This window comes from Frigoribacterium sp. Leaf172, assembly GCF_001424285.1.
GTDB lineage: Bacteria > Actinomycetota > Actinomycetes > Actinomycetales > Microbacteriaceae > Frigoribacterium.
Map to the genome: position 1 here is coordinate 171,248 of NZ_LMPB01000002.1, position 57,424 is coordinate 228,671.

Genomic DNA, 57,424 nt, shown 5'->3' on the forward strand with positions numbered 1-57,424 from the left:
TTCATCCTGCGGTCCATCACGGACGAGATCATGTACGAGCTCAACGCGCTGAGCGGGCAGGAGTACGCCGACGTGTACGCCTCCAGCGTCAAGGAGAAGCGCTCCGCCTCCACGCGGTAGGCTCGCTCGTCGGGGTCGTTCGGCCCCGAGCCCGCTGACGCCCGCAAGGAAGACCGTGACCCAGCTCAGAGATCCGTTCGCAACGTCCGACACCGACGTCGTCGAGGGTCTCGACTATTGGCGCACCCTTCCCATCAAGCAGCAGCCGTCATGGCCCGACCCCGCGGCCGTCGAGGCGGCCTCGGCCGAGATCGCCACGCTGCCTCCGCTCGTGTTCGCGGGCGAGATCGACACCCTCCGCGATCGGCTGGCCTCCGCCGCGCGGGGCGAGGCCTTCCTCCTGCAAGGGGGCGACTGCGCCGAGACCTTCGCCGGCGCGACGGCCGATCAGATCCGCGATCGCGTCAAGACGATCCTGCAGATGGCCGTCGTCCTGACGTACGGCGCCTCCATGCCGGTCATCAAGATGGGCCGCATGGCCGGTCAGTTCGCCAAGCCCCGATCGAGCGACGACGAGACGCGAGACGGCGTGACCCTGCCGGCCTACCGGGGCGACATCGTCAACGGCTACGACTTCACCCCCGAGTCCCGGCGGGCCGACCCGGCGCGACTCGTGAAGGGGTACCACACCTCGGCGTCGACGATAAACCTGATCAGGGCCTTCACGCAGGGAGGTTTCGCCGACCTGCGTCAGGTGCACAGCTGGAACCGCGGCTTCGCGGCCAACCCGGCGAACGCCGCCTACGAGCACCTCGCGAAGGAGATCGACAAGGCGATCCGATTCATGGAGGCTGCCGGGGCGGACTTCGACGAGCTCAAGCGCGTCGAGTTCTACACCAGCCACGAGGGTCTCCTCATGGACTACGAGCGCCCGATGACGCGCATCGACTCGCGGACGGGCGACCCCTACGTGCTGTCGTCGCACTTCGTGTGGATCGGCGAACGCACCCGCGACCTCGACGGGGCGCACGTCGACTTCCTGTCGAGGGTGCGCAACCCGATCGGCGTGAAGCTCGGCCCGAGCACGACACCCGACGACATGATGCGCTTGATCGACAAGCTCGACCCCGAGCGCGAGCCGGGTCGACTCACGTTCATCACGCGCATGGGCGCGGGGAGGATCCGCGATGCGCTGCCGCCCCTCCTCGAGGCGATCACGCGTGCGGACGCCACGCCCCTGTGGGTGAGCGACCCGATGCACGGCAACGGCCTCACGACGCCCACCGGGTACAAGACCCGCCGCTTCGACGAGATCATGGACGAGGTCAAGGGCTTCTTCGAGGCCCACCGCGCGGCCGGCACGCACCCGGGCGGCATCCACATCGAGCTGACGGGCGACGACGTCACCGAGTGCCTCGGCGGTTCGGAGCACATCGACGAGGCGACTCTGGCCACTCGCTACGAGTCGCTGTGCGATCCGCGACTGAACCACATGCAGTCGCTCGAGCTGGCATTCCTCGTGGCGGAGGAGCTCGCGGCGAACTGAGCCGCCGCTCCCTGCCGTCCCGGGCCTCCGTCGTTCACCGGCGGGGGCCCGCCGTCACGTCATCACGAGCGGATCACGACGAGCGGATCAGGAGGCGCGGGCCCGCAGGGTCCGTCGGCGTCAGTCCGCCCGGTAGCTGAGGGTCACGGTCGAGCCCACGAGGGCCGTCCCCCCGGCGCCGGGATCCGACGCGGTGACGGGCAGCGCGGCCTCCCAGTCGTAGAACGCGCAGGTGAACTTGGCGCAGTCGTCGTAGCTGACCCGCAGCCCGAGGGCCTGCAGCTGCGCCGTCGCGTCGTCCAGGGTCTGCCCGGTGACGTCGGGGACGGTGACCGGGGCCGGGCCGTCCGACACGACGAGGTCGAGGGTCGCACCCGGCTTCACGGGGCCGTCGGCCTGGGGCTGCGAACGGATGACCGCCCCGGCGGGGACATCGCTGCTGTACTCGCGACCAGCCTCGGCCCCGGTCAGCCCGGCCTTCTGCAGCGTGGCCTGGGCCTCCGAGAGCTCCTGTCCGGCGACGTCGGGGAGGGGTCCGAGCGACACCGTCAGTGTGACCGGCTGCTGCTCGCCGTACGTCGAGCCCTCGGCGAGTCCCATGGCGTTGCCGTCGCCGCCGACACCGGCGATGCCGATCACGGTGCCGGCGTCCTTCTCGTCGAACTGTCGGATCGGGTCGGTGAGCGCGAAGTCCGCCAGTGCTGATTCAGCGGCGTCGAATGAACCGCCGACGACGGACGGCACATCCAGCTGCCGCGGCCCCTGCGAGACCACCATCGTCACCGTCGATCCCTTGGGCTGACGGCTCGTCGCGTCGGGCTCGGTGCCCGTCACCTGCCCGGCGGGGACGTCGACGGAGAAGTCCCCGCGGTTGTCGGGCGCGACCTCGAAGCCGGCCTCGATCAGCTGCGAGGCCGCCGCCGCCGGGTCCTGGCCCGCGACGTCGGGTACAGCGGCCTCGGCGCCCGGGCCGGAGCCGAACCACCAGCCCGCACCTCCCGCGACGAGCGCGAGCAGGATGACGATCACGAGCAGGATCGCGCCGCGACGGTGACGGCGGGCGGCGTCGTTCTGCAGTCGCTCGGCGTTGCTGTCGGACTCCGGGCCGATCGGGCCGGTCCGGTGCCGTGCCTTGGGGACGATCTGCGTGTCGGCCGTGGCTCCGCGGCCCGGGCCGGGCAGGACCGCGGTCGCAGCCGCGGAGGGCAGGACCATCGTGCGGTTCGCCGGCGGGCCGGAGGGGTCCGCCAGGGCCCGTTGCACGTCGAGCAGCTGGTCCAGCAGGGCGCGGGCGTCGCGGGGTCGATGCTCGGGGTCGCGGGCGGTCGCCCAGAGGACGAGCTCGTCGAGCTCGACGGGGACCGAGGGGTTGACGATGCCGGGGGCGGGGACCGTGTCGTTCGCGTGCTGGTAGGCGATCTGCATCGGCTGCTCGCCCTTGTAGGGCTGTTCGCCGGTGAGCATCTCGTAGAGCATGATGCCGAGCGCGTAGATGTCGCTGCGGGTGTCGGCGATGCCCCGGGTGACGAGCTCGGGGGAGAGGTAGGCGATGGTCCCGAGCAGCGCCGCGCCCGTGGCGGTGTTCGCCGTGGCGGCCCGGGCGAGGCCGAAGTCGCCGATCTTGATGCGACCGTCGTCGGCGAGGAGGACGTTCTCGGGTTTCAGGTCGCGGTGGACGATGCCCGCACGGTGGGCGGCGGCGAGACCCGACAGCACGGCCTCCAGGATGTCCATGGCCTGCTCGGAGGTGAGCACCTTGTGGTCCTGCAGGAGCTCGCGCAAGGTGATGCCGGGGAGGTACTCCATGACGAGGTAGGCCGAGTCGTCGTCCTGGCCCTGGTCGAAGACGTTGACGACGTTCGGGTGGGCGAGTCTCGCCGCCGAGCGCGCCTCCTGGATGAAGCGCTCCTTGAAGGAGGCGTCGTCGGCGAGGTGCCCGTGCATGATCTTGATCGCGACGCGGCGCTCGAGGCGGAGGTCGGTCGCGAGGTAGACGGTGGCCATGCCTCCGCGGGCGATGCGCGAACGGACCTGATAGCGATCGTCGATGAGCCGGCCGATCATCGGGTCAGTCTGGTTCACGCTCACGCGCTGATTTTACGGTGATCACGCGCCCGAGACGCGTCAACTCACCGGCCGACCGAGAAGTGGCCGGAGAGCCGCCTAGCCGAGGGCCGCGAGCCAGGAGGCAGCGGGGGCCTCCCACTTCGCGTAGGCCGTCGGGTACGCCGAGATCTGCACGGCCTGGGCAGCACCCGTGAGCGACATCGACGTCCAGCCGGGGATGTCCAGCAGGCCGCGGGTGTAGCCCCTGTTCGGGTTCGTCGGTCCGCCGAAGAACAGCTTGGTCGCATGCACCGGGTCCGTGAGCTGGGCGCGGGTGCCCCATCCGGTGCTCGGTCGCTGCTGGTAGAGGCCGACCGAGTCGCGGTCGCCGTGATCGATGTTGCGGAGGCTCGACTCCTGAGCCGCCGCGGCCAGGGCGATGACGATCGCGCGGTCGCTCGCCCCGATCTGCCGGCCGACGGCGATGATGGTGCGCGCGTTGCGCTGCTGCTCGGCGCTGAGGGACGTGCCGGACGAGACCGGGACGGCCGACGTGGCCGCCGGGGTCGTCGTGGGAGCGGAGGTGGAGGCGCCGCCCCGGCCGGGGATGGTCAGCTTCTTGCCCGCGTAGATCGTGCTGGTGATGCGCAGGCCGTTGGCGGACAGCAGGGCCTGGACGCTCGTGCCCGTGTTCGCGGCGATGCGCGAGAGGGTGTCGCCCGTCTTGATGGTGTACGAGCCCCCCGAAGCGGCCGGAGCGGACGGGATCCTCGACGGGGCGGGGGAGGCCGAAGACGATCCTCCCGGGACCGACAGCTTCTGGCCGGGGTAGATGATGCTCGACCAGCCGAGGCCGTTCGCGGCCAGGAGCGCGGAGGTCGCGACGCCGTGCGCGCCGGCGATCGAGCTGAGGGTGTCGCCGCGCTTGATCGTGTAGCTGCGCGCGGAGCCCGAGGAGGCGCGGCTCGGCTGGGTCGAGGCCCCTCCCGCGACAAGGCTCAGCGTCTGCCCGGGGAAGATCGTGGACTTCCAGCTCAGTCCGTTGAGGGCCAGGACCGAGGCTGTGCTCAGGCCGAAGGACCCGGCGATGGTCGCCACGGTGTCGCCGCTCTTGACCGTGTACGACGATGGGGCGATGACGGAGGCGCGGGAGGCGGCCAGCTCGACCACCGCCTCCTCGACCACGGTCGTCCCGGCGGTCTCGATCGCCGGCAGCACGGGGCGGGGCGCGGCCTGGGGCTTCTTCACCTTGTCGGAGGCGTCGTCGAGTGAGGAGATCGGGCCGGTCAGCCCGAGGCCGAGGGCCATCGAGCCCACGAGCATGATCGGCACGGTGTTCATCATCGAACGGGCGATGCGACCGGTCGCCCGGGGGTCGTCGCCGGTGGTGTCGATGCGGCCGAAGGCGCTCGTCGTCTGGCTGTCGTTCATGAGGTGATCCTCGAGTCTCGGGGGCAAGCACGTCGACGGCCTGATCGGACGACGTGTCTCGAAGTTATCAAGTTGACACAGGTGGTGTGTCAAGTCAATCAGTGCGCCTCCTGAGGTCTGTGCGACTCATGTGACTGATGTGACAGCTGTGACAGGAGTCATCTGGCGGAGACACGATGGGCGCTCTCATGGCAAGGTTGTCCGGTGATCGATCTCTCGCAGCAGCCCTGGTTCGCCGACACCGAGTGGCTGGCCGTCCCCGACCTCGTCGAGAAGACGGGGATGAGCGTCAGCCGCGTCCGCCGCCTCTTCGACGAGCACGCGCTCGTCGGGACCAGGCTCGGCGGCCCCCTCCGCACGCCGGCGGTGTTCCTCGACGACGAGGGTCAGCCCCGGGGTGATCTCCGGGGCACGATCACGGTGCTCGCCGACAACGGGTTCACAGACGACGAGGCGCTCGACTGGATCATGTCGGACGACGACTCTCTCGGCACGAGCCCCATCGAGGCTCTGCGCGCGGGTCGCAAGGCGGAGGTCCGCCGGATCGCGCAGGGCCTGCTCTAGCCCGGACGGACGACTCCGGCCGTCGTCACCCCGTGACGGAGAGGTCGTCCGTCCTCGGGTGAACGCGCGTGCGCCTCGTCAGGAGGTGCGGCGCGTGACCGTGTCGGCCAGTCGGGTCAGCTGGGCTCGGGCGGACGGCGACAGCGCCGAGCGGTCGAGGGCGTGCGTCGCCCGCTCGACCTGGTCGCTGATCGACTGCTCGACCGCGTCGACCGCTCCCGAATCCCGGAGCGTCGCCTGGAGCATCGCGATCTGGTCGTCGTCGAGCTCGGGGTCGCCGAGGAGCTCGTCGAGCAGGCGCACAGCACCCGCCGGCAGGGAACGGCGTGCCATCGCGACCAGGACGGTCCGCTTGCCCTCGCGGAGGTCGTCGCCCGCCGGCTTGCCGGTCACCTCGGGGTCGCCGAAGACGCCCAGCAGATCGTCGCGGAGCTGGTAGGCGATCCCGAGGGGCAGCCCGAAGTGACGGAGCGACTCCAGGGCCTCGGGGGAGCCCCCGGCCATGGCGGCGCCGATGGTCAGCGGCGCCTCGACGCTGTACTTGGCCGACTTGTAGACGATGACCCGCTGAGCGCGCGGCAGGAGGTCGATGTCGGGGACGGTCCGCCACGCGTTCTCCTCGAGGATGTCGAGGTACTGACCGACGGTGACCTCGGTGCGCATCCGGTTGAACTCGACGCGTGCCGCGCGCGCGGCGTCTCGCGAGAGCAGGCCGTCGAAGGCCTCGGAGACGAGCTCGTCGCTCCAGGCGAGGAGGAGGTCGCCCATCAGGAGGGCCCCCGACGTGCCGAAGTCCTCGGCGGAGCCGAGCCACGACCCCTCGCGGTGCAGCCGCTCGAAGCGCCGGTGCGCGGAGGGCAGTCCGCGCCGCGTGTCGGAGTTGTCCATGATGTCGTCGTGGACGAGAGCGGCCGCGTGGAAGAACTCGAGAGCCGTGGAGGCGCCCATCACCGAGTCGAGGGATCGTGCGTCCGGGGGAGTCCCCAGAGGATCGAACCCCGTGTCGAGACCGGCGACGGACTGCCATCCCCAGTAGCAGAACAGGGCGCGGAATCGCTTGCCTCCGCGAAGCAGGTCGCTGGAGAAGAGAGCGAACGGATCGAGGTCCGGGGCGATCGTCCGCAGGACCGGGCGCTGCCTCTCGAGGAACTGGTCGATCCGCTGTTGAACGACATCCACTAACCGCGTACTCTCAGCCACGCTGCCTAGCCTAGCGACAGCACTCCGGCATACACTGCCAGCTACTCATACGCGTCGATCCCGAGGTCGTAGGGCCTGTGCTCGAAGGGAACACCAAGATGCCACTTTCCGAACAGGAGCAGCGGCTCCTCGACGAGATGGAGCGCAGTCTCTACAGCAACGACTCCGACTTCGTCGCGACCGTCGGCACTCGGCAGGGGCGACCCAACTACACGATGGTCGTCGTCGGCGTCCTCGGGGGTCTGCTCGGGATCGCCGTCATCGTCGCCGGCGTGATCTTCCGTCAGCCCGTGGTCGGCGTGCTGGGTTTCGTGCTCGTCGTCGCCGGAGCCCTGTTCGCGATCGCCCCTCCTCGTCGGAAGGGCGGGCCGGCCCCGACTGCGTCCAAGGCTCCCCGTTCGACGGGCTCCCGCCCGGGCCCCTCGGCCGGCTCGTCCCGCACGAGCATGATGGACCGGCTCAACGAACGATGGGACCGTCGCAACGACGGCGACGAGCGCCGCTGACGCATCCCTCCACCCCGCTCCACCACGAAGGGGCCGACCTCCGGGTCGGCCCCTTCGTCGTGCCGCCAGGCAGTCGCCAGGCCGAGTCCAGCCGGGTGAGCCTCCTCTCGCCCCGCTGAGCGCGCCTCCTCGGCCCCGGACGCTCCACAGTCCTCCACCCCTGCGGACCCTGAGAATCCAGGGTCCGCAGGGGTTCTTCTGTGCCCAGAACGGGGAGATCCGTTGTCGAGTGGTGCGTTGTGGAGTAAAGTGGAGCCACGTCCCACTCCGGGGTGTGGAGCGGAAGGGGCGGGGCGCATGTTCCTCGGCACCTACTCGCCCAAGCTCGACGAGAAAGGCCGCATCATCCTTCCTGCGAAGTTCCGTGACGAGTTGGCCTCCGGGCTCGTCATGACGCGCGGGCAGGAGCGCTGCGTCTACGTCTTCTCCCAGCGCGAGTTCGAGGACATGCATTCGCGGATCCGTCAGGCGCCCATCACGAGCAAGGAGGGGCGCGACTACATGCGACTGTTCCTCTCGGGTGCGAGCGACGAGATCCCCGACAAGCAGAACCGTGTGACCATCCCCGCGCAGCTGCGCGAGTACGCCGGGCTCGGTCGCGATCTCACCGTCATCGGTGCCGGGAACCGCGCCGAGATCTGGGCCACCGATGCCTGGACCGCCTACTACGAGGCTCAAGAGGCCGCCTTCGCCAACACCACGGAGGAGGTGATCCCCGGCCTCTTCTGAGTCGTCGGCCCCGACTCCCAGCCGTCCGCCCTGGCGCACCTTCCCCGGTGCCAGGTCGGGACGGATGGGGATCAGGGCAGATGAACAGGAGCCGACATCGTCATGGCAGATCAGATCCACACCCCCGTACTGCTCGAACGCACCCTCGAGCTGCTCGCACCCTCGCTCGGCGCACCCGGTGCCGTGGCCGTCGACTGCACCCTCGGCATGGGCGGTCACACGGAAGCCCTGCTGACGCGCTTCCCGGAGCTCACCGTCGTGGGTCTCGACCGCGACACGGAGGCGCTCGAGATCGCCGGCGAGCGACTCCGTCCCTTCGGGCAGCGGGCCCGGCTCGTGCACACGACCTACGACGGGATCGGCGAGGCGCTGGACGGCCTGGGCCTCGCGACCGTCGACGGCGTCCTCTTCGACCTGGGGGTGTCGTCTCTGCAGCTCGATCGCGTGGAGCGCGGCTTCTCGTACTCGAAGGACGCTCCGCTCGACATGCGGATGGACCCGACCTCCGCCGTCACCGCGGAGACGATCCTCGCGGAGTACCCCGAATCCGAGCTCCGTCGGATCTTCTACCAGTACGGCGAGGAGAAGCTCGCTCCTCGGTACGCCCGCCGCATCGTCGAGCACCGGGTCGACAACCCGCTGACCCGGAGCGGCGAGCTCGTCGACGTGCTCGTCGCGGCGACCCCCATGGCCCTCCAGCGAGCCGGTCACCCCGCGAAGCGCGTCTTCCAGGCCCTGCGCATCGAGGTCAACGGCGAGCTCGCCTCGCTCGAGGCCGCCGTGCCGGTCGCCCTCGACCGTCTCGGCGACTCGGGCCGCATCGTGGTCCTCGCCTACCAGTCGCTCGAAGACCGGTTCGTCAAGCGCGAGCTCGCCGCGCGGACCACCTCGACCGCTCCCCAGGACCTCCCGATCGAACTGCCCGAGCACCGGCCCGAGTTCCGTCTCCTCGTCCGAGGAGCCGAGCTGGCCTCGGCCGACGAGATCGACCGCAACCCCCGGGCCAAACCCGTGCGCCTCCGCGCAGCCGAACGAATCCGGAGATCAGCATGAGCAGCCAGTTCGCCCTCGTCGACCCGACGCCTCTCCTCGAGCGGTCCCCCTCGGCGACGCCTCGGCCTGTCGAGATCGTGACCAGCCGGGCTCAGCGTCGTGCGCGTCCCAAGATCGTCTACGCGCTCGTCGCGACGGCGTCGCTCTTCGTGCTCCTCCTGGCTCAGCTCGCCATCAGCATCGCGCTCAGCGACGGCGCCTACAGGATCTCCGCGCTCCAGGCGCAGCAGACCGAGCTCACGCGGGACCAGCAGAAGTACTCCGAGCAGCTCGACGTGCTGTCGTCGCCTCAGAACCTGGCCAACAACGCCGAGGAGCTCGGCATGGTCCGCAACTCGAACCCCGTCTACCTCGACCCCGCGACGGGCGCGGTGCACGGGCAGCCGTCTCCCGCCGACGGCGGCGCCGACGGCACGGACAACCTGATCCCCAACACGCTCCTCGACGGCGTCCCCCTCGCCACCGCCCAGAAGCCCGATGCCTCGGCCACCGCCGGTGCGAAGGCCCCCGCCGACCAGGGGTCGACGTCGACGGCGGACGCGAGCGTCGCCTCGACCGGCGTCGCCGCTCCCGTGTCCGGCTCCGCCGCGGCGGGCGCGGCGAGCGGGGGATCTCCCGAGCAGTCGGTAGCGTCTGACCCGAACCAGCTGGCGGCTCCCCAGACCCGCTAGCGGTGTCCCACCCGGGGTACCGGACGACGACAGCGGCAGGGCGGCACGGCCCGCCGCGGTGAGGAATCCTTCGTGAACGCAGCACCACGCAGCCGGCGGCTCCGAGCCACTCTGGCCATGGCCCTGGTGATCGCCCTGATCGGCGTCTTCGTCGTGCGACTCGCCGACATCCAGCTGGTCCAGGCAGCCGAGTTGAACGAGCAGTCGAAGAACAAGCGGCAGATCAGTCAGGTGACGTACGGCGACCGCGGCGACATCCTGGCCGCCGACGGCACCGTGCTGGCCGGCAGCGTGACCCGATACAACATCACCGCCGCCCCGGCGTTCGCCAAGACGCGGACGATCACCGAGAAGGCGGCCGACGGCACGAAGACGAAGAAGACCCTGACGGTCGAGCAGGTCATGGCGCAGATCGCGGAGATCACCGGCGGTGACGCGGACGCCATGTACGAGAGCATCACCCGTGACCCGACGGCGAACTTCGCCTATCTCGTCAAAGGCGTCGACGTCGACGCCTTCCGCGCGGTGCGGGACCTCAAGAACAGCGGCATCTCGTATCTCTATTACGAGCGGCAATCAGCTCGCACGTATCCCAACGGGTCGGTCGCCGGCAACCTCACGGGCTTCATCGGCACGGACGGCCCGCAGGCGGGTCTCGAGCTGAGCGCCGACAGCTGCCTCGCGGGCACGAACGGCAGCGAGACCTACGAACGCGGTGCCGACGGCGTCCAGCTGCCCGGCAGCACGGTGACGACCGAAGCCGCCGTCCCGGGCAGCTCGCTCACGCTGTCGATCGACAAAGACCTGCAGTACATGACGCAGCAGTCCCTCGCCGAGCAGGCTCAGGCCATCGGTGCCGTGAGCGCCACGGCCGTCGTCATGAAGGCCGACACGGCGGCTCTCCTCGCCGTCGCCGACTATCCCGCCGTCGATCCCAACGACGTCGACGCCACCGACGTCGACAACCTCGGCTCGCTGGCGTTCACCGCCTCCTATGAGCCGGGTTCGACGTTCAAGGCCATGACCGCCGCGATGCTGCTCGACACGGGCACCGCGACGCCGACGAGTCGCGCGACCGTGCCTTACTCCCGCACCTTCCCGTGGGGCGGCTCGATCCACGACGCCGTCTTCCACCCGACCGAGCAGCTGACCTTGACGGGGATCCTCCGCGACTCGTCCAACGTCGGCATCTCCCTCCTCGGTGAGAACCTGTCGGCGCAGGCGCGTTACGACTACATGCTCAAGTTCGGGCTGAACGAGCCGACGGCCGTCGGGTTCCTGGGTGAGCCCACTCAGGGCGTGCGCAACGTCTCCGAATGGGACCAGCAGACGAGCATCAACTCGATGTTCGGACAGGGCGTCTCGACGACGGCCGTTCACCTCGCCTCCGTCTTCCAGACGCTCGCGAACCACGGTGAGCGTCTGCCCGTGAACCTGGTCGAGAAGTGCACGGCACCCGACGGGACGGTCTCGCAGACGCCGAGCACCGAGGGGACTCAGGTGGTCTCCGCCTACGCCGCCGACACGACCGTGAACATGCTCGAGAAGGTCGTCAGCGCGGGCGACCTCAAGGACGTCCTGACGATCCCGGGGTACCGCGTGGCCGCCAAGACCGGCACGGCCGAGGTGGCGAAGTCGGACGGCACGGGCTACGGTTCGGACCGCATCGTGTCGGTCGCGGGCATCGCGCCGGCCGAGGATCCCCAGTTCGTCGTGGTCGTGACCTTCACCAAGCCAAGTACCATCAAGACGTCGGCCGCTGCGGCGCCGACCTTCAACAAGATCATGTCCCAGGCACTCGAGATGTACCGCGTCCCTCCGTCGACGGAGCCCGCCCCGGACATCCCCGAGACCTGGTGAGAGAAGAGGATTCATTGAACGCCCGGATCCCCCCGGTCCTCCGACCGGAACATCCGTCGGCGAGGTCCCTCGCCCACATGGTCAGCGAGTTCGGACTCGAGCACGAGGGCTCCCTCGACGGCATCGAAGTCACGGGCGTCACGCTGAGCACGACGGACCTCCAGCCCGGCGACCTGTACGTCGGCGTGCCCGGCGCTCACCGACACGGGGCCGAGTTCGCCGTGCAGGCCCGTGACGGCGGAGCCGTCGCGCTGCTCACCGACCGCGCGGGTCTCGAACTCGCTCGCGAGTCGGGTCTGCCCGTCGTCCTCGTCGACTCGCCGCGAGCCGCGCTCGGCGACGTGTCGGCGTGGATCTACCGCACCGGCGGCGAGGGCTCGCCCCAGCTCTTCGCGATCACCGGCACGAACGGCAAGACGTCCACGGCCTACCTGCTCGAGGGCGTCCTCCGCCAGCTCGGGCTCGTCACCGGCCTGAGCAGCACCGCCGAGCGTCACATCGGCGACCTCACCGTCGTCAGCCGTCTCACCACTCCCGAGGCGAGCGAGATGCACGCGCTCCTGGCGCGCATGCGCGAGAGCGAGGTGCGCGCGGTCGTGGTCGAGGTCAGCGCCCAGGCGCTGAGCCGCAACAGGGTCGACGGTCTCGTCTTCGACGTGGCCGCCTTCACCAACCTGAGCCACGATCACCTCGACGACTACGCCGACATGGAGGAGTACTTCCAGGCGAAGCTGCCGCTCTTCCAGCCCGACAGGGCCCGGCGCGCGGTCATCTCGCTCGACTCGCCCTACGGGCAGCGGGTCGTCGACAACGCCCGCATCCCCCTCACGACCATCACCGTCCTCCCCGACGTCGAGGCCGACTGGACGGTCGAGATCGTCGACGAGCAGGCGGCGTACACGGAGTTCCGCCTCTCGGGCCCCGAGAACCGCTCCCTCGTCACGCGCGTGCCGCTGATCGGCTGGCACATGGTGGCTAACGCCGCCCTGGCCATCGTCATGCTCGTCGAGGCGGGCTTCGAGCTCGGCGCCATCGCCCAGGCCCTCGAGGCCGAGCACGGCATCGTCGCGTATCTGCCCGGTCGCACCGAGCGGGTCTCGGGAGACCGCGGACCGAGCGTCTACGTCGACTTCGGTCACAGCCCGGACGCCTTCCTCACCACCCTCGCCGCGGTCCGGCGCTTCACCCCGGGCAAGGTCGTCATGCTCTTCGGCGCCGACGGCGACCGCGACACGACGAAGCGCGGCGAGATGGCCCGTGTCGCCGCCGCCGGATCGGACATCCTCGTCGTGACCGACCACCACCCGCGCTTCGAAGACCCCGCGTCCATCCGGCGCACCCTGGTCGACGCCGCCCGCGAGGCCTTCCCCGAGCACGAGATCCACGAGGTGAGTCCGCCCGAGGCGGCGATCCGCGCAGCCATCGCACTGGTGGGCGAAGGCGACTCGATCCTCTGGGCCGGTCCCGGACACCAGGACTACCGAGACATCCGAGGCGAGCGCACGCCCTACTCGGCGCGCGACGAGGCCCGTGCGGCGCTCCGAGAGGCCGGGTGGGCCGAGTGATCGCCCTCTCCGCGACCGAGATCGCCGACATCACCGAGGGCACGCCGAGCGGTACGCCGGCGGGCGACCTCGTCCTGTCGGGCTCGGTCGAGACCGACAGCCGACTCGTCTCACCCGGGTCCATCTTCTTCGCCCTCCGGGGCGAGGTCACCGACGGTCACCTCTTCGTCGACGCGGCCGTCGCCAACGGCGCCGCGCTCATCGTCGCCGAGCGTCCGATCGAGACCGGCGTGCCGGTCGTCGTCGTCGCCGACGGCGTGACCGCGCTGTCGCGTCTCGCCGCGGCGGTCGTCGAGCGCGTCCGTCGCCATGGCCGGCTCAAGGTCGTCGGCATCACGGGGTCGAACGGCAAGACGAGCACGAAGAACATGCTTCGGGCGATCCTCTCCGACGTGGCTCCCACCGTCGCACCCGAGGGGTCGTTCAACAACCACGTCGGCGCCCCGATCTCGATGCTGCGCATCGACGACGCGACGGAGTTCCTCGTCGTCGAGATGGGCGCAGCCGGTCCCGGCGAGATCGCCCGTCTCGTGGACATCGCCCGGCCCGACACCGGCGTCGTCCTCAAGGTCGGGCTCGCCCACGCCGGCGGGTTCGGCGGCATCGAGGGCACCCGTGCCGCCAAGGCCGAGATGGTCACCGACCTCCCCGAGTCCGGCACAGCCGTCCTGAACGCGGACGACGAGCGGGTCGCGGGCATGGCCTCGGTCACCGCGGCGCGGGTCGTCACGTTCGGGCAGAGCCCGTCGGCCGACTACCGGGCTGGCGACGTCGATGTCTCGGCGACGGGCACGACGTTCGTGTTCGAGCACGGCGACCTCCGTCGCCGTGTGGCATTGCGCATCCTCGGCGAGCACCACGTCATGAACGCCCTCGCGGCGCTGACCGTGGTGGGCGAATGGGGTCTCGACCTCGACCGCGCGGCGACCGTCCTCGAAGGCGTCGCCCGCGCCGAGCGCTGGCGCATGGAGCTCTTCGCGGCGCCCGGCGGCGTCACCGTCGTCAACGACGCCTACAACGCCAGCCCCGACTCGGTCGCAGCGGCCCTCAAGACGCTCGCGCAGATCACGCCGGGCGACGGCCGGTCGATCGCCGTGCTCGGCGAGATGGCCGAGCTGGGCGAGTACGCCCGCGACGAGCACGACCGCATCGGCCGACTCGTCGTCCGGCTCAACATCTCGCAGCTGATCGTCGTCGGACAGGCCGCGAGGCACATCCACATGGCGGCGGGGCTCGAGGGCTCCTGGGACGGTGAGTCGCTGATGGTCGAGACCATCGAGGAGGCTCACGATCTCCTGCGTCCGGCCCTCCAGCCGGGCGACGTGGTGCTCGTCAAGTCCTCCAAGTCCGCCGGGTTGAGATTCCTCGGCGACCGGCTCGCGGGGGTGTCCGAGTGATCGCGCTCCTGATCGCCGGTGCGGTCTCCCTCGTCTTCACCCTGTTGATGACGCCCCTGTTCATCAAGCTGTTCCACCGGCTCGGCTGGGGTCAGTTCATCCGCGACGACGGACCGCAGTCGCACCACACCAAGCGCGGCACGGCCACGATGGGCGGCATCGTCCTCATCCTCGGCACCGTGATCGGGTACTTCGTCGGTCACCTCGGTGCACAGGACGAACTCACCTCCAGCGGGCTGCTCGTGCTGTTCCTCATGGTCGGACTCGGCGCGGTCGGATTCCTCGACGACTTCCTGAAGGTGCGCAACCAGCGGAGCCTCGGGCTCGGCGGCTGGGCCAAGGTCATCGGCCAGGTCGTCGTGGGTGCGGTCTTCGCGATCCTCGCCCTGTCCTTCCCGAACGCCAACGGGCTGACCCCCGCTTCGACGAAGATCTCGTTCATCCGCGACATCCCGTGGCTCGACTTCATGTTCTTCGGCAGCATCATCGGCGGGGGACTCTTCCTCATCTGGGTCGTGCTCATCACGGTCAGCACGTCGAACGGCGTCAACGTCGCCGACGGGCTCGACGGTCTCGCCACGGGCTCGTCGATCCTCGCCATCGCGTCGTACATCTTCATCGGGTTCTGGCAGTTCAATCAGTCGTGCTTCAGCACGCGTCTCGACGAGACGACGCGGTCCGCCTGCTACACCGTGGCGAATCCGCTCGATCTCGCGGTGGTGGCGGCGGCGATCTGCGGCGGACTCATCGGGTTCCTGTGGTGGAACACCTCCCCGGCGCAGATCTTCCTGGGCGACACGGGGTCGCTGGGCCTCGGCGGCGCCCTGGCGGCACTCGCGATCCTCAGCCGCACGGAGATCCTGCTCGTGCTGATCGGCGGGCTCTTCATCGTCGTGACCGGCTCCGTGATCCTGCAGCGCGCCTACTTCAAGATCACCAAGGGCAAACGGATCTTCCTGATGAGTCCCCTCCATCATCACTTCGAGCTGAAGGGCTGGGCGGAGGTCACGGTGGTGGTCCGCTTCTGGATCATCGCGGGGCTCTTCGTGGCCGCCGGCGTCGGAGTCTTCTACCTCGAATGGATCTCCCGCACCTCATGACCGACGCACCCCTCGACGCGCGACTCGAGCAGCGCCTCCTCGGCCTCGACAGCTGGCACGCCGACTGGTCCGGTCTCCGTGTGGCGGTCCTCGGTCTCGGCGTGACCGGATTCTCGGTCGCGGACACCCTCGCCGAGCTGGGCGCCCGGGTCGTCGTCGTCGCACCGAGCGTGGACGACGACCGGGCCGAGCTGCTCGACCTGATCGGTGCGGAGCTGCTCCTCGAACCCGAGATGGCCGAGGCTCCGGAGGCGCTGGTCGCCTTCGATCCCGAGGTCGTCGTCATCTCACCGGGATTCGCTCCGCACCACCCGCTGTCCGTCTGGGCGCGTTCCAGCGGGGCGGCCGTCTGGGGCGACATCGAGCTGGCCTGGCGCGTCCGTGACAAGGTCGCTCCACCCGCCGAGTGGCTGCTCGTCACCGGCACGAACGGCAAGACGACCACGACGCAGCTGGCGACAGCCATGGCCGCGGCCGACGGTCGACGTGCGGCGGCGTGCGGCAACATCGGCGTACCCGTCCTCGACTGCGTCCGCGATCCCGAGGGGCACGACCTCCTGGTCGTCGAGCTGTCGAGCCACCAGCTGGACGCCCTGCCCCAGAGCGGACCGGGAGCCCTCCGGCCTCTCTCCGCGGTCTGCCTCAACCTCGAGGACGACCACCTCGAGTGGCACGGCGGAGCGGAGCCCTATCGCCTGGCCAAGTCGAAGGTCTACGCCAACACGGTCCGAGCCTGCATCTACAACAAGGCGGACGACGCGACGCGGCGCATGGTCGAGGACGCCGACGTGGCCGAGGGCTGCCGGGCGATCGGCTTCGGGCTGTCCGCGCCGGGGCCGAGCGACTTCGGCATCGTGACCGGCGACGACGGGGGAGTCCTCGTCGACCGCGCGTTCCTGGCCGAGCGGCGCACCAGCGCGCTGGAGCTCACGACCACGACGGCGCTCGACGCCGTGGGCCTCGGGGCCGATCACCTGCTCGCCGACGTGCTCGCCGCCTCGGCTCTCGTGCGGGCTGCGGGGGTCGACCCGGTCTCGATCCGCGACGCCCTCGGGGCGTTCCGCGTCGACCACCATCGCATGGAGGTCGTCGCGGTCGTCGACGGCGTCACCTGGGTCGACGACTCGAAGGCCACCAACCCGCACGCCGCCCAGGCGTCCCTGTCGGCCTTCCCGTCGGTCATCTGGATCGTGGGCGGCGTGTTCAAAGGCGTCGACGTCGAACCGGTCATCGCCGAGGCCGCCGATCGCCTGAGGGCGGCGGTCGTCATCGGCGTCGAGCGGAACGAGGTCATGGAGGCCTTCCGGCGACACGCGCCCGACCTGCCCGTCTTCGAGGTCCAGGAGACCGACACTGAGCAGGTGATGCCCACGGCTGCGAGGCTCGCGGTCGGGGCGTCCCGAGCCGGCGACACCGTGCTGCTCGCTCCGGCGGCGGCGTCCTTCGACCAGTTCACCGATTACACCGCGCGGGGGCGTGCATTCGCCTCTGCCGTCAACGATCTCCCGGGAGGCACGGCCGATGGCCCCAGCACCGTCCAGCCCTCCGCGTCGCCGCTTGACTGACCTCGCACGACGCGGCGGTCGGCCCGCAGACCGCGCTCGAGAGCACCCCCTCGAGTCCGACGCCGACGAGGCCGACCGCCCGGCGGCGGCCGTCGTCGCGGTCAAGCGGCTGTTCGCGGCCGAGACCGGCTCGTTCTTCGTGATCCTCGGCACGACCCTGTTCCTCGTGGTGCTCGGCCTCGTGATGGTCCTGTCGTCCTCGTCGGTCGAGGCCTTCATCGCCTCGGGTCAGACGTCGTTCTTCGGGTCGTTCGTCCGGCAGGGGATCTACGCCGCCATCGGCATCCCGCTCATGCTGATCGTCTCGCGCGTCCCGGTCTGGTTCTGGAAGCGCTGGTCCTGGCACATCCTGGGCGCGACCCTCGTGCTGCAGCTGCTCGTCTTCACGCCGCTCGGAATCGAGGTCGGCGGCAACCGCAACTGGATCGACCTCGGCTCGTTCACCGCGCAGCCCTCCGAGGCGGTCAAGCTCGCCCTGGCGATCTGGCTGGGCATGATCCTCGCGGTCAAGCGCGACCTCCTCGACGACTGGCGTCACCTGGCGATCCCCCTGGTGCCCGTCGTGCTCGTCGCCGTCGGACTCGTGGTCGCGGGCGGAGACCTCGGGACGACGATGGTCATGCTGCTCCTCGTCTTCGGCGCCGTGTGGTTCGCCGGCATCAAGCTCCGCTACCTGATGATCCCGATCGCGCTCCTGGCCGTCGTCATCCCCCTGATCGCCTTCGGGTCGGTCTCGCGGAACGACCGCATCGCCGCGTGGATGGCCGGGTGCACGGACGACAGCGCGTACCAGGGCATCTGCTGGCAGTCGCTGCACGGCACCTGGGCCCTCGCCTCCGGGGGCCTCTTCGGCGTCGGACTCGGGAACTCGAAGGCCAAGTGGTCCTGGCTGCCCGAGGCCGACAACGACTTCATCTTCGCCGTGCTCGGCGAAGAGCTCGGCCTGATCGGGGGAGTCGTCGTCCTCGCCCTGTTCGTGGTGCTCGCCATCGCCTTCATCAAGATCATCCGCAAGACGGGCGACCCCTTCGTCCGCGTGGTCACCGGGGCCGTCGCGGCCTGGATCGTCGGGCAGGCCCTCATCAACGTCGCCGTCGTCCTCGGCCTCCTGCCCGTGCTGGGCGTACCGCTCCCGCTGATCTCGGCCGGCGGATCGGCGCTCATCGTGACCCTCGTGGCGATCGGCGTGGTGCTCTCGTTCACGCGCCACCCCGAGGAGCCGGCACCGAGCCCGAGGGTCGCGCGCCAGCGGGTAGGGTCTCTCCGGTGACGACGTACCTCCTCGCCGGCGGCGGAACCGCCGGGCATGTGAACCCCCTCCTGGCCGTCGCCGATCGCATCCGGCTCCGAGAGCCCGAATCGGTCGTGCTGGTCCTCGGCACCGCCGAGGGACTCGAGGCGCGGCTCGTCCCGCTCCGGGGCTACGAGCTCCTGACCGTGGCCCGGCTGCCCTTCCCGCGGCGCCCGTCCGCTGCGGCGCTGCGCTTCCCGTCGCGACTCGCCCAGGCCGTCCAGGGCGTCCGCGACATCCTCGCCGAGCACCGGGTCGACGTCGTCGTCGGATTCGGCGGCTACGCGTCGGCTCCGGCCTACGTCGCTGCCTGGCGCTCGAAGGTCCCCTTCGTGGTGCACGAGGCCAACGCCAAGCCGGGCATCGCGAACGTCCTCGGGTCGTATCTGACGTCGCACGTCGGCACGGTCTTCCGATCCACGTCGCTCCGTCACGGTCGCCAGGTCGGCATGCCGCTCCGTCACGAGATCGAGACCCTCGATCGTCGGGGCAGCAGGGCCGAGGCCGTCGCCGAGTTCGGGCTCGACCCCGCGAAGCCCACGCTGCTCGTCACCGGCGGCTCGAGCGGTGCGAGACGGCTCAACGAAACGATGTCCGCCGCTGCCGCCGCCGTCCTCGGCGCGGGGTGGCAGATCCTGCACATCACCGGCGCGAAGTCCGACCTGGGGCCGAGCGAACTGCCGGGCCACCACCTCCTCCGATACTGCGATCGCATGGACCTCGCCCTCTCGGCGGCCGACTTCGTCGTATCGCGGTCGGGTTCGGCGACGGTCAGCGAGCTGACCGCCCTGGGCCTCCCCGCCGTGCTCGTGCCCTACCCCGTGGGCAACGGCGAGCAGCGGCACAACGCCACCGACGTCGTCCAGGCCGGAGGCGCGGTGCTGGTCGACGACGCCGACTTCACTCCCGAGTGGGTCGCCTCGACTCTGGTGCCCCTCCTGCTCGACCGTTCGCGCATCGCCGACATGGCCGTGCAGGCGTCGACGGTCGGCGTGCTCGACGGCACGGACCGCACGGTCGACCTCGTGGTCGACGCGGCCCGCCCCCGGGTCAGCACCTCCGCCGGCACCCCGACGGAGTCCTCTGCGACGAACGACGAGAACCGATGATCAAGCCCGACCTCAGCCAGCAGATCCCGACCGAGCTCGGTCACGTGCACTTCGTCGGCATCGGCGGCTCCGGCATGAGCGGAATCGCCCGTGTCTTCCTCTCCGCCGGGCACGCCGTCTCCGGCTCGGACATCCGCGACACGCCGGGCGTCCGGGCGCTGCGAGATCTCGGCGCCGAGATCGCGATCGGGCACGACGCCGCCAACCTGGGCGACGCCGACACGCTCGTCGTCACCGGAGCCCTCTGGCAGGACAACCCCGAGTACCAGGCCGCGCTGGCGGCGGGCATCCCGGTCCTGCACCGGTCGCAGGCCCTCGCGTGGCTCATCGGGGGCCAGCGTCTCGTGTCCGTCGCCGGCGCGCACGGCAAGACGACGTCCACCGGGATGATCGTCACGGCCCTCCTCGCGGCCGGGCGCGATCCCAGCTTCGTCAACGGCGGGGTCATCCAGTCCCTCGGCGTGAGCGCGCGCGGCGGCGGCGAGGAGCTCGTCGTGGTCGAGGCCGACGAGTCGGACGGCTCGTTCCTGCTGTACGACACGTCGGTCGCCCTCGTGACGAACGTCGACGCCGACCACCTCGATCACTACGGCTCGCACGACGCCTTCGACGAGGCCTTCGTGGAGTTCGCCGGCGCCGCCTCCGAGCTCGTCGTGATCTCGAGCGACGACCTCGGCGCGCGTCGGGTCCGTGCCGCGCTCCGGCACGACCACGTCGTCACCTTCGGTCAGGACGACGACGCCGACGTGCGGATCGACGACATCGCCTCGGTCGGTCCCGTCTCGTTCACGCTGCACCACGACGGCACGAGCCGCGCCGTCCAGCTGCGGGTGCCCGGCGTGCACAACGCGATCAACGCGGCCGGGGCCTACGCCGTGCTGGTCGGTCTGGGCGTCGATCCCGAGACCGCGATCGCGGGTCTCGAGACGTTCGGGGGGACCGAGCGCCGCTTCGAGCTGCACGGCACCGTCGCCGGCGTGAGCGTCTACGACGACTACGCGCATCACCCGACCGAGGTCGCGGCCGCTCTGCAGGCGGCCCGATCCGTGGTGGGCGACGGACGGCTGATCGCGGTGCATCAGCCGCACCTCTACAGTCGGACGCGCATGATGGCCGGCGACTTCGCCGAGACCTACGAGGCGCTGGCCGACCACACGATCGTGCTCGACGTCTACGGAGCGCGGGAGGACCCCGAGCCGGGTGTCACGGGCGCGCTCGTGTCCGAGCGTTTCAGCGACCCGTCGAAGGTCGACTTCGTGGCCGACTGGCAGGCCGCCGCCGACCGCACCGCCGAGGTGGCGCGGTCGGGCGACTTCGTCATCACCCTGGGGTGCGGCGACGTCTACCGCATCGTCCCTCAGCTGCTCGGCGCCCTCGACGCGGTAGCCGCCCCGGTCGACCCCGTGTCGGAGGAGACCGGAGCGTGAGGCGCCCGACGACGTCCTCCGACGGCCAGCGGTCGTGAAGCGTCCTCAGGGCTTCGACCCCTCGGCGCATCCGGAACGCGAGCCCGAGTCCGGTCCGAGCCCGTCCGGGGCGGACGGTCCGGGTGACGGCGCCGGCTCTCCGTCCGGTCTCCGGTCCCGGTTCGCCGCGCTGCGCCTCCCGGGCTCGTCGGCCGCGCGACCGGATCGGCAGTCGTCCGACGAGCCGTCGACCACCGCCGAGGAGGCGCGGATCGACCCGGGCGTCGATCGGTCCGATCTCGACGACCAGGGTCGCACGACGGGCTCCCGGGCCGCTCGTCCCGCCGAACCCGTGCGGCTGGCGACGGTCGACAGCTCGCGCGACGAGGCTCGGCGTCGCGCGCTCGAGGCGCGTCGGGCGAGTCGTCGGGCCTCGCGACAGAGGAGGCGCGTCGAGCGACTCGAGGTCCGTCGCTTCACCCGTCGCTCCCGGCACCGACGCGCGACCTGGGTCGCGGTCGGGGTCGTGGCGCTCCTGCTCGGTGCATCGGTCGGAGTCGCGGTCTTCTCGCCCCTGCTCTCCCTGCAGACGATCACCGTGGACGGGGCCGACCGGGTCGACGCCGCCGCCGTCCAGGAGGCCGTGGACGATCAGATCGGCACGCCGCTCGCGAGGATCGACTTCGACAGGATCACGCGCGAGCTGGAGGCGTTCCCGTTGATCGCGAGCTACGTGACCGAGACCGCCCCGCCGCACACCCTCGTCATCCGCATCACGGAGAGGCAGCCGATCGCCACCGTGGCGGATGGCGACGCCTTCGACCTGGTGGATCCCGCGGGGATCGTCGTGCAGAGCCTCGACGCGCGCCCCGAGGGGGTGCCCTCCGTGGACGTCGGCGGCACCGCCCTCGACGGGACGCCCTTCCGGGCGTCGGCGGAGGTGCTGCTCGCCTTGCCCGCCGCACTGCGGACCACGGTCGATCAGGTCACGGCGTCGACGGCCGACGACGTGACGCTGACGCTGACGACCGGTCAGCGCGTGGTCTGGGGTAGCGCCGAGCATTCGGATCGCAAGGCGGAGGTCCTGGCCGGGCTGATGGCCGACCAGGCGTCACGGGACGCCGGGGCCTCGGTCGAGTACGACGTCTCTGCACCGGACAACGGCATCATCCGCCCCATCTGACGATGTCGTTCGCGACACGCCTGGCACGATGGTGTCACCGCCCCGTCGGGGCACATACCTTGTGACTGCAGAACTTGCATACCATGTACAACCTTAACCTTCAACTTGCGAGTTAAGGTTTCAGCGGAGGCCCGGACGTGACAACGAACCATAACTACCTAGCCGTGATCAAGGTCGTCGGTGTCGGCGGCGGTGGCGTCAACGCCGTCAACCGGATGATCGAGCTCGGGCTCCGCGGAGTCGAGTTCATCGCGATCAACACGGACGCGCAGGCGCTCCTGCTCAGCGACGCCGACGTCAAGCTCGACGTCGGCCGCGAGCTCACCAGGGGCCTCGGCGCCGGCGCGGACCCCGAGGTGGGTCGTCGTGCCGCCGAGGACCACGCGGAGGAGATCGAGGAGGCGCTGGCCGGCGCCGACATGGTCTTCGTCACGGCGGGCGAGGGCGGTGGCACGGGCACCGGCGGCGCTCCCGTCGTGGCCCGCATCGCGAAGTCCATCGGGGCACTCACCATCGGCGTCGTCACGAAGCCCTTCGGCTTCGAGGGCAAGCGTCGTCAGGCCCAGGCCGAGGCGGGTGTCGCAGCTCTGAAGGACGAGGTCGACACGCTCATCGTCGTCCCGAACGACCGCCTCCTCGAGATCAGCGAACGCGGCATCAGCATGGTCGAGGCCTTCGGCACGGCCGACCAGGTCCTCCTCGCCGGCGTCCAGGGCATCACGGACCTCATCACGACCCCGGGTCTGATCAATCTCGACTTCGCCGACGTCAAGTCCGTCATGCAGGGCGCCGGCTCGGCTCTCATGGGGATCGGCTCGTCCCGGGGCGCCGACCGCGCCATCAAGGCCGCCGAGCTCGCCGTCGCCTCGCCTCTGCTCGAAGCGAGCATCGACGGCGCCCACGGGGTGCTGCTGTCCATCCAGGGCGGCTCGAACCTCGGCATCTTCGAGATCAACGACGCCGCTCGCCTGGTCCAGGAGGCCGTGCACGCCGAGGCGAACATCATCTTCGGCGCGGTCATCGACGACACCCTCGGCGACGAGGTCCGCGTCACCGTCATCGCCGCGGGCTTCGATGGCGGGGAGCCCTCCACGAAGACCAAGGAGCGCCGGTCCAGCTTCGTCGAGTCCGAGTCCCCGGCCTCCACGTCGGTCGCGGGCGTCTCTGCCATCGCCGACAGCGGCTCGTCCCACGACACGCCCTCCTGGAAGCGGCCCGACGAGGCGGCCTCGACCCAGGCCGCCGACCCCGTCTTCGACGACGGCGACGACGACCTCGACGTGCCCGACTTCCTCAAGTAGGCATGCCGACCGATCCAGTGGGCGGAGACCTGGGCGAGAGACTCGCCCGGGTCTCCGCCGAGGTCGCCGACGCGGCCCGCGTCGCAGGGCGTCGCCCTGACGAGATCACGACCATCGTGGTGACCAAGTTCCATCCGGCGGGGCTCGTCCGCAGTCTCCATGCCCTCGGGGTCCGCGATGTCGGCGAGAACCGCCACCAGGAGGCGCAGGTCAAGTCCTCGGAGCTGGACGATCTCGAGGGTCTGAACTGGCACTTCGTCGGTCAGCTGCAGTCGAAGAAGGCGCGGCAGGCACGCCGCTACGCCTCCGCGGTGCACTCGCTCGATCGCGTGAGCGTGGTGGACGCCCTCGCCGTCGATGACGGCTCGCTCATCGACGGGTTCGTCCAGGTCAACCTCACCGACGATCCCGGTCGCGGCGGGGTCGCTCCGGGCGACGTCGACGCCCTGGCCGAGCGCATCGCGTCGACTCCGGGTCTCCGCCTCCGCGGAGTCATGGCCGTGGCTCCCCTGGACGAGCCGGCGCGACCGGCGTTCGCGCGCCTCCGGGCCGTCTCCGACAGGGTGCGCTCCATCGAGCCCGGCGCCGGCGACATCTCGGCGGGGATGTCCGGCGACTTCGCCGAGGCGATAGCCGAGGGCGCGACACACCTACGAATCGGGACGGCAATCACGGGAATGCGACCCTCCGCTCGTTAATGTCGGGGGAGACGTCCACGATCCGGAGGAAACACATGGCCAACCCGCTGCGCAAGACGATGGTCTACCTGGGCCTCGCCGACGAGGAACTCGAGTACGACGAGCAGACGCCGGCTCCCGCCGCCTCCTCCGCCTCGCAGACCGGGCGTCAGTCCACCGCCCCGACGGCCACCTCGCCCGTGGCGCCGGTCGCCCCGGTGGCGGCACCCGCGGCCGCGCCGACGGCCACCCGCGCTCCCGTGACGCCCCTGCGCCGCACACAGACGACCACCACGACGAAGAACACGGTGCCCCACGACATGAACGAGATCCTCACGGTCCACCCGCGCGAGTACAAGGACGCCCAGGCCATCGCCGAGAGCTTCCGCGACGGCATCCCCGTCATCATCAACCTGTCGCAGATGACGGAGGCGGACGCCCGACGCCTGGTGGACTTCGCCAGCGGCCTCTCGCAGGGCCTCTACGGGAAGATCGAGCGGGTCACGAACAAGGTGTTCCTGCTGTCCCCGGCGCACATCGCCGTGAGCGGTGAGCAGGCTGAGGTAGAATCCGACATCGAGGCGTCCTTCTTCGCCCAGTCCTGATCGGCCGAGGCGTCATCGCCGCGCCGCCCTCTCAGATCGCGGCCCGACCGCGCCGACTCGTGTGAGCTGATGACACCCCGATGATCGTTTCCCTGATCGCCACGATCGCCTACTACCTCCTGCTGCTCTTCTTCCTCCTGATGTGGGCCCGGTTCGTCCTCGACCTCGCGCAGTCGTTCAGTCGGGGGTGGCGTCCTCGCGGTGCCGTGCTCGTCCTCGCCGAGATCACGTACACGGTCACCGACCCGCCGATCCGCGCCGTCCGCAAGGTCCTGCCGCCGGTCCGACTCGGTTCCGTGGCCCTGGACTTCGGCTGGAGCCTCATCATGCTCGCGGTCGTCATCCTGATGAGCGTCACGTCGTACCTGCGCTGAACCGCGCGGCGCGCCGGGTGCTCCGCACCAGCACTTCGAATGTTCGCTACGGTATACATGAGCGTCGCGTCGTCAGGCTATCCGAGCATCGCCTCGGGGCGGCCTGACGCGGCGCCACGACCAACAGGCCGATCACGGAACGCAGTGATCGGTTCAGACCACGATCGACTCAGACCACGATCAGACGATCCAACAGATGCACGAGGTGACGGCAATGGCTTTGACGCCTGAAGACGTAGTCAACAAGCGGTTCCAGCCGACGAAGTTCCGCGAGGGCTACGACCAAGACGAGGTCGATGACTTCCTCGACGAGGTGGTCGCGGAACTCCGCCGCCTCAACCAGGAGAACGACGAGCTCCGCCAGCGCCTCGACGCCGGTGAGACCCGGGGCGACGACTCGTCGTCGCAGGCCGTCTCCGCCCCCGTGTCCGCCGTCAGCGCCCCCGAGGCGCCGGCCCCGGTCTCCGCACCCGTCGTCGAACCCGCCTCGGCTCCCGTCCCCGCGCCGGAGCCCGCCGTCGCAGCGGTCGTCGCCCCGGCAGCCCCGGCCTACGTCGGCCCCACCGCCGACGAGACCGAGAGCACGAACAACCTCCTGCAGCTGGCTCGTCGTCTCCACGAGGAGCACGTCCGCGAGGGCGTCGAGAAGCGCGACGCGCTCATCGCCGAGGGTCACTCGACCGCCGCTCGCGTCATCTCCGAGGCCGAGGCGAAGAACCGTCAGCTCGTCTCCGACGCCGAGGGCCGCGCCCGCGACCTGGTGCAGACGGCGGAAGCCGAGAAGCGCGAGACCCTCGAGCGACTCGCCAACGAGCGCACGGGTCTCGAGCGCCGCATCGACGACCTCCGCACCTTCGAGCGCGACTACCGCCAGAAGCTCAAGAGCTACATCGAGGGCCAGCTCCGCGACCTCGACGGCGAGTCCACCGGCGAGAACCAGCCCGCCGGTGCACCCGCCAGTGCCCAGGGCTACGGCTCCAACTAAGTTCTTGGCACCGAACGACAACACTCCGACGAAGGTCAGCGCCCGCCTCCTGGCGGCGCTGGCCTTCGTCGCTGTCGGCGTCTACGCCGCAGATCAGACGTCCAAGCACCTCGTCACGACGACCATGGCCGAGGGCGAGACCATCGACGTCATCGGCACGTTCTTCCAGCTCCACTTCGTGAAGAACCCCGGCGCGGCGTTCTCGCTGGCGAGCGGGTCCACCTGGATCTTCTCCCTGGCGGCGGCGGCCGTGGTCGTCGCGATCATCGTCTTCGCGAGACGCATCCGCTCCCGGGCCTGGGCCGTCATGCTCGGCATGCTCCTGGGAGGCACGCTCGGCAATCTGACCGACCGCCTGCTCCGCGAGCCCTCGTTCGGCATGGGACACGTGATCGACTTCCTGTACTTCCCCGGTCTGCTGCCGGCGATCTTCAACGTCGCCGACATCTTCATCGTCTCCAGCATGGGACTCCTGCTCCTGCTGACGCTCCTCGGGGTCAACCTCGACGGCACGCGCGTGCCGTCGAAGAGACGTCGACGCGAGCTGGATCGCGAGGCGGAGGCCTCCGGGCGCACCGACACCGCGCCTCCTGCAGGCCACGCCACGGAGCGATCGTGAGCGAGTACCGGTCGCTGCCGGTGCCCGACGGACTGGCCGGCGAGCGGGTCGACGCCGCCCTCGCCAAGCTCCTGGGCTTCAGCCGCACCTTCGCCGCCGAGGTCGTCGGCGGCGGCGGCGTCTCCGTGGACTCGAAGCCGGTCGGCAAGTCCGATCGTCTCGACGCCGGTGCGTGGCTCGAGGTCGAATGGACGCCGAAGGAGGGGCCCTCCATCGTCGCCCGCGACGTTCCCGGGATGGGCATCGTGCATGACGACGACGAGATCGTCGTCGTCGACAAGCCCGTCGGCGTCGCAGCGCATCCCTCCGTCGGATGGACCGGTCCGACCGTCCTGGGCGGGCTGGCGGCAGCGGGCTTCACCGTGGCGACCTCCGGCGCGGCCGAACGGGCCGGCATCGTGCATCGGCTCGACGTGGGCACGAGCGGCCTCATGGTCGTCGCCAAGACGGAGCGGGCCTACACGGTGTTGAAGCAGGCCTTCCGGGAGCGGACGGTCGACAAGATCTACAACGCGGTCGTGCAGGGTCATCCGGATCCTCTCACCGGCACGATCGACGCACCCATCGGCCGTCATCCGTCCTCCGACTGGAAGTTCGCCGTCGTCGTCGATGGGAAGCCCTCGGTCACGCACTACGAGACGATCGAGGCCTTCCCCGCCGCGTCCCTCCTGGAGATCCATCTCGAGACCGGCCGCACCCACCAGATCCGCGTGCACATGTCGGCCCAGCGGCATCCCTGCGTGGGGGACACGACCTACGGGGCCGACCCCACGTTGACCGCCCGACTCGGGCTGACACGGCAGTGGCTGCACGCCGTGAGCCTCGGCTTCCGTCATCCGGCGACGGGCGAGCAGGTCGTCTACCGGTCCGACCATCCCGCCGATCTGCGTCACGCGCTCGATGTCCTGGGCGAGAGCTAGGCTGATCCTCCAGTCGTCGGAACCACCAGCAGACGGGGAGCCCCTTGGCCTCGAGTAACGACTCATTCGTCCACCTGCACGTCCACAGCGAGTACTCGATGCTCGACGGGGCGGCACGGGTCACCCCGCTCGTCACCGAGGCGGCGAAGCAGGGGATGCCGGCCGTCGCGGTGACCGACCACGGCAACGTCTTCGGGGCCTTCGACTTCTGGAAGTCGGCGACCGAGGCGGGCATCAAGCCGATCATCGGCACCGAGGCCTACATCACCCCGGGCACGCACCGCGGTGACAAGACGCGGGTGCACTGGGGCGACGGCGGACGCGACGACGTGTCGGGTGCCGGCGCGTACACGCACATGACGCTCCTCGCCGCGAACACCGGCGGCATGCACAACCTCTTCCGGCTGTCGTCCCGAGCCTCGCTCGAGGGCTACTACTTCAAGCCCCGGATGGACCGCGAGCTGCTCTCGCAGTACAGCGACGGTCTGATCGCGACGACGGGCTGCCCGAGCGGCGAGGTCCAGACGAGGCTCCGTCTCGGGCAGTACGACGAGGCGGTGAAGGCGGCCTCCGACTTCCGCGACATCTTCGGTCGCGAGAACTACTTCGCCGAGATCATGGATCACGGCCTCGGCATCGAGCGCCGCATCATGGGAGACCTGCTCCGGCTCGCCAAGGACCTCGACCTGCCCCTGGTGGCCACCAACGATCTGCACTACACGCACGAGCACGACGCCACGAGCCATGCCGCGCTGCTCTGCGTGCAGTCGGGTTCGACGCTGAACGACCCGAACAGGTTCAAGTTCGACGCCGACGAGTTCTACCTCAAGACCGCGCAGCAGATGCGGCATCTGTTCCGCGACCACCCCGAGGCCTGCGACAACACGCTCCTGATCGCCGAGCGATGCGACGTGCAGTTCAACACGTCCGCCAACTACATGCCGCGGTATCCCGTGCCCGAGGGCGAGACGGAAGAGACCTGGTTCATCAAGGAGGTCGAGAAGGGCCTCGTCCACCGGTACCCGACCGGGATCCCCGACGACGTCCGCAAGCAGGCCGAGTACGAGATCGGCGTCATCGCCGGCATGGGCTTCCCCGGGTACTTCCTCGTCGTGGCCGACTTCATCAACTGGTCGAAGGAGAACGGCATCAGGGTGGGCCCGGGCCGCGGCTCGGGCGCCGGTTCGATGGCCGCGTACGCCATGGGGATCACCGATCTCGACCCTCTCCGTCACGGACTCATCTTCGAGCGGTTCCTCAACCCCGACCGCGTCTCGATGCCCGACTTCGACGTCGACTTCGACGATCGCCGTCGTGGCGAGGTCATCCAGTACGTCACCGAGAAGTACGGCGACGAGCGGGTCGCCCAGATCGTCACCTACGGCACGATCAAGGCGAAGCAGGCCCTGAAAGACAGCTCACGGGTGCTCGGCTTCCCGTTCGGCATGGGCGAGAAGCTGACGAAGGCCATGCCCCCGGCCATCATGGGCAAGGACATCCCCCTGACGGGCATCTTCGACAAGCAGCACGACCGCTACAAAGAGGCCGGCGACATCCGAGCGGTGGTCGAATCCGACCCGGAGGCGCGGACGGTGTTCGACACGGCCCTCGGTCTCGAGGGCCTCAAGAGGCAGTGGGGCGTCCACGCGGCGGGCGTCATCATGTCGAGCGACCCGCTGCTCGACATCATCCCCATCATGAAGCGCGAGCAGGACGGCCAGATCGTCACGCAGTTCGACTACCCCGCCTGCGAGTCCCTCGGCCTCATCAAGATGGACTTCCTGGGTCTGCGCAATCTCACGATCATCAACGACGCGCTCGACAACATCAAGACCAACCGCGGCTTCGATCTGGTCCTCGAAGACCTCGAGCTCGACGATGCCGGAGCCTACGAGCTCCTGGCATCGGGCGATACGCTCGGCGTCTTCCAGCTGGACGGTGGGCCCATGCGCGGGCTGCTGCGTCTCATGAAGCCCGACAACTTCGAGGACATCTCGGCCGTCATCGCGCTCTACCGACCGGGCCCGATGGGTGCCAACTCGCACACGAACTACGCCCTGCGGAAGAACGGCCAACAGGAGATCACGGCGATCCACCCCGAGCTCGAGGAGCCCCTGTCGGAGGTCCTCGGAGGGACCTACGGCCTGATCATCTACCAGGAGCAGGTGATGAGCGTCGCGCAGAAGCTCGCCGGCTTCTCGCTCGGCCAGGCCGACATCCTCCGCCGTGCCATGGGCAAGAAGAAGAAGTCCGAACTGGACAAGCAGTTCGCCGGCTTCTCTCAGGGGATGGCCGACAACGGCTACTCGCCCGATGCGGTGCAGAAGATCTGGGACATCCTGCTGCCGTTCTCCGACTACGCGTTCAACAAGGCGCACTCCGCGGCCTACGGCGTCGTCTCGTACTGGACGGCGTACCTCAAGGCGCACTACCCCGCCGAGTACATGGCGGCCCTGCTGACGAGCGTCGGCGACTCGCGCGACAAGCTCGGTCTCTATCTGAACGAGTGCCGGCGCATGGGCATCAAGGTGCTGCCACCCGACGTCAACGAGTCCATCGGCTTCTTCGCCGCCGTGGGCGACGACATCCGCTTCGGCATGGGCGCCGTCCGCAACGTCGGGTTCAACGTCGTCGACCACATCATCGCCGCCCGCGAGAAGGAGGGCGCCTTCACGACCTTCCACGACTTCCTCCGCAAGGTGCCGCTGCCGGTCACGAACAAGCGCACGGTCGAGTCGCTCGTCAAGGCCGGTGCCTTCGACACCCTCGGCTCGACCAGGCGGGCGCTGGTCGAGGTGCACGAATCCGCCGTCGAGGCGGCGGTCAGCGAGAAGCGGGCCGAGGCCAACGGCCAGGTGGGCTTCGACTTCGACAGCCTGTGGGACGAACCGGCCGACGTGCAGCAGGTGCCCGAGCGACCCGAATGGTCGAAGCGCGACAAGCTCGCGTTCGAGCGCGACATGCTGGGCCTCTACGTCTCCGACCATCCTCTGGCCGGTCTCGAGCTCCCGCTCGCGAAGCACGCTCAGACGACGGTGACGGACCTCCTGGCGAGCGACGCGTCGATCGACGGCGAGACCGTCACCATCGCGGGGCTCATCACGAGCGTGCAGCATCGCGTCGCTCGGAACAGCGGCAACCCCTACGGGATCATCACGGTCGAGGACTTCGGCGGCGAGATCACGGCCATGTTCCTCGGCAAGACGTATCAGGAGTTCGGCCCGACGCTCGTCGGCGACTCGATCATCGTGCTGAAGGGGAGGGTCAGTCTCCGGGACGACGGGATGAACCTCCACGCCGTCAGCATGTTCAGCCCGGATCTCGGCGCCGGGGTCAACCACGGCCCCCTCGTGCTGCAGATGCCCGAGCACCGCGCGACGACCGACACGGTGACCGAGCTGGCAGCCGTGCTCGGCCGTCATTCCGGCCGGACGGAGGTCCGTCTGCGTCTGCTCAAGGGCGACAACGCCCGGACCTTCGAGATCCCCATGCCGGTCGACATCACGGCCGATCTGTTCGGGGAGCTCAAGAGCCTCCTGGGCCCCGGCTGCCTGGTCTGACGCCGGTCCGCGGTCAGTCCGCCGGGGGACCGGGCGTCAGGTACGTCCGGTCGTGATACAGCAGGGCGTCGTCCTCCGCGCCGACGCCCCCGCCGTCGATCCGGACCACCACGACCGCACTGCCGGCGACGGGCACCCGCTCGACGATCCGGCCGCTGAACCAGGCGGTGGCGCCACGCAGGAGGGGGAGTCCCCGCGGTCCCTCGGTCCAGTGCCGTCCGGTGAAACGCCGGTCGGCCGGGCCGGCCATCCGACGCGCGGCGTCGAGATCGCGGCGCCCGAGGAGGTGGACGATGACCGCCTCGGCCGAGGCGATGGCGGGCCAGGAGCTCGCGGTCCGAGCCATGTTGAAGGTCGCCAGCGGAGGGGCGGCGGCCAGGGACGCCAGCGACGTGGCGGTGAATCCGACGGGGGAGCCGTCCTGGCCCCGTGCCGTGACGATGGCCACGCCCGCGGCGTGACGGCGGAACGCGGCCCGGAACGCCTCGACGTCGTCGCCGGCTGCGCTCTCGGGCCGAGGATCCTGCTGCTGGGGTTCCGTCATGACAGGGCCGCTCCTCCTCGGTTCCGGGTCTCGTCGCCCGTGCTGATCGGACCCGACGCAGGAGCGCACGACTAGGCTGAACCGGCCATGATCCAGACGACAGACCTCCGCGGAACTCACACTACCCACGCCGACCTCCTCGATCTCGTGCCGCGCGCCCGAGCCGACGTCTCGTCGGCGGCGGACGCCGCAGCCGGACTCGTCGCCGACGTGCGCGAGAGGGGCGCGACCGCTCTGCGCGACCAGGCCGAGCGCTTCGACGGAGTCCGGACCGAGACCTTCCGCGTCCCCGCCGACGAGATCGCCGCGGCCGTGGCAGGTCTGGACCCCCTCGTGCGCGCAGCCCTCGAGGAGTCCATAGCCCGAGTCACCGAGGGCAGTCGCGCGCAGGTCCCCGCGAACACCGTGACGCGCCCCGCCGACGGCGCGGTCATCGAGCAGCGCTGGCAGCCCGTGACCCGGGCGGGCGTCTACGTTCCCGGTGGCAAGGCCGTCTATCCGTCCAGCGTCGTCATGAACGTCGTCCCGGCGCAGGTGGCCGGCGTCGGGTCGATCGCGGTCGTCAGCCCCGCGCAGCGCTCCTTCGGCGGGGGAGTGCACCCCGTGATCCTCGGCGCCGCCGGGCTCCTCGGCATCGACGAGGTCTACGCCATGGGAGGCGCGGGCTCGATCGCCGCCCTGGCCTACGGCGTCCCCGAGATCGGCCTCGAACCCGTCCAGGTCATCACGGGCCCCGGCAACAACTTCGTCGCCGCGGCCAAGCAGATCGTCCGAGGTCAGGTGGGCATCGACGCCGTCGCCGGCGCCACGGAGATCCTGGTCATCGCCGACGGCGACGCCGATCCCGTCCTCGTGGCCGTCGACCTCATCAGCCAGGCGGAGCACGACGAGGAGGCGGCGGCCGTCCTCGTCACGGACTCGCCGGCCCTCGTCGAGTCCGTGCGAGCCGAGCTCGAGCGTCTGGTCCCGTCGACCATGAGCGCCGAGCGGGTGCGGACGGCCCTCGGCGGCCGTCAGTCCGCCCTCGTCCTGGTCGACGACATGGAGGCGGCCGTCGCCTTCAGCAACGCCTACGGCCCGGAGCACCTCGAGATCCAGACCCGTGACGACGAGGCGGTGCTCGGATCGATCACGAGCGCCGGCGCCGTCTTCGTCGGGAGCACCACGCCGGTCAGCCTGGGGGACTACCTCGCCGGGTCGAACCACGTGCTCCCGACCGGCGGGCAGGCGCGCTTCTCGTCGGGTCTCGGGGCGTACACGTTCCTGCGCCCGCAGCAGATCGTGCGCTACGACCACGACGCCCTCGCCGAGGTCGCCGACCGTCTCGTGGCGCTGTCCCGGGCGGAGCTGCTTCCGGCGCACGGCGAGGCGGTCGCGGCGCGCATCCGGCGCCCCTGAGGTCACGACGGGGGCGGGGCGCGCTCCCCAGTACGCTGAGGGCACCATGTTCTGTCCTTTCTGCCGCCACCCCGATTCCCGCGTCGTCGACTCGCGCACGAGCGACGACGGCACCTCGATCCGCCGGCGACGGCAGTGCCCCAACTGCGGCCGTCGCTTCAGCACCACCGAGACGGCCAGCCTCAACGTCGTCAAGCGCAACGGGGTGCTCGAGCCGTTCAGCAGAGAGAAGATCATCTCCGGCGTGCGCAAGGCGTGCCAGGGCCGCCCCGTGACCGACGGCGATCTCGCCGTCCTCGCCCAGCGGGTCGAGGAGGCCGTCCGCGCGAGCGGCACGTCCCAGATCGAGGCGAACGACATCGGCCTGGCCATCCTGCCCCCGCTCCGCGAGCTCGACGAGGTGGCGTTCCTCCGCTTCGCGAGCGTCTACCAGGCGTTCGACTCGCTCGACGACTTCGAGGCCTCCATCGCCACCCTCCGCGAAGAGCACGCCGATCGTCCGCGCCCCTCCCGGTCGGTGGACGAATGACGACCCCCTACCGCGTCCTGTTCGACCTCGTCCTGTCGAAGATGGATCCCGAAGACGCCCACCACCTCGCCTTCCGGGTCATCCGGGCCGTGCCGAGGCTCGGCCTGGCGCCGCTCGTGCGTCGGCTGACGGCCCCGCACCCCTCTCTCGCGGTCACCGCCCTCGGACTCCGCTTCGACTCCCCGTTCGGTGTGGCGGCGGGCTTCGACAAAGACGCTCGGGGGATCGCCGGGCTCGGAGCCCTGGGGTTCGGTCACGTCGAGGTCGGCACCATCACCGCGCGTCCGCAGCCGGGCAACGAGCGGCCCCGCCTGTTCCGGCTCGTGCCCGACCTGGCGGTCGTCAACCGCATGGGCTTCAACAACGGAGGCGCGCAGCAGGCCGCAACGGAGCTCGCCTCGGCACGCAGCGCCTCCCGCCGTCCGGTCATCGGCGTCAACATCGGCAAGAGCCGTGTGGTCGACGTCGATGACGCCGTCGACGACTACCTGGTCAGCACGCGCCTCCTCGCTCCGCTCGCCGACTACCTGGCGGTCAACGTCAGCTCGCCGAACACCCCCGGACTCCGAGGGCTCCAGGAGCTCGATCGACTGGGACCGCTGCTGACGGAGGTGGCCCGGGCCGCCGGATCGACACCGGTGCTCGTCAAGATCGCTCCGGATCTCGACGACGACGGCATCCGTCGGATCGGAGAGCTCGTCGGCGAGCTCGGCCTGGCCGGCGTCATCGCCACCAACACGACCCTGTCGCGCGACGGGCTCTCGACCGATTCGGTCGCCGTCGAGGCGGCGGGCGCCGGGGGGCTGTCCGGCGCTCCTCTCGCGGCGAGGTCCCTCGAGGTGCTCCGCCTGCTCGTCGCGGCCGTGCCGCCGGGCACCTGCATCGTGTCCGTCGGGGGAGTGACGACCGCAGCGGACGTCGACGAGCGCCTGCGTGCCGGGGCGACGCTCGTCCAGGGGTACACGGCGTTCCTCTACCGCGGACCGCTGTGGGCACGACAGATCAATCGAGGACTGCGACGGCTGCGCAAGCGCCCCTGACCCGTCGACGGGGGTGACAGAACGGCGCCGGTCGCCTCCTGACGGAGGGGACCGGCGCCGTGGTGGTCTCTGCCAGGTCAGGCGGTGGGGTACTGCCCGCGCTTGATCTGGGGCTTCGGCATGCGCATGGGCTTCATCTGCATCGCACGCATGGCCGCATACCACTTGTTGCCCCGCTGCACGTTCCCTGCGCCGTACTTCTCGGCGAGCTTCGCGGTGACGATGCGCCCGACGACGAGGCAGTCGACGATCGCGACGAGGAAGAAGCCCCACAGGACGAACAGGGTGATCATCTGCACGGCCGCGATCTGGACGATGCTCATCACGATGACGAGCACCATGATCGGGATCATCGCCTCGCCGACGCTGTATCGGGCGTCGATGTAGTCGCGGATGAACCGGCGCTGGGGGCCCTTGTCGCGCTCCGGCAGGAACTTCTCCTCGCCGTTGGCCATGCCGATGCGCTGACGCTCGCGGACCTCGGCGAGGCGGGCGCGCTGCGCCTTCTGCGCCTCCTTGCCGGTGGCGACGAGCGGGCGGCGGTTGGCCTCCTCACGCTCCCGACGCGTCGGGGTCGGACGGCCCTTGCCGATCGTCGTCGATTCGGTGTCGACGACCTGCGTCGACGAGTCGGTCTTCTCTTCTGCCTTGGCCACGGGAATCCTCGGGGTTGAACGAGTTCCTAAGATTACCTCCATGACCGTCTCGCAGCATCCCGTCCACCCGACCGATCCTCGTACTGTCAGCGAACTCGCGGAGGCCGTGCACGGCGGCCTCCCGTCGACGATCGCCGATCTCTCGTCGCTCGTGCGCATCCCGTCCGTCTCGTGGGACGCGTTCGACCCGGTGCACGTCGCCGAGAGCGCCGAGGCCGTCGCTCGTCTCGTGCGCGAGACGGGACTCTTCGACCAGGTCACGGTCAGCAGGGCGCCCATCGGGTCGAGCGGTGCGATGGGTCAGCCCGCTGTGCTGGCCCGTCGGGAGGCGCGCGACGGGAAGAAGACCGTCCTGCTCTACGCGCACCATGACGTGCAACCGCAGGGCGACGACGCGCACTGGGACACCCCGCCCTTCGAGCCCACCCTGAGAGGGGACCGCCTCTACGGTCGTGGCGCGTCGGACGACAAGGCCGGTGTCATGACCCACATCGCGGCCCTTCGCGCGGTCCGCGACGTGATCGGCGACGACCTGGGCGTCGGGGTCTCGCTGTTCATCGAAGGCGAGGAGGAGTTCGGCTCGCGCTCGTTCGCCGACTTCCTCGAGCAGCACCGCACCGAGCTCGCCGCGGACGTCATCGTCGTCGCCGACTCCGACAACTGGAGCACGACGGTGCCCGCCATCACCGTCGCACTCCGCGGGAACGTCACGTTCCGCCTCACGGTGCGGACCCTGGCCCACGCATCGCACTCGGGCATGCTCGGCGGCGTCGTGCCGGACGCCATGATGGCCATGGTGCGACTCCTCGCGACGCTGCACGACGACGAGGGCGGCGTCGCCGTCGCCGGCCTCCGCAGCCGGGAGGCGGAGCACCCCGACCAGAGCGAGGAGACCCTCCGCGAGGAGTCCGGCCTGCTCGAGGGCGTCCGCACGATCGGCCGCGGCCCCCTGCTGAGCAGGGTGTGGTCGCAGCCCTCGATCACCGTCACCGGGATCGACGCGCCGAGCGTCGCCAACGCGTCCAACACGCTGTCGCCGGAGGTGTCGGTGCGTATCAGCGCGCGCATCGCCCCCGGGCAGCCGGCCGCCGAGGCCTTCGAGGCGCTCCGAGCGCACCTCCTGACCGACCCGCCCTTCGGTGCGCACGTGAGCATCGACGACGTCGACACCGGCGACCCCTTCCTCGTCGACACGACGGGGCCGGCCATCGCCGATGTGACCGTCGCGATGAGCGAGGGCTGGGGCGAGAGCCCCGTTCAGACCGGGATCGGCGGCTCGATCCCGTTCATCGCCGACCTCGTCAAGACGTTCCCGGAGGCCGAGATCCTGGTCACGGGCGTCGAGGACCCCGACACTAGGGCCCACAGCCCGAACGAGTCGCAGCACCTCGGCGTCCTGCAGAAGGCGATCCTCAGCGAGGCGATCCTGCTCGCCCGGCTCGACGCGGCGGGTCGATGACGTCGTCGGCCCGGAGGGAACAAATCCGAGGGTCGGCTGCTTACACTGGTCGACGAGGAGTGCAGAGCACTCGCACCCGCCCGAAGGAGGCTCCATGACCGACACAGCGACCCCCGTCGTCGACACGGCCGTTCCGACCGAAGCGCCCGCCCACGGCGTGAAGCTCACCGACACCGCAGCAGGGAAGGTCAAGAGCCTCCTCATGCAGGAGGGGCGCGACGATCTCCGTCTGCGCGTCGCCGTCCAGCCGGGCGGCTGCTCGGGTCTCATCTACCAGCTGTACTTCGACGAGCGTCTGCTCGAGAACGACGCGACCGTCGACTACGACGGCGTCGAGGTCGTCGTCGACAAGATGAGCGTCCCGTACCTCGACGGCGCGGCCATCGACTTCGAGGACACCATCCAGAAGCAGGGATTCACCATCGACAACCCCAACGCCCAGGGCAGCTGCGCCTGCGGCGACAGCTTCCACTGACGGTCTCGACGACGTCGCCCCATCGGGGCCGCCCCTCGGGGCGGCCCCGATGGTCGTTTAATGGTTCGGCGTCGAACATTGCGGCGTGCTGTGTGCGGAGGGCGGTGCAACCTGCGAGTAGGCTAGGGAAGTCCCCGTCCAGACTGGGAGCACCCCCCGAAGTCGCGTCATCCGAGAGGTAACAGTGCGTTCTCATCGCCGTAATCGTTGGGCCGCCATTCCCGTGGCAGCCGTCATGATCCTCGTGCTCGCAGGATGCACGCAGGACCAGCTCCAGGGGTGGTTGCCGACCGAGCCGGGCACGACGAATCACGTCGACAGCATCATCGGCCTCTGGGTCACCTCGTGGATCGTCCTCCTCATCGTCGGCCTCATCGTGTGGGGTCTCGTCATCTGGGCCTCGATCGCCTACCGCCGCCGGAAGGGTCAGACCGGCCTCCCGGTGCAGCTCCGCTACAACCTCCCGGTCGAGATCTTCTACACCGTCGTCCCGCTGATCCTCGTCCTCGGCTTCTTCGCCTTCACGGCACGCGACCAGGCCGCGATCGAAGCTCCCACGGCCAGCCCCGACGTCAAGATCGACGTCTACGCGAAGCGCTGGGCCTGGGACTTCAACTACATCGACCAGCAGAACGAAGACGAGTCGACCTACTCGCAGGGCATCCAGGCCCAGGAGGAGGCGGACGGCACCGTCGACCAGGACCAGCTCCCCGTCCTGTACCTGCCCGTCGGCAAGTCGGTCGAGATCGAGCTCAAGTCGCGCGACGTCGCCCACTCCTTCTGGGTCGTCGACTTCCTCTACAAGAAGGACACGATCCCCGGCAAGACGAACTACATGTACTTCACGCCCGAGAAAGAGGGCACCTTCACCGGGAAGTGCGCGGAACTCTGCGGTGAGTACCACTCGCTGATGCTCTTCAACGTCAAGGTCGTCAGCCAGGACGAGTACGACGCCTACCAGCAGACGCTCACCGACGACGGCAACACGGGTCTGCTCGGCGACGAGTACAACACCAACACCAACCAGCCGAACAACGAGGCGCCCGTCGCCTCCGGCACCGAAGACTCCGAGAAGTAAGGCACGGTTCGATGAGCTCAGCCACCGCCACCCGCCCCACCGGAGGAGCATCCTCCTCCGGTCCGAACTTCGGAGCCTCGAAGGTCGGCCGCAAGGGCAACGTCGTCGTCACGTGGATCACGTCGACCGACCACAAGACCATCGGGTACATGTACCTGATCGCGTCGTTCCTGTTCTTCTGCCTCGGCGGAGTCATGGCGCTGATCATCCGCGCTCAGCTCTTCGCACCGGGTCTCGACGTCATCCAGACCAAAGAGCAGTACAACCAGCTCTTCACGATGCACGGAACGATCATGCTGCTCATGTTCGCGACGCCCCTGTTCTCGGGGTTCGCGAACGTCCTCATGCCGCTTCAGATCGGTGCTCCCGACGTCGCCTTCCCCCGACTGAACGGGTTCGCCTTCTGGCTCTACCTCTTCGGCTCGCTCATCGCCGTCGCCGGCTTCCTCACCCCCCAGGGTGCAGCGTCGTTCGGGTGGTTCGCCTACGCGCCATTGTCGGACACGACCTTCTCACCAGGTCTCGGCGGGAATCTCTGGGTCTTCGGCTTGGGCATGACCGGCTTCAGCACCATCCTCGGAGCCGTCAACTTCATCACGACCATCGTGACCATGCGCGCGCCCGGCATGACCATGTGGCGGATGCCCATCTTCACCTGGAACACGCTGATCACCGCGATCCTCGTGATCATGGCCTTCCCCGTGCTCGCCGCCGCCCTCTTCGGCCTCGGCTTCGACCGCGTGTTCGACGCGCAGGTCTTCAACCCAGCCAACGGCGGGGCCATCCTCTGGCAGCACCTGTTCTGGTTCTTCGGGCACCCCGAGGTCTACATCATCGCTCTGCCGTTCTTCGGCATCATCAGCGAGGTCCTGCCCGTCTTCAGCCGCAAGCCGATCTTCGGGTACAAGACGCTGGTCTACGCGACGATCTCGATCGCCGCCCTGTCCGTCACCGTGTGGGCTCACCACATGTACGTCACCGGCTCCGTCCTTCTGCCGTTCTTCTCGCTGATGACGATGCTCATCGCGGTGCCGACGGGCGTGAAGATCTTCAACTGGATCGGCACGATGTGGCGCGGATCGGTGACGTTCGAGACCCCGATGCTCTGGGCCATCGGCTTCCTGATCACCTTCACCTTCGGTGGTCTGACCGGTGTCATCCTCGCTTCTCCTCCGCTCGACTTCCATGTGTCCGACACGTACTTCGTTGTGGCGCACTTCCACTACGTGGTGTTCGGGACTGTCGTGTTCGCGATGTTCTCCGGCTTCTACTTCTGGTGGCCGAAGATGACCGGCAAGATGCTCAACGAGCGTCTCGGCAAGATCCACTTCTGGATGCTGTTCGTCGGGTTCCACACGACGTTCCTCGTGCAGCACTGGTTGGGCGTCATGGGCATGCCCCGTCGTTACGCGACGTACCAGCCCGAGGACCACTTCACGTGGATGAACCAGCTGTCGACCATCGGCGCCATGCTGCTCGGCGTCTCGATCCTGCCGTTCCTCTACAACGTCTACATCACGGCTCGTCGGGCTCCGAAGGTCGAGGTGAACGACCCCTGGGGTTACTCGCGCTCGCTCGAGTGGGCCACGTCGTGCCCGCCGCCCCGTCACAACTTCACGTCGATCCCCCGCATCCGGTCGGAGTCTCCGGCGTTCGACCTGAACCACCCCGAGGCCGGCCTGCCGGTCGGAATCGGTCCGGTCAAGGACGCTCCGGATGCCCCGACGTACGATGCCGCCAGCGACAAGGTGAAGTAGAACGCCATGAAGACCAACGCAACGCTGTTCTGGATCCTCGCGATCTTCTTCTTCCTGATGGGCGCCGTGTACACGGTGTGGAACATCATCGACACCGGTCAGGTCGAATGGGCCGGTACCGTGGCCATCCCCCTCGCCGGCATGCTGAGCGTCTTCCTGGCCTTCTACATGAGTCGCTCGCACGGCGCTCAGGGCGGGGAGCTCCCCGAGGACCGTCTCGACGCCAACATCGACGACGGTGACCCCGAGCTCGGACACTTCAGCCCCTGGTCCTGGTGGCCGATCCTGCTGGCCTTCGCCTGCGGTCTCGTCTTCCTGGCCCTCGCCGTCGGCATGTGGATCATCTACATCGGTGCGGCTCTCGTCGCCGTCTCCCTCGTCGGCTGGGTTTACGAGTACTACCGGGGCAACTTCGTCCACTGAGTCATCGCACGACAAGCACTTCGAACGGCGTCCACATGGTGGGCGCCGTTCGTCGTTAGACGAACGCTCGAGTACACGAGAGGCGCGATGACGCTGTCGATTGATCAGGTGACCAGGCGGAGCCACGCTGACACGAGAGATGCCCCCCCCTCTCGTCAGCTCGGAGAAGCCGGCTGCTCCGCTGGCTGACACGGGGTCCGAGGCGCAAGCCGTGGAGGGTCCCTTGCCACGAGAACCATCGGCGGCTGCGGCCTCACGGGGCAAGGGCTTGTGCACCTCGGGACGGGAGGGGCGGCCAGTCGACGACCGGAGGATGAACATCCGCCTTCTCCCGCCCGCACGGTGCCGGGAGGCGCGTACGTCGGCCCAGCCGCCAGACGGGGCGGCCGTGTGACCTCCCGGTAGCGGCAAGGCGTCTTGCGAGCTACCGGCAAGGCGAGCGTCTCAAGGGCCGGGAGCTCGCCTGCATAGGCGACGACCGCCTCCGCACTCGAGAAGCATCGCACTCATGTGGGCTACCGCTGCGGTGAGCGGCTCCAATGGGGGAGACGACTGCAGTTCCCCAGCTCACTGTCCGGACGCAGGGACGTCGGGACGCAGGGACGTCGGGACGCAGGGACGTCGGGACGCAGGGACGTCGGGACGCAGGGACGTCGGGACGCAGGGACGTCGCAGGGACGTCGGGACGGCGAGCACTGAGTTTCGTCCTGCGCCGTCGCGGGAGCCGGACTGCCGTGCGCGCTGCGATCGACCCGAACCGTGCGTCCGGCAGTGTTCCAGTGACCCTGCCGGTCGCGCGCCGGAACGTCGCTACGTCCTGCCGTGCGCGCTGCGAGGGACCCGATGCGGGCGTCGTCCGCCCCGCGCGGTGTCTCAGTGACCGGTCGATGGCACCCGAGTAAGCGGGAAGACTGATCGGCGGGTTGCACCCGGTCTGCGAGAAGGCGCGGTCGTCTACACAGTTCAGACGGGGCCTGGGGGAAGGGAAGCACGTGGATGAGAGGGTGCTGCCCCGCGAATCTGCACCGACCCTGGAAGATCGAGGCGCTCCACCGTGGTGAGGCGCGCGGGTTTTCCTCCGCTGCTGTGGATCCTCGCCATGGGCAAGACGGCACGCTCTCTCGTAGCCGGATACGGGCGACAGGAGACGGACGGGCTTGGTGTCGTTCCGGTCGAGCCCCCAGCCCGCTCGTGCGGACTCTGGAGGGACGTGCTGGAGGTCGAGGCGTACAAGGTCGACCTCGAGGTCGACTCGACGGCGTCTCGATGACTCCGGGCGTCCACAGGGGCGAGGTGCTCCCGAGTTGCGGGCCGGAAAGACGAGAGGCCCGACCACCAGGGGTGGTCGGGCCTCTCAGTGCTTCGGGTCAGTGACCGTCGTTGTGCGGTGCTTCGATCTCGGAGCGCTTCACCGGGGCGATGCGGTCTTCGAAGAAGAAGGACGACATCGACGCCCGCAGACGCTGCACCGGCGTGATCTGACCATTCGCATTCGGCCGGATCATGAGGGGCTCGTACTCCGTGAAGTTCAGCAGACGCCAGCGCTCGTACTCGTCCAGCTGCTCGTGCACCTCGACGTACTCGCCACCAGGCAGACGTACGATGCGCCCGGACTCATAGCCGTGAAGGGCGATCTCGCGGTCCTTCTTCTGAAGTCCGAGGCAGACGCGCTTCGTTATCCAGAAGGCGATGAACGGTCCGATGATCAGGCAGGCCTGCACCGTGTGGATGACGTAGTTCAGGGACAGATGGAAGTGAGTCGCCATGAGGTCGGAGCTGGCAGCCGCCCAGAGGCTGGCATAGACCACGATTCCGGCAGCGCCGATGGCCGTCCGGGTCGGGGCGTTGCGGGGACGGTCGAGGATGTGGTGCTCTCGCTTGTCGCCCGTGACCCAGGCCTCGAGGAACGGGTACAGCAGGACGGCCAGGATGAAGATCACCAGGACCCCGATGGGAGCCAGGATGTTCATCGAGACGGTGTAGCCGCCGATGACGAACTCCCATCCCGGGGGAACGAGTCGCAGGGCGCCGTCGGCGAATCCGATGTACCAGTCCGGCTGCGTACCAGCCGACACGGGGGAGGGGTCGTACGGCCCGTAGTTCCAGATCGGGTTGATCGTGAAGAGCGAGGCGATCAGGACGATCACTCCGAAGACGATGAAGAAGAACCCACCGGCCTTGGCGGCGAACACCGGCATGACCGGCACGCCGACGACGTTCTCGTTGGTCTTGCCCGGGCCGGCCCACTGGGTGTGCTTGTTGATGATCAGCAGCAGCAGGTGGACACCCAGGAGGGCGATCAACAGCGCGGGCAACAGCATGATGTGCAGCGAGTAGAAGCGCGCGACCATGTCGGTTCCGGGGAACTCGCCTCCGAACAGCAGGTACGAGATCCAGACGCCGATAACGGGGATCCCCTTCACCATGCCGTCGATGATCCGAGCGCCGTTACCGGAGAGCAGGTCGTCGGGGAGCGAGTAGCCCGTGAATCCCTCGGCCATGGCGAGCACCCAGAGGGTGAATCCGACGACCCAGTTGATCTCGCGGGGCTTGCGGAACGCACCGGTGAAGTAGACGCGCAGCATGTGGAGCATGATCGCCGCGACGAACAGCAGCGCGGCCCAGTGGTGGATCTGACGGAACAGCAGTCCACCGCGGATGTCGAACGAGATGTCCAAGGTCGAGGCCATCGCCGCGGACATGTTCAGACCCTTGAGAGGGACGTACGAGCCGTTGTAGTTGACCTCGGCCATCGAGGGCTGGAAGAAGAACGTCAGGAACGTGCCCGAGAGCAGGATCACGACGAAGGAGTACAGCGCGACCTCGCCGAGCATGAACGACCAGTGGTCGGGGAAGATCTTGCGACCGACCTCTTTCACCAGGCCGGACATGCTGGTGCGCTCGTCGACGTAGTTCGCGGCCGCGCCGAAGAACTTGTTCGTCTTCGTCGGAGCGAAGGCCGGGACCGTCGTCGTGGTGTTCGACGTCTTGGTCTCGGTCTCCGGTGCAGGGGTGGTGGTGATCACTTTTCGCGCTCCCAGTAGCTAGGGCCCACGGGCTCGTGGAAATCACTCTGCGCGACGAGGTAACCCTCGGCGTCCACGGCGATCGGCAGCTGCGGGAGCGGGCGCTTGGCCGGTCCGAAGATCACTTCGCAGTTGTTGGTCACGTCGAACGTCGACTGGTGGCAGGGGCAGAGCAGGTGGTGTGTCTGCTGTTCGTACAGGGCCACAGGGCAGCCGACGTGCGTGCAGATCTTGGAGTACGCGACGATGCCGTCGTACTGCCAGCCCTCGCGTCCTTCCGGAATGTTGAGGTCTTCCGGCTTGAGGCGCATCAGCAGGACTGCGGCCTTGGCTTTCTCCTCGAGCAGGTGCTCGGATTCGTTGAGGTTCTCGGGGATGACGTGGAACACGGATCCGAGGGTGATGTCGGACGCCTTGATGCGGGCTCCGGACGGGTCCATCGCGAGGTGCATGCCCTCTTCCCACAGGGTGTGGCGGAGCACCTCGTTCGGGTCTTCGGCCGGCGCCAGGTCGCGGAAGATCACGACGGCGGGGAGTGGCGTCGCGACGAGCGCACCGATGAGGCTGTTGCGGATCAGGGTGCGGCGACCGAAGCCCGACTCCTGATTGCCGAGGGCGAAGACCTCGACCGCCTTCTCCCGGGTCTCGTCCGAGCCGCGCGTCGAGTGACGCATCTCGGTGATCTCACGAGCCGGCATGAGCGTCTTCGACCAGTGCACCGCACCGATGCCGATCGAGATCAGACCGAGTGCGATGCCGAGACCCAGGAAGAGGTTGTTCAGCCGCACCGAGTTCGAGTCGCCCGACGTGATCGGGAAGGCCACGTAGGCCCCGATGGCCGCGATGCTGCCGACGATCGAGAGGAAGAACCAGACGCTGACCTGTCGCTCCGCGCGCTTCTCGGCCTTCGGGTCGACATCCGTGATGCGATCACGGTGCGGCGGCTCGCCCGGGTTGTCGAAGACGTCGGCAGAGACGACGGCCGTACCGGCCGACACCTGTCGAGGCTCGTGCCTCTCGACAGCCGAGCCCGTGATCGGGGCCTCGTCGTCGTGCTGTGCCATGGATTTTGCCTTTCGGTGAAGTACGGGAGAACGACTAGTTGGATCGGGCCGTCAGCCAGATGGTCACGGCGACGATCGCGCCGAGTCCGAAGATCCAGATGAAGAGGCCTTCGGCGACGGGGCCGAGGCTTCCCAGTTCGAACCCGCCGGGGGACGGGTTGTTCTCGAGGTACTTGAGGTACGTGATGATGTCGGCCTTGTCCTGGGGCGACAGGTTCATGTCGTTGAAGACCGGCATGTTCTGCGGGCCCGTGAGCATGGCCTCGTAGATGTGGTGCGACTCGACGCCGTCGAGAGCGGGGGCGAACTTGCCCTCCGTCAACGCGCCTCCGGCTCCGGCGACGTTGTGGCACATGGCGCAGTTGATGCGGAACAGCTCGGCGCCGTTCGTGGTGTCGCCGTCGGCCTGGAGGTACTCCTCGGCCGGGATGGCGGGGCCGGGGGCGAGCGACGCGATGTACGCGGCCATGTCGGCCACCTGCTCGTCGCTGAACTGCGTGGGCTTCTCTTCCGCCTGGGGGCCATTGGCGGCCATCGGCATGCGACCCGTGCCGACCTGGAAGTCGACCGCTGCGGATCCGACGCCGATGAGGCTGGGGCCGTCGGCGGTGCCGGCGGCGCTCAGACCGTGGCACGTCGCGCAGTTCGACGCGAAGAGCTTCTGGCCCTCGTCGATGCTCTGCTGGGACGCGACGGGCGCGGCGCTCTCATCTGCGGTGGCCGTCGACGAGAAGAGCGCGTACGCACCGCCGGTCGTGAGGAGACCCACGAGGATGAGTGAAGCCGTGGCGAGGGGGCTGCGACGGCCCGTCTTGCGACGTGAGGACGAGGTTCGAGAGAACATGCTGTGTGAGCGATCCAATGCCTATTTGAGGACGTAGACGACCATGAAGAGGCCGATCCACACCACGTCGACGAAGTGCCAGTAGTACGAGACGACGATGGCGGTCGTCGCCTCCTTGTGACCGAAGTTCTTGACGGCGAACGCCCGGCCGATGGTGAGGAGGAACGCGATGAGGCCGCCGATGACGTGGGCTCCGTGGAACCCGGTCGTCATGTAGAAGGCGGAGCCGTAGGCGTTGGAGCTGAGCGTGACGTGCTCGGAGATGAGGTGCGCGTACTCGAACACCTGGAGGCAGATGAACGCGGAGCCCATCGCGTAGGTGAGGAAGAACCATTCGACCATGCCCCACTGGCCGACCTGGAACAGCCGACCGGTCCGCCGCGACTGCATCCGCTCGGCGGCGAAGACGCCGAACTGGCAGGTCACCGACGAGAGCACCAGCATGATCGTGTTGGTCAGGGCGAACGGCACGTCGAGCTTGGCCGTCTCGAACTCCCAGAGACCGGGCGAGGTGCTTCGCAGCGTGAAGTAGATGGCGAACAGACCCGCGAAGAACATGACTTCGCTGCCCAGCCACACGATGGTGCCCACGGCAACGGTGCTCGGTCGGTTGACGACCGGTCCGGAAGGTCTCGAGAGAGAGGTACTTGTCACGCGGTCCATTATGCCTGGAAAGTCTCCTTGGGTTTGCGCAGGAAACCCCGGGTCGGGAATTTCTCTTGACGACGAGCTATCAGAGCGACTAGGCGCACGCCGCTAACCTGGCGGCATGACCCACGAGCTCTCCTGGCCCCTGATCATCGAGTCGCTCCTCGCGCGACGCGACCTGTCGATCACCGAGGCGACCTGGTCCATGGAGCGGGTGATGCTGGGCGAGGCCACGCCGGCTCAGCTCGCGGCCTTCCTGGTCGCGCTGCGGTCGAAAGGCGAGACCGTCGACGAGATCGTCGGCTTCCGCGACGCCGTCCTCGCGCACGCCGTGGCTCTGCCCGTCGACTCCCTGGCCGTCGACATCGTCGGGACGGGCGGGGACCGATTCGGCACGGTCAACGTGTCGACCATGGCCTCCATCGTCGTGGCCTCGACCGGTGTGCCCGTCATCAAGCACGGGAACCGCGCAGCCAGCTCGTCGTCCGGGTCCTCGGACGTCCTGGCGGCCCTCGGCATCGATCTCACCCTGTCCGCCGAGCGCGTCGCCGCGGTGCTCCGGGAGGTCGGCGTCACCTTCGCCTTCGCCGCTGCGTTCCACCCCGGCTTCGGCAACGCCGCGGGAGTCCGCCGCGAGATCGGCGTGCCGACGGTGTTCAACTTCCTCGGCCCGCTCGTCAACCCGGCACGGCCGGAGGCCAGCGCCGTGGGCGTGGCCTCCCTCGACAAGGTGCCGTTGATCGTGGGCGTGTTCCAGACGCGTGGCGCGACCGCCCTGGTGTTCCGCGGCGACGACGGGCTCGACGAGCTGACGACGACCGGCCACAGCCACATCTGGGAGATCTCGTCGGGGTCGGTCACCGAACACGATCTCGATCCGCTCGAGCTGGGGATCGCGCGGGCGACGATCGACGACCTCGTCGGCGGCGACGCCGAGCACAACGCCGACGTCGCCCGTCGGGTGCTGGCGGGCGAGACCGGTCCGGTACGCGACATCGTGCTGCTGAACGCGGCCGCGGGTCTCGTGTCGTACCGGCTCGCGGTCGACCCGTCGGAGCGGGACCGCCCGGTGATCGTCCGGTTCCGCGAGCAGCTCGCCGTCGCCGCGGAGGCCATCGACTCGGGGAGTGCGAGTCGGAAGCTCGACGCCTGGGTGGCGGCCACCCGCTCGGCCTGACGCCGTCCCGGGGGATCGACCCGCACCTCCTCGGCGCCGGAGGCCGGGTGAGCGCCGTCGCCCTGCATGCACGACGGGCCCGCCCCCGAGGGGAGCGGGCCCGTTCGCGGTCGGAGCTCAGTTCACGTCGTCGTCGACCCAGTCGAAGGTCTTCGTGACAGCCTTCTTCCAGAGTCGCAGGGTGCGGTCGCGCTCGTCCGCATCGATGTTCGGGGTCCAGCGCTTGTCCTCCTGCCAGTTCTGACGGAGGTCGTCGAGGGTCTCCCAGAAGCCGACCGCGAGACCGGCCGCGTACGCCGCACCGAGGGCCGTGGTCTCGGCGACGACGGGGCGGACCACCGGGACGTCGAGGATGTCGGCCTGGAACTGCATGAGGGCGTCGTTGGCGGTCATGCCGCCGTCGACCTTCAGCTCGGTCAGGTCGACGCCCGAGTCGGCGTTCACGGCGTCGAGGACCTCGCGGGTCTGGAACGCGGTCGCCTCGAGGGCGGCGCGCGCGATGTGGCCCTTGTTGACGTACCGGGTCAACCCGACGAGGGCACCGCGGGCGTCGGAGCGCCAGTAGGGGGCGAACAGACCCGAGAACGCCGGGACGAAGTACACCCCGCCGTTGTCGTCGACGGTCGTCGCCAGGGTCTCGACCTCGGCCGCCGAGCCGATGATGCCGAGGTTGTCGCGCAGCCACTGGATGAGCGAGCCCGTGACGGCGATGGAGCCCTCGAGCGCGTAGTGCGGCGCCGCATCGCCGAGCTTGTAGCCCAGCGTGGTCAGCAGGCCGTTCTTCGAGTGCACGATCTCCTCACCCGTGTTGAAGATGAGGAAGTTGCCGGTGCCGTACGTGTTCTTCGACTCGCCCTGGTCGAAGGCGGCCTGACCGAAGGTGGCCGCCTGCTGGTCGCCGAGGATGCCGGCGATCGGCACCTCGCGCAGCAGGTTGGACGACTCGACGGTTCCGTAGACCTCGGAGGAGCTCTTGATCTCGGGGAGCATCGACTTCGGGACGTCGAACGCCTCGAGGATGTCGTCGCGCCACTCCAGCGTCTCGAGGTCCATGAACAGGGTTCGCGAGGCGTTCGTGACGTCGGTGACGTGCACGCCGCCGTCGACGCCGCCCGTCAGGTTCCAGATGACCCACGAGTCGGTGGTGCCGAACATGAGGTCGCCGGCGTCGGCCTTCTCGCGTGCGCCTTCGACGTTCTCGAGGATCCAGACGATCTTCGTGCCCGAGAAGTAGGTCGCGAGGGGCAGCCCGACGATCGGCTTGAAGCGCTCGACGCCGCCGTCCGCAGCGAGGCGGTCGACGATCGACTGCGTGCGGGTGTCCTGCCAGACGATCGCGTTGTAGACCGGCTTGCCCGTCGTGCGGTCCCAGACGACGGCGGTCTCGCGCTGGTTGGTGATGCCCACGGCCTTGATGTTGTGACGGGTGATGTCGGCACGCGAGAGGGCCTGACCGATGACCTCGCGGGTGTTCGTCCAGATCTCGAGCGGGTCGTGCTCGACCCAGCCGGCGCGGGGGAAGATCTGCTCGTGCTCCTTCTGACCGGTCGACACGATGGTGCCCGAGTGGTCGAAGATGATGGCGCGGGTGCTGGTGGTGCCCTGGTCGATCGCCAGGATGTAGTCGTCGCTCACGGGTGTGTCTCCTTCGTCGTTGATGGTGTCGACCACGGAACAGGGCGCGCGGCTCGCAAGAGCCCGGCCCCGCCGCGGTCAGCGATGAGTCGTGGTGTCGTGGTCAGGCCACGGGGAGCAGCACGCCGGAGGCGATGGCCGCCAGCGCGCCGCCGATCAGCGGACCGGCGACGGGCACCCAGGCGTAGCCCCAGTCGCTCGTGCCCTTGCCCTTGATGGGGAGGAAGGCGTGCGCGATGCGCGGTCCGAGGTCACGGGCGGGGTTGATGGCGTAGCCGGTCGGGCCACCGAGGGAGGCGCCGATCGCGATCACGAGGAAGGCGACGGGGATGGCGCCGAGCTCGGCCGGGGTGCCGCCGTTGGTGAAGCCGAGGACGACGAGCACGAAGGCGAAGGTCGCGATGATCTCGGTGACGAGGTTCCAGCCGTAGTTGCGGATGGCGGGGCCGGTCGCGAAGACGCCCAGCTTGGCCGCGGGGTCGGGTTCCTCGTCGAAGTGGTTCTTGTAGACGAGCCAGATCAGGACGGCGCCGATGATGGCGCCGATCATCTGGGCGGCCAGGTAGACCAGGAAGGCGACGAAGTCGATGTTGCCGAGGATCAGCTGCGCGAGGCTGACGGCGGGGTTGAGCGCGCCGCCGGACGAGTACGAGACGGTCACACCGGCGAAGACCGCGAGGCCCCAGCCGAAGTTGACCATGAGGAATCCGCCGTTGAACCCCTTCGTCTTGGTCAGGGCGACGTTGGCGACGACACCGCCGCCGAGCAGGATGAGCATCGCGGTGCCCACCACTTCAGAGAGAAAAATCTGTCCCAGGTCCACGTCGACCTTCCTTAGTCGTCGGGCGGGTGCGACTGTGCATCCCGCGGTGAGCGTGTGCCCACACCCTAGTCGCGGCATCGCGTCAGGGGAGTGCCAGAACCACCGGGTTTGCACATATGTGCACAGCGGATCAGGGGGAGTACTTTCGTGGAGGAATGGAGCGGGTCCGTACCGGGCTCCCATCACCAGGAGGACCTTCGATGAAGAAGCTGATCAACGACCCGGCCGATGTCGTCCGGGAGGCGGTCGCCGGCTTCGGCCTGGCGCACGCCGACCTCGTCGTCGTCTCGCACGACCCCGTCTTCGTCAGGCGGGCAGGTGGCGCCGTCGCAGGTCGGGTCGCCCTCGTCAGCGGTGGCGGCAGCGGGCACGAGCCCCTCCACGCGGGCTTCGTCGGACACGGCATGCTGTCGGCGGCCGTGCCCGGGCCGGTGTTCACCTCGCCGACGCCCGACCCCATCGTCGCCGCCACCCTGGCGGTGGACGGGGGAGCCGGCGTCCTGTACATCGTCAAGAACTACACGGGCGACGTCCTGAACTTCGAGACGGCGGCCGATCTCGCGGAGGCCGAGGGGGTCACGGTCGAGTCCGTGCTGGTCGACGACGACGTCGCCGTGAAGGACAGCCTGTTCACGGCGGGTCGCCGCGGCGTCGCCGGGACCGTGATCGTGGAGAAGACCGCGGGTGCCGCGGCCGAGCGCGGGGACGACCTGGCCGCCGTGGCGGAGATCGCCCGGAGGACGGTCGCCGCGACCCGGTCCATGGGCGTCGCCCTCGCGGCGGGGACCGTCCCGCACGCCGGCGAACCAGGCTTCGTCCTCGCCGAGGACGAGATCGAGTTCGGCGTGGGGATCCACGGCGAACCCGGCCGCGAACGGATCCCCCTGGAGCCCGTCGACGCCATCGTCGACCGCCTCCTCGCGGCGATCGTCGACGACCTCGGCGTCGTCAGCGGCGATCGGGTGCTGCTGTTCGTGAACGGCATGGGCGGGACGCCGAGCGTCGAGCTCTACATCGCCTATCGGCGCGCGGCCGAGGTGCTCGGAGAGCAGGGCGTCGTCGTCTCGCGGAGCCTCGTGGGGAACTACGTCACGTCTCTCGAGATGCAGGGGCTCTCGCTCACCGTCACCCGTCTCGACGACGAGCTCACCGAGCTCTGGGACGCACCGGTCGAGACCGCCGCCCTCCGCCGAGGGCGATGATCGTGCCCCACCCCTTAGACCGAGAGAGGAACATCGCATGACACTCGACTCCACCTGGGTCCGCGCCTGGATCGAGCGGACGGCCGAGGTCGTGACCGCCGAGCGGCACGCCCTCAGCGAGCTCGACCGTCAGATAGGCGACGGCGACCACGGCGAGAACCTGGCGAGGGGCTTCGCCGCCGTCCGGGAGAGGATGACCGAGCTGCCCGACGACGCTCCGCCGGCGGTCGTCGTGAGACTCGTCGCGACCACTCTGATCTCCACCGTCGGGGGAGCCGCCGGTCCCCTGCTCGGCACCGCCTACCTGAAGGCCGCCGCCGCGCTCGGGGAGGCCCGCGAGCTCGACTCCGATTCGGTGGTCTCCTTGCTGACGGCGGCCCGTGACGGCATCGTGCTGCGCGGCAAGGCCGACAGCGGCGACAAGACCATGGTCGACGCCTGGACGCCGGCGGTCGAGGCCGCGACGGAGTCGGCCGGCGCCGGCGCCGATCCCGCGGCCGTGCTCCGCTCCGCGGCCGACGCCGCCGCCCTCGGCGCCGCGTCGACGGAGCCGCTCGTCGCTCGCAAGGGGCGGGCCAGCTATCTCGGCGATCGAGCCGTGGGCCATCGGGACCCCGGCGCCCAGTCGTCGTCCCTCATCATCACCGCGGCCGCCGACACGGCGGCCGAGTCCACCAAGGAGTCGTAGAGCATGCCCACCATCGGAATCGTCATCGTCTCGCACAGCGCCAAGATCGCCGAAGGGGTCGTCGAGCTCGCTCGCCAGATGGCTCCGTCGACCACGCTCCTCGCGGCGGGAGGCACCGACGAGGGCGGAATCGGAACGAGCTTCGATCGGATCTCGGCCGCGGTCGCCACCGCCTCGGCCGGCGGGGGAGCCGTCGTCCTGTGCGATCTCGGGTCCGCCATCCTCACCTCCGAGACGGTCGTGGACTTCCTCGACGATGCGGACAAGGAGCGCGTCGTCATCGCGGACGCCCCGCTGGTCGAAGGAGCGGTCGCCGCCGCTGTGGCCGCCGAGACCGGTGGGGACCTCGACCAGGTGGCCCAGGCGGCCTCCTCCGCCACGGGGGTGGCCGACGTCCACGCCGATGAGCGCGACCTCCGCGGCGGCGACGCCGTCGAGCGCTCGACGACCATCGTGAACGCGTCGGGTCTGCATGCGCGCCCGGCGGCCGAGCTCGTCAAGCACGCATCCGCGTTCCAGGCCGACGTCACGGTGAACGGCGTCGACGCCAAGAGCCTGCTGCGCATCATGGGCCTCAACGTCGGTGCCGGGTCGACGGTCGCCATCATGGCCACCGGTCCGGACGCCGAAGCCGCGGTCGACGAGCTCATCGCGCTCATCGACGGCGGGTTCGGCGAGAAGGCCTGATCGGGGCGCCGGGGGCCTGACACGCCGTCGGCCGAGATCGTCGGAGGCGCGTCCCGATCACCCGGGGCGCGCCTCCTCGGCGTCTACCGGCGTCGCGTGTACCTCGCGAGCAGCGTGCCCTCCGACTCGAGCAGATGATCGAGCCGCATGCCGCGGGCCGCGCCCGGCCCCGAGCCGGCCACGATGCGGGGGCCGGAACCGGCGACGAGCGTCGGGGACGTCGTCACGCAGATCTCGTCGACGAGATCGGCCTCGACGAGATCGGCCAGCAGACTCGGGCCTCCCTCGGAATGGATGCGGGGGAGGCCCCGAGCGACGAGGGCGGCCACGAGGAGGCGCGGGTCGACCCGGTGCGCCCCGCAGGTCACCACGTCGGCCACCTCCTCGAGCCCTACCCGTGCCTGGCGCGGCGCCTCGTCGCTCGTGATCACCAGGGGGCGGACCGGGGCGTCGGCGAACATCGATGCGGCGGGGTCGAGGGCGAGCGACGCCGAGACGATGGCGAGCACGGGATGATCGGGGAGACCGTGCGCGCGACGCCACGCCACGTCGGCGTCGTGCAGGCGCGTCGGGCCGTAGCCTTCGCTCCGCACCGTGCCGGCGCCGACGACGACCACGTCGCAGAGCCGCCGGAGGAGGTCGAACACCAGCAGGTCGGCGGGCCCGCCGAGACCGCCTGAGAGACCGTCGACGCTGGCCGAGCCGTCGACGCTCGTGACGGCGTTCGCCCTCACATGCGGCGCACCCCGGTCGTCGGCGGCGAACAGCGTGAGCAGATCCTCGTCGTCGAGCGGCCGGGAGGGAGCGGGCAGGAGGCGCGTGATGATCGGGCGGGTCACGGGGCTCCGTCGTCCGCACCGAGGTTGTGCGCCTCGAAGACGGGTTCGCGCCAGCCGGCGATCGCCTCGATCATCCGGACGGCGTCCACCGCGGAGCGGACGTCGTGCATCCGGACGATGCGGGCGCCGAGCAGGATGCTCGTCGTGGCCGCCGCGAGGGTGCCGGCGAGGCGGTCCGGCTTCTCGCGGCCGAGGGACTCGCCGATGAAGTCCTTGTTCGACACCGCGGCGAGCACCGGGTGACCGAGCTCGGCCACCTCGCGCAGTCGACGCGTCACCTCGAGGGTGTGCCGTGTCGTCTTGTTCAGATCGTGCCCGGGGTCGACGACGATCCTCTCGAGGGGGACGCCGTGGTCGAGGGCCACGTCGACCCTGCGCCGGAGGAAGTCGACGACCTCGGCCGTAACGTCATCGTATCGGGGGCGCGGGTGGGGACGACGAGGCGCGGCCAGGCTGTGGGTGATGACGAGGGTCGCCGAGCTGTCGGCCACCACGTCGGCCAGCCGGGGGTCGTGCAGCCCCGTGGTGTCGTTGATCACCGAGGCGCCCGCGGCGATGACCGTCGCGGCGACGTCGGCACGGAAGGTGTCCACCGACACCACCACGTCCGATCGGGCGGCCAGAGCCTCGACGACGGGCAGCACGCGCTCCGTCTCGTCTCGGACGGAGAGCTCGGGGCCGGGCTTGAAGGGGACCCCGCCGATGTCGACCCAGTCGGCTCCGTCGTCGGCGGCCGCGACGGCGGCTCCGACTGCGCGATCGAGGGCGAAGGTGGCCCCCTGGTCGAAGAACGAGTCGGGGGTGCGGTTGACGATCGCCATGACCGCGATGCGACGCGAGAAGTCGAAGTCCCGCGCGCCGATGCGGCGCACGGGGGAGCTGAGCGGAGGGAGGAACGGGAGGCCCCGCTCGGCGCGAGCCCCGCCGGGCGAGGTCATGCGGATTCCTCGCGGCGCGACGATCCGATGAGCGCCACGGCCTCGGCCCGAGAGGCCGGGTCGGTCAGGGAGCCGCGGCTGGCGAGCGTGACGGTCGAGCTGGCCGTCTGCCGAGGCCCCCGCGTCGTGACGCAGCCGTGCACCGCGTCGAGCACGACGAGCACGCCGCGCGGCTCGACACCCTCGTCGAGCGCCTCGGCGATCTCCTCGCCGAGGCGCTCCTGCAGCTGGGCACGGGAGGCGATGGCGTCGACGAGCCGGGGGAGTGCGCCCAGGCCCACGATCGTCGCCCCGGGGATGTAGGCGATGTGGGCGACGCCCGTGAACGGGAGGAGATGGTGCTCGCACATCGACCGGAACGAGATGTCGCGGACGACGACGAGCTCGCCCAGCCGATCCTCGGGCGACACGACGGCGCTGGCACGCACCAACGCGACGGGATCGACGTCGGCGCCCGAGAAGAACTCGGCGTAGGCCTCGGCGACCCGTCGGGGGGTCGACTCGAGACCGGCGCGCTCGGAGTCCTCGCCGACGGCGGCGAGCAGCTCGCGGACGGCGGACTCGATTCGGGGCTGATCGATCGGCGTCATGGGCTCATCCTGTCAGGCGGGACCGGACTCCTCCGTCGCCGGGCCCGCTCCGTCGACGGACTCGCGGGGGAGCGCCTCGTGGTGGCGGCGTCCCGTCGTGCGCCGCGCCTCCTTCATCTCGGCTTCGAAGAGATGCCGACGACCCGCCGCGAGTGCATCACGGATGTTCTTCTCGCTCTCGCGGAAGGCCGCGTAGTAGCCGTCGTCGTAGTCCTCGACGATCTGGAAGGTCCAGCGGCCCTCGATGACGTTCCGTCCGACGAGGTCGCGCTCGAGCCCGTCGGCCATCTCAGCGTGCCCGGCGGCCCGCAGCTTCTCGACCGCCTCGCCGAGGGCCAGATCGGCTTTCCCGGTGAGTCGGTGGAAGCCGTAGAGGAACCCGCGGGCCTGCTCGACGACCTCGAGGGCCGCCGACAGATCGCCGAGCGCCTCGACGGTCTCGTCGTCGAGGCCGTCGGGTCGTCGATGGGCCGCGTCCGGTCCGTCGAGCCGGCGTTCGCGCTGTCCGTCGTCTGAGATCGTCATGACGTCGAGCCAACACCGGGGAGGCGCGTGAGGGGCGGTCGATGACAGCTTGCTGACATAATGTGCATTATCAGCGCATCGGGTAGAGGCCAGAAGAGGTTGGCTGAGCACCCATTCGATCCCATGACGACCCGAGCCTCCTGCGACGCGAGCAACAGCGACGCGATGTCGGCGAGTCAGAGCACGCGACGCAGCAGACTCGCGAGATCGGCCGGCTCGATCGCGAGGTCGGCGTCGTCGAGCTCGTCGATCGTGAACCAGCGCGACTCGAGGATGTCGACTCGCTCGTCGTCGGTCCATCCGGCCTCGTCGATCTCGAAGTGCGGCAGTCTCGTGACGAAGAACTCGGCGTGCCCGTGCGTGTGGTCGGCGGCGTCCCACGCGACGACGAAGTCGTCGACGGCGACGACGTCGCCCGGATCGGCGATGACCTGACCCGTCTCCTCGCGGAGCTCCCGCACGGCCGCCTCGGCGTGCGACTCACCGGGGTCGACTCCCCCGCCGGGCGTGATCCAGCGCGCCGTCCCGCTCGTGTCCGGCGCCTTCGTCAACATGAGCAGGACCCTCTCGGACTCGTCGACGACCAGCAGTCGCGACGTCGCCCGGACGGTCCGCCCGGTCACGAGATCGGGGTGAAGCCGCTGACGTCTCCGACATACCGGGTGTGATCCGAAGGCACCGGGTCGACGGCGGCCGCAGCCACCTCGGCGGCGAACTCGGCCACGTTGTAGAGCTTCCCCGCGCTCTCCTTGCGAGCCGAGAGGGCTCCCGGGTTGGAGCGCTCGAGCAGGGTCGCCGTGATCGTCCCCTCGATCATGTCGCCGGACACCACGACGAACTCCACCCCGGCGGCCTCGAGCTGCGGGATCATGTCGCGCAGGGCGTCCTCCCCCGCGCGCTTGCTGAGGGCGACGGGCAGGTACTCGGGCATCGTCTCGGTCGTGTTGATGAAGTGCGCCTGGTGGCTCGTCACGAAGACGACCCGCGAGCCCGGGGCCAGGAGAGGCAGGGCCGCGGTGAGCAGGTCGACCTGGGCGTCGCGGTTGAGCTTCAGCGCGTAGTCCTCGGCCATGCCCGACTCCATGCCGCCCGAGGCGTTCATGACGAGGACGTCGAGTCCGCCGAAACGCTCGCCGACGGTCGCGAACATCCCGCGGACGCTCTCGGGGTCCGTCAGGTCCGCGCCGATGGCGATGGCCTCGCCGCCCGCCGCCTCGATCGCGTCGACGAGCTGCAGCGCCCGGCGCTCCTTGTTGCGGTAGTTGACGACGACCTTCGCCCCGGCCTCGGCGAGGTACCGGACCGTGTCGGCGCCGATGCCGCGCGACGAGCCGGTGACGAGAGCGCGGGTGCCGGACAACGAGCCGGCGGCGAGGGGATTGGACAAGACGAACTCCAGACTGTGCGGGCGGAACCGGGGGGCCGAGGAGGCGCGCTCCCGACGTCGACGACGGGCGCTTCCCTGAGGACCAGCACCGAGACTACCAAGGGCCCGAACGGCGTCGGTGGGAGGTGCTACTTTCGCTGGCAGGGGGAACGAGAGGGGCCGGAGATGGACGTCGTCGCGCAGTACGCCTGGGTCATCTGGATCGGTCTGCTCCTGCTCTTCGTCGTCATCGAGGTCACGACCCTCGAACTGACGTTCCTCATGATCGCGATCGGCAGCGCGGGCGGACTCATCTCGGGCGTGCTCGGCGCACCCTGGTGGCTGCAGATCGTCATCGCCGCGCTCGTCGCGGTGCTCCTGCTCTTCACCGTCCGCCCAGCGCTCCTCAGGGCGCTGAACCGAGGGGGCGATCCGACCCCGAGCAACCTGGACGCCCTGCTGGGCTCCCGCGGAACGGTCGTCGTCCCGATCGGGGTCGATGCCGGGCAGGTCAAGCTCGCCAACGGCGAGACCTGGACGGCGCGCGTGCTCGAGACTCCCCCGTCGGGCGGCATCCCGCCGTCGATGCTCGACACGGGATCGCCGGTCGTCGTCACCGCCATCCAGGGCTCGACCGCGCTGGTCGTGCCCGTGCGAAAGGACTGAAGCCATGGACTCCGTCACCCCCGGGACGATCGCGACGATCGTGGTGGTCGCCATCGTCGTCGTGCTCGTCCTCGTGATCCTGTT

Annotated in this window: 55 protein-coding genes (2 of these 55 cut by a window edge); 38 read left to right on the forward strand and 17 right to left on the reverse strand. The window is 69.4% G+C overall.

Annotated elements, in window-relative coordinates:
* Nucleotides 1-120, forward strand: partial view of a 1-acyl-sn-glycerol-3-phosphate acyltransferase gene (locus ASF89_RS07090; protein WP_055797788.1) — the 3' end only. Its footprint begins 570 nt before the window's first position; only the last 120 of its 690 coding nucleotides appear in the window; its start codon lies beyond the left edge, outside the window; it ends in the stop codon at nt 118-120.
* A gap of 55 nt (nt 121-175) precedes the next feature.
* Nucleotides 176-1,546, forward strand: coding sequence for a class II 3-deoxy-7-phosphoheptulonate synthase (locus tag ASF89_RS07095; protein ID WP_055797785.1), 1,371 nt, complete (start codon nt 176-178; stop codon nt 1,544-1,546).
* A 120-nt stretch (nt 1,547-1,666) separates the two neighbouring features.
* Here the strand turns inward: ASF89_RS07095 and pknB are convergent, their stop codons facing one another.
* Nucleotides 1,667-3,634, reverse strand: coding sequence for a Stk1 family PASTA domain-containing Ser/Thr kinase (gene pknB, locus ASF89_RS07100; RefSeq protein ID WP_055813444.1), 1,968 nt, complete (start codon nt 3,632-3,634; stop codon nt 1,667-1,669).
* 75 nt (nt 3,635-3,709) lie between these two features.
* A complete protein-coding gene (locus ASF89_RS07105) occupies nt 3,710-5,023 on the reverse strand; it encodes a LysM peptidoglycan-binding domain-containing protein (RefSeq protein ID WP_235484032.1) in 1,314 nt (437 codons plus the stop codon).
* Nucleotides 5,024-5,227: 204 nt separating this feature from the next.
* On the opposite strand from ASF89_RS07105, the gene ASF89_RS07110 reads away from it, so the two are divergent.
* Nucleotides 5,228-5,587, forward strand: a complete 360-nt coding sequence (locus ASF89_RS07110) for an Rv2175c family DNA-binding protein (protein WP_326934179.1) — start codon at nt 5,228-5,230, stop codon at nt 5,585-5,587.
* Between the two features lie 78 nt (nt 5,588-5,665).
* Here the strand turns inward: ASF89_RS07110 and ASF89_RS07115 are convergent, their stop codons facing one another.
* On the reverse strand, nt 5,666-6,787 hold the full coding sequence (locus ASF89_RS07115; protein ID WP_055797776.1) for a polyprenyl synthetase family protein: 1,122 nt from the start codon (nt 6,785-6,787) through the stop codon (nt 5,666-5,668).
* A 98-nt stretch (nt 6,788-6,885) separates the two neighbouring features.
* On the opposite strand from ASF89_RS07115, the gene ASF89_RS07120 reads away from it, so the two are divergent.
* The 21 genes from ASF89_RS07120 (at nt 6,886) to dnaE (ending at nt 31,263) form a co-directional block, all read left to right on the forward strand.
* Entirely contained in the window at nt 6,886-7,293 is a 408-nt protein-coding gene (locus ASF89_RS07120; protein WP_055798544.1) for a DUF3040 domain-containing protein, read from the forward strand.
* Between the two features lie 297 nt (nt 7,294-7,590).
* Nucleotides 7,591-8,022 (forward strand): division/cell wall cluster transcriptional repressor MraZ, encoded by a 432-nt coding sequence (gene mraZ / locus ASF89_RS07125; protein WP_055797771.1) that lies wholly within the window; start codon nt 7,591-7,593, stop codon nt 8,020-8,022.
* Nucleotides 8,023-8,124: 102 nt separating this feature from the next.
* Complete coding sequence (gene rsmH, locus ASF89_RS07130; protein ID WP_055797768.1) at nt 8,125-9,075, forward strand: 16S rRNA (cytosine(1402)-N(4))-methyltransferase RsmH; 951 nt, start codon at nt 8,125-8,127, stop codon at nt 9,073-9,075.
* Nucleotides 9,072-9,746 (forward strand): hypothetical protein, encoded by a 675-nt coding sequence (locus ASF89_RS07135; protein ID WP_055813447.1) that lies wholly within the window; start codon nt 9,072-9,074, stop codon nt 9,744-9,746. The genes rsmH and ASF89_RS07135 overlap by 4 nt, the downstream gene beginning before the upstream one ends.
* A 72-nt stretch (nt 9,747-9,818) precedes the next feature.
* The gene (locus ASF89_RS07140; RefSeq protein WP_235476445.1) at nt 9,819-11,606 is read left to right on the forward strand and encodes a penicillin-binding protein 2; all 1,788 of its coding nucleotides are present in this window, start codon (nt 9,819-9,821) and stop codon (nt 11,604-11,606) included.
* Nucleotides 11,607-11,683: 77 nt separating this feature from the next.
* Nucleotides 11,684-13,171, forward strand: a complete 1,488-nt coding sequence (locus tag ASF89_RS07145) for a Mur ligase family protein (RefSeq protein ID WP_082475164.1) — start codon at nt 11,684-11,686, stop codon at nt 13,169-13,171.
* On the forward strand, nt 13,168-14,568 hold the full coding sequence (murF, locus tag ASF89_RS07150; protein WP_055798541.1) for a UDP-N-acetylmuramoyl-tripeptide--D-alanyl-D-alanine ligase: 1,401 nt from the start codon (nt 13,168-13,170) through the stop codon (nt 14,566-14,568). The genes ASF89_RS07145 and murF overlap by 4 nt, the downstream gene beginning before the upstream one ends.
* A complete protein-coding gene (mraY, locus tag ASF89_RS07155) occupies nt 14,565-15,668 on the forward strand; it encodes a phospho-N-acetylmuramoyl-pentapeptide-transferase (protein ID WP_055813449.1) in 1,104 nt (367 codons plus the stop codon). The genes murF and mraY overlap by 4 nt, the downstream gene beginning before the upstream one ends.
* The gene (gene murD / locus ASF89_RS07160) at nt 15,665-17,233 is read left to right on the forward strand and encodes a UDP-N-acetylmuramoyl-L-alanine--D-glutamate ligase (RefSeq protein ID WP_055813452.1); all 1,569 of its coding nucleotides are present in this window, start codon (nt 15,665-15,667) and stop codon (nt 17,231-17,233) included. The genes mraY and murD overlap by 4 nt, the downstream gene beginning before the upstream one ends.
* Nucleotides 17,226-18,503 carry a putative lipid II flippase FtsW gene (gene ftsW / locus ASF89_RS07165; RefSeq protein WP_235484034.1) on the forward strand — a complete coding sequence of 426 codons (1,278 nt, stop codon included), beginning with the start codon at nt 17,226-17,228 and terminating at the stop codon, nt 18,501-18,503. Before murD ends, ftsW begins: the two co-directional genes overlap by 8 nt.
* Entirely contained in the window at nt 18,500-19,633 is a 1,134-nt protein-coding gene (locus tag ASF89_RS07170; protein WP_055813457.1) for a glycosyltransferase, read from the forward strand. Before ftsW ends, ASF89_RS07170 begins: the two co-directional genes overlap by 4 nt.
* The gene (murC, locus tag ASF89_RS07175) at nt 19,630-21,060 is read left to right on the forward strand and encodes a UDP-N-acetylmuramate--L-alanine ligase (RefSeq protein ID WP_055797748.1); all 1,431 of its coding nucleotides are present in this window, start codon (nt 19,630-19,632) and stop codon (nt 21,058-21,060) included. The genes ASF89_RS07170 and murC overlap by 4 nt, the downstream gene beginning before the upstream one ends.
* 34 nt (nt 21,061-21,094) lie before the next feature.
* Nucleotides 21,095-22,222, forward strand: a complete 1,128-nt coding sequence (locus ASF89_RS07180; RefSeq protein WP_235484036.1) for an FtsQ-type POTRA domain-containing protein — start codon at nt 21,095-21,097, stop codon at nt 22,220-22,222.
* 137 nt (nt 22,223-22,359) lie between these two features.
* Entirely contained in the window at nt 22,360-23,523 is a 1,164-nt protein-coding gene (gene ftsZ / locus ASF89_RS07185; RefSeq protein WP_055797745.1) for a cell division protein FtsZ, read from the forward strand.
* A gap of 2 nt (nt 23,524-23,525) precedes the next feature.
* A complete protein-coding gene (locus ASF89_RS07190) occupies nt 23,526-24,221 on the forward strand; it encodes a YggS family pyridoxal phosphate-dependent enzyme (RefSeq protein ID WP_055813461.1) in 696 nt (231 codons plus the stop codon).
* A 35-nt stretch (nt 24,222-24,256) separates the two neighbouring features.
* The gene (locus ASF89_RS07195; protein ID WP_055813463.1) at nt 24,257-24,805 is read left to right on the forward strand and encodes a cell division protein SepF; all 549 of its coding nucleotides are present in this window, start codon (nt 24,257-24,259) and stop codon (nt 24,803-24,805) included.
* 80 nt (nt 24,806-24,885) lie between these two features.
* Nucleotides 24,886-25,179, forward strand: a complete 294-nt coding sequence (locus ASF89_RS07200) for a YggT family protein (protein ID WP_055797736.1) — start codon at nt 24,886-24,888, stop codon at nt 25,177-25,179.
* 214 nt (nt 25,180-25,393) lie between these two features.
* Complete coding sequence (locus tag ASF89_RS07205; protein ID WP_055797733.1) at nt 25,394-26,164, forward strand: DivIVA domain-containing protein; 771 nt, start codon at nt 25,394-25,396, stop codon at nt 26,162-26,164.
* Nucleotides 26,165-26,168: 4 nt separating this feature from the next.
* Nucleotides 26,169-26,783: a signal peptidase II gene (lspA, locus tag ASF89_RS07210; RefSeq protein ID WP_235484038.1), complete on the forward strand. Its 615-nt coding sequence runs from the start codon at nt 26,169-26,171 to the stop codon at nt 26,781-26,783.
* Entirely contained in the window at nt 26,780-27,703 is a 924-nt protein-coding gene (locus ASF89_RS07215) for an RluA family pseudouridine synthase (protein ID WP_055797731.1), read from the forward strand. The genes lspA and ASF89_RS07215 overlap by 4 nt, the downstream gene beginning before the upstream one ends.
* Before the next feature lie 98 nt (nt 27,704-27,801).
* Complete coding sequence (gene dnaE, locus ASF89_RS07220) at nt 27,802-31,263, forward strand: DNA polymerase III subunit alpha (RefSeq protein WP_055814759.1); 3,462 nt, start codon at nt 27,802-27,804, stop codon at nt 31,261-31,263.
* 13 nt (nt 31,264-31,276) lie between these two features.
* Here dnaE and ASF89_RS07225 read toward each other — a convergent pair whose 3' ends face one another.
* Nucleotides 31,277-31,807, reverse strand: a complete 531-nt coding sequence (locus ASF89_RS07225; RefSeq protein ID WP_055813466.1) for a flavin reductase family protein — start codon at nt 31,805-31,807, stop codon at nt 31,277-31,279.
* An 87-nt stretch (nt 31,808-31,894) separates the two neighbouring features.
* Between ASF89_RS07225 and hisD the strand changes: the two genes are divergently transcribed.
* From hisD to ASF89_RS07240, 3 genes are read left to right on the forward strand one after another with little or no spacing between them, the layout of a single operon-like run.
* Nucleotides 31,895-33,205 (forward strand): histidinol dehydrogenase, encoded by a 1,311-nt coding sequence (hisD, locus tag ASF89_RS07230; RefSeq protein ID WP_055797724.1) that lies wholly within the window; start codon nt 31,895-31,897, stop codon nt 33,203-33,205.
* Between the two features lie 46 nt (nt 33,206-33,251).
* Nucleotides 33,252-33,734: a transcriptional regulator NrdR gene (nrdR, locus tag ASF89_RS07235; protein ID WP_055813471.1), complete on the forward strand. Its 483-nt coding sequence runs from the start codon at nt 33,252-33,254 to the stop codon at nt 33,732-33,734.
* A complete protein-coding gene (locus tag ASF89_RS07240) occupies nt 33,731-34,774 on the forward strand; it encodes a quinone-dependent dihydroorotate dehydrogenase (RefSeq protein ID WP_055797718.1) in 1,044 nt (347 codons plus the stop codon). The genes nrdR and ASF89_RS07240 overlap by 4 nt, the downstream gene beginning before the upstream one ends.
* A 77-nt stretch (nt 34,775-34,851) precedes the next feature.
* On the opposite strand, the gene ASF89_RS07245 is transcribed toward ASF89_RS07240, so the two are convergent.
* Nucleotides 34,852-35,430: a DUF3043 domain-containing protein gene (locus ASF89_RS07245; protein ID WP_082489863.1), complete on the reverse strand. Its 579-nt coding sequence runs from the start codon at nt 35,428-35,430 to the stop codon at nt 34,852-34,854.
* Between the two features lie 40 nt (nt 35,431-35,470).
* Here ASF89_RS07245 and ASF89_RS07250 point away from each other — a divergent pair, with 40 nt between their 5' ends.
* The 5 genes from ASF89_RS07250 to ASF89_RS07270 all read left to right on the forward strand — a co-directional run bounded on the left by ASF89_RS07250 (nt 35,471) and on the right by ASF89_RS07270 (nt 40,622).
* A complete protein-coding gene (locus ASF89_RS07250) occupies nt 35,471-36,889 on the forward strand; it encodes a dipeptidase (RefSeq protein WP_055813473.1) in 1,419 nt (472 codons plus the stop codon).
* 94 nt (nt 36,890-36,983) lie between these two features.
* Nucleotides 36,984-37,364 carry an iron-sulfur cluster insertion protein ErpA gene (gene erpA / locus ASF89_RS07255; protein ID WP_055797711.1) on the forward strand — a complete coding sequence of 127 codons (381 nt, stop codon included), beginning with the start codon at nt 36,984-36,986 and terminating at the stop codon, nt 37,362-37,364.
* 235 nt (nt 37,365-37,599) lie between these two features.
* Nucleotides 37,600-38,442 carry a cytochrome c oxidase subunit II gene (gene coxB, locus ASF89_RS07260; RefSeq protein WP_082475161.1) on the forward strand — a complete coding sequence of 281 codons (843 nt, stop codon included), beginning with the start codon at nt 37,600-37,602 and terminating at the stop codon, nt 38,440-38,442.
* 11 nt (nt 38,443-38,453) lie between these two features.
* Nucleotides 38,454-40,199 (forward strand): cytochrome c oxidase subunit I, encoded by a 1,746-nt coding sequence (ctaD, locus tag ASF89_RS07265; protein WP_055797705.1) that lies wholly within the window; start codon nt 38,454-38,456, stop codon nt 40,197-40,199.
* Nucleotides 40,200-40,205: 6 nt separating this feature from the next.
* Nucleotides 40,206-40,622, forward strand: a complete 417-nt coding sequence (locus tag ASF89_RS07270; protein ID WP_055797702.1) for a cytochrome c oxidase subunit 4 — start codon at nt 40,206-40,208, stop codon at nt 40,620-40,622.
* 1,367 nt (nt 40,623-41,989) lie between these two features.
* Here the strand turns inward: ASF89_RS07270 and ASF89_RS07280 are convergent.
* From ASF89_RS07280 to ASF89_RS07295, 4 genes are read right to left on the reverse strand one after another with little or no spacing between them, the layout of a single operon-like run.
* Nucleotides 41,990-43,648 (reverse strand): cytochrome bc complex cytochrome b subunit, encoded by a 1,659-nt coding sequence (locus ASF89_RS07280; RefSeq protein ID WP_235476435.1) that lies wholly within the window; start codon nt 43,646-43,648, stop codon nt 41,990-41,992.
* Nucleotides 43,645-44,712, reverse strand: a complete 1,068-nt coding sequence (locus ASF89_RS07285; RefSeq protein WP_055797700.1) for a ubiquinol-cytochrome c reductase iron-sulfur subunit — start codon at nt 44,710-44,712, stop codon at nt 43,645-43,647. Before ASF89_RS07285 ends, ASF89_RS07280 begins: the two co-directional genes overlap by 4 nt.
* Nucleotides 44,713-44,746: 34 nt before the next feature.
* Complete coding sequence (locus ASF89_RS07290; protein ID WP_055813479.1) at nt 44,747-45,556, reverse strand: c-type cytochrome; 810 nt, start codon at nt 45,554-45,556, stop codon at nt 44,747-44,749.
* A 21-nt stretch (nt 45,557-45,577) separates the two neighbouring features.
* On the reverse strand, nt 45,578-46,219 hold the full coding sequence (locus ASF89_RS07295; RefSeq protein ID WP_082475160.1) for a heme-copper oxidase subunit III: 642 nt from the start codon (nt 46,217-46,219) through the stop codon (nt 45,578-45,580).
* Between the two features lie 106 nt (nt 46,220-46,325).
* Between ASF89_RS07295 and trpD the strand changes: the two genes are divergently transcribed.
* A complete protein-coding gene (gene trpD, locus ASF89_RS07300; protein WP_055797693.1) occupies nt 46,326-47,381 on the forward strand; it encodes an anthranilate phosphoribosyltransferase in 1,056 nt (351 codons plus the stop codon).
* 117 nt (nt 47,382-47,498) lie between these two features.
* Here trpD and glpK read toward each other — a convergent pair whose 3' ends face one another.
* Both glpK and ASF89_RS07310 read right to left on the reverse strand, forming a co-directional pair.
* Entirely contained in the window at nt 47,499-49,016 is a 1,518-nt protein-coding gene (gene glpK / locus ASF89_RS07305) for a glycerol kinase GlpK (protein WP_055798518.1), read from the reverse strand.
* Between the two features lie 103 nt (nt 49,017-49,119).
* The gene (locus ASF89_RS07310) at nt 49,120-49,794 is read right to left on the reverse strand and encodes an MIP/aquaporin family protein (RefSeq protein WP_055814764.1); all 675 of its coding nucleotides are present in this window, start codon (nt 49,792-49,794) and stop codon (nt 49,120-49,122) included.
* Nucleotides 49,795-50,039: 245 nt separating this feature from the next.
* Here ASF89_RS07310 and dhaK point away from each other — a divergent pair, with 245 nt between their 5' ends.
* Genes dhaK through dhaM form a run of 3 tightly spaced genes read left to right on the forward strand, consistent with a single transcriptional unit; the run spans nt 50,040 to nt 52,416 of the window.
* Nucleotides 50,040-51,041, forward strand: coding sequence for a dihydroxyacetone kinase subunit DhaK (gene dhaK, locus ASF89_RS07315; RefSeq protein ID WP_055813482.1), 1,002 nt, complete (start codon nt 50,040-50,042; stop codon nt 51,039-51,041).
* 37 nt (nt 51,042-51,078) lie between these two features.
* Nucleotides 51,079-51,729 carry a dihydroxyacetone kinase subunit DhaL gene (dhaL, locus tag ASF89_RS07320; protein WP_055797686.1) on the forward strand — a complete coding sequence of 217 codons (651 nt, stop codon included), beginning with the start codon at nt 51,079-51,081 and terminating at the stop codon, nt 51,727-51,729.
* A 3-nt stretch (nt 51,730-51,732) separates the two neighbouring features.
* Nucleotides 51,733-52,416: a dihydroxyacetone kinase phosphoryl donor subunit DhaM gene (gene dhaM, locus ASF89_RS07325; RefSeq protein ID WP_055813485.1), complete on the forward strand. Its 684-nt coding sequence runs from the start codon at nt 51,733-51,735 to the stop codon at nt 52,414-52,416.
* Between the two features lie 83 nt (nt 52,417-52,499).
* Here dhaM and ASF89_RS07330 read toward each other — a convergent pair whose 3' ends face one another.
* The 6 genes from ASF89_RS07330 to ASF89_RS07355 all read right to left on the reverse strand — a co-directional run bounded on the left by ASF89_RS07330 (nt 52,500) and on the right by ASF89_RS07355 (nt 56,695).
* Nucleotides 52,500-53,255: a pyrimidine reductase family protein gene (locus ASF89_RS07330; protein WP_055813488.1), complete on the reverse strand. Its 756-nt coding sequence runs from the start codon at nt 53,253-53,255 to the stop codon at nt 52,500-52,502.
* The gene (gene folP, locus ASF89_RS07335) at nt 53,252-54,193 is read right to left on the reverse strand and encodes a dihydropteroate synthase (protein ID WP_055813491.1); all 942 of its coding nucleotides are present in this window, start codon (nt 54,191-54,193) and stop codon (nt 53,252-53,254) included. Before folP ends, ASF89_RS07330 begins: the two co-directional genes overlap by 4 nt.
* On the reverse strand, nt 54,190-54,783 hold the full coding sequence (folE, locus tag ASF89_RS07340) for a GTP cyclohydrolase I FolE (RefSeq protein ID WP_055797675.1): 594 nt from the start codon (nt 54,781-54,783) through the stop codon (nt 54,190-54,192). The genes folP and folE overlap by 4 nt, the downstream gene beginning before the upstream one ends.
* A 12-nt stretch (nt 54,784-54,795) precedes the next feature.
* The gene (locus ASF89_RS07345; protein WP_055813495.1) at nt 54,796-55,308 is read right to left on the reverse strand and encodes a hypothetical protein; all 513 of its coding nucleotides are present in this window, start codon (nt 55,306-55,308) and stop codon (nt 54,796-54,798) included.
* Nucleotides 55,309-55,484: 176 nt separating this feature from the next.
* Nucleotides 55,485-55,931: an NUDIX hydrolase gene (locus ASF89_RS07350; RefSeq protein WP_055813498.1), complete on the reverse strand. Its 447-nt coding sequence runs from the start codon at nt 55,929-55,931 to the stop codon at nt 55,485-55,487.
* On the reverse strand, nt 55,928-56,695 hold the full coding sequence (locus ASF89_RS07355; RefSeq protein ID WP_055797668.1) for an SDR family oxidoreductase: 768 nt from the start codon (nt 56,693-56,695) through the stop codon (nt 55,928-55,930). Before ASF89_RS07355 ends, ASF89_RS07350 begins: the two co-directional genes overlap by 4 nt.
* A gap of 165 nt (nt 56,696-56,860) precedes the next feature.
* On the opposite strand from ASF89_RS07355, the gene ASF89_RS07360 reads away from it, so the two are divergent.
* Together ASF89_RS07360 and ASF89_RS07365 are read left to right on the forward strand one after the other, a co-directional pair.
* On the forward strand, nt 56,861-57,340 hold the full coding sequence (locus tag ASF89_RS07360; protein WP_055797665.1) for an NfeD family protein: 480 nt from the start codon (nt 56,861-56,863) through the stop codon (nt 57,338-57,340).
* Between the two features lie 4 nt (nt 57,341-57,344).
* Nucleotides 57,345-57,424, forward strand: the start of a protein-coding gene (locus ASF89_RS07365) for an SPFH domain-containing protein (protein ID WP_082489865.1). Its footprint extends 1,009 nt past the window's final position; the window shows 80 of its 1,089 coding nt (coding positions 1-80); its start codon is at nt 57,345-57,347; the stop codon falls past the right edge of the window.

Coding starts and splice junctions, on each gene's coding strand:
- ASF89_RS07105 (WP_235484032.1), bottom strand. CDS start 5,023: ATGAACGACAGCCAGACGACGAGCGCCTTCGGCCGCATCGACACCACC.
- ASF89_RS07120 (WP_055798544.1), top strand. CDS start 6,886: ATGCCACTTTCCGAACAGGAGCAGCGGCTCCTCGACGAGATGGAGCGC.
- mraZ (WP_055797771.1), top strand. CDS start 7,591: ATGTTCCTCGGCACCTACTCGCCCAAGCTCGACGAGAAAGGCCGCATC.
- rsmH (WP_055797768.1), top strand. CDS start 8,125: ATGGCAGATCAGATCCACACCCCCGTACTGCTCGAACGCACCCTCGAG.
- ASF89_RS07135 (WP_055813447.1), top strand. CDS start 9,072: ATGAGCAGCCAGTTCGCCCTCGTCGACCCGACGCCTCTCCTCGAGCGG.
- ASF89_RS07145 (WP_082475164.1), top strand. CDS start 11,684: ATGGTCAGCGAGTTCGGACTCGAGCACGAGGGCTCCCTCGACGGCATC.
- murD (WP_055813452.1), top strand. CDS start 15,665: ATGACCGACGCACCCCTCGACGCGCGACTCGAGCAGCGCCTCCTCGGC.
- murC (WP_055797748.1), top strand. CDS start 19,630: ATGATCAAGCCCGACCTCAGCCAGCAGATCCCGACCGAGCTCGGTCAC.
- ASF89_RS07190 (WP_055813461.1), top strand. CDS start 23,526: ATGCCGACCGATCCAGTGGGCGGAGACCTGGGCGAGAGACTCGCCCGG.
- ASF89_RS07195 (WP_055813463.1), top strand. CDS start 24,257: ATGGCCAACCCGCTGCGCAAGACGATGGTCTACCTGGGCCTCGCCGAC.
- ASF89_RS07200 (WP_055797736.1), top strand. CDS start 24,886: ATGATCGTTTCCCTGATCGCCACGATCGCCTACTACCTCCTGCTGCTC.
- ASF89_RS07205 (WP_055797733.1), top strand. CDS start 25,394: ATGGCTTTGACGCCTGAAGACGTAGTCAACAAGCGGTTCCAGCCGACG.
- dnaE (WP_055814759.1), top strand. CDS start 27,802: ATGCTCGACGGGGCGGCACGGGTCACCCCGCTCGTCACCGAGGCGGCG.
- ASF89_RS07225 (WP_055813466.1), bottom strand. CDS start 31,807: ATGACGGAACCCCAGCAGCAGGATCCTCGGCCCGAGAGCGCAGCCGGC.
- hisD (WP_055797724.1), top strand. CDS start 31,895: ATGATCCAGACGACAGACCTCCGCGGAACTCACACTACCCACGCCGAC.
- nrdR (WP_055813471.1), top strand. CDS start 33,252: ATGTTCTGTCCTTTCTGCCGCCACCCCGATTCCCGCGTCGTCGACTCG.
- ASF89_RS07240 (WP_055797718.1), top strand. CDS start 33,731: ATGACGACCCCCTACCGCGTCCTGTTCGACCTCGTCCTGTCGAAGATG.
- ASF89_RS07250 (WP_055813473.1), top strand. CDS start 35,471: ATGACCGTCTCGCAGCATCCCGTCCACCCGACCGATCCTCGTACTGTC.
- erpA (WP_055797711.1), top strand. CDS start 36,984: ATGACCGACACAGCGACCCCCGTCGTCGACACGGCCGTTCCGACCGAA.
- coxB (WP_082475161.1), top strand. CDS start 37,600: ATGATCCTCGTGCTCGCAGGATGCACGCAGGACCAGCTCCAGGGGTGG.
- ctaD (WP_055797705.1), top strand. CDS start 38,454: ATGAGCTCAGCCACCGCCACCCGCCCCACCGGAGGAGCATCCTCCTCC.
- ASF89_RS07270 (WP_055797702.1), top strand. CDS start 40,206: ATGAAGACCAACGCAACGCTGTTCTGGATCCTCGCGATCTTCTTCTTC.
- ASF89_RS07285 (WP_055797700.1), bottom strand. CDS start 44,712: ATGGCACAGCACGACGACGAGGCCCCGATCACGGGCTCGGCTGTCGAG.
- ASF89_RS07290 (WP_055813479.1), bottom strand. CDS start 45,556: ATGTTCTCTCGAACCTCGTCCTCACGTCGCAAGACGGGCCGTCGCAGC.
- ASF89_RS07295 (WP_082475160.1), bottom strand. CDS start 46,219: ATGGACCGCGTGACAAGTACCTCTCTCTCGAGACCTTCCGGACCGGTC.
- trpD (WP_055797693.1), top strand. CDS start 46,326: ATGACCCACGAGCTCTCCTGGCCCCTGATCATCGAGTCGCTCCTCGCG.
- ASF89_RS07310 (WP_055814764.1), bottom strand. CDS start 49,794: ATGCTCATCCTGCTCGGCGGCGGTGTCGTCGCCAACGTCGCCCTGACC.
- dhaK (WP_055813482.1), top strand. CDS start 50,040: ATGAAGAAGCTGATCAACGACCCGGCCGATGTCGTCCGGGAGGCGGTC.
- dhaL (WP_055797686.1), top strand. CDS start 51,079: ATGACACTCGACTCCACCTGGGTCCGCGCCTGGATCGAGCGGACGGCC.
- dhaM (WP_055813485.1), top strand. CDS start 51,733: ATGCCCACCATCGGAATCGTCATCGTCTCGCACAGCGCCAAGATCGCC.
- folP (WP_055813491.1), bottom strand. CDS start 54,193: ATGACCTCGCCCGGCGGGGCTCGCGCCGAGCGGGGCCTCCCGTTCCTC.
- folE (WP_055797675.1), bottom strand. CDS start 54,783: ATGACGCCGATCGATCAGCCCCGAATCGAGTCCGCCGTCCGCGAGCTG.
- ASF89_RS07345 (WP_055813495.1), bottom strand. CDS start 55,308: ATGACGATCTCAGACGACGGACAGCGCGAACGCCGGCTCGACGGACCG.
- ASF89_RS07360 (WP_055797665.1), top strand. CDS start 56,861: ATGGACGTCGTCGCGCAGTACGCCTGGGTCATCTGGATCGGTCTGCTC.